This window comes from Flavobacterium sp. 38, from assembly GCF_057799715.1.
In genome coordinates this window covers 1-57,671 of sequence record NZ_JBYNWZ010000008.1, presented here as the reverse complement: position 1 = coordinate 57,671, position 57,671 = coordinate 1, and the positions used below count along the sequence as shown (strand labels likewise).

Genomic DNA, 57,671 nt, shown 5'->3' with positions numbered 1-57,671 from the left:
AAAAATCAGATTAATCAATAATATTCCGGTAGCTTATTCTGTAACTTATTTGGTAGGAGCAGCAGCTTTTGTTTTTTTCCTGACTGGAATTGCTCCAAAATTGCTTGGTGTAGATTTAGTTAAAGAAAGTGATAAACTGGCCGAAATCATTTCAGGAGAAACGGAATATGGCCCAGGAATGAAGAGTGCCTATCAGAGATGGATCATTCGGGCATACAGAATAACCAATGAGAAATGGATTGGAATCAGTGTAAGCGATTTTGAAAAATTAATTTCGAACAAAAATATTGTTGTTCAGAGAATACGCCGTAAAGATCAATTGCTAGATTCGAAACCTGATATAATCATTCAAAAAGATGATGTCATGGTTATTATGGCACAGCATGGAATCATTTTAGACAGCCTCTTTTCTATAGGGCCAGAAGTATTGGATGAAGAATTGTTGAATTTTCCGTTGGCACATTTAGATGTGACCATAACCAATGAGGCTATTGAAGGAAAAACGGTAAAGTTTCTTCGAAAAAGCAGTTTTTATCATGGATTAATGCTAAACAGCATCACGAGAGAAAATCATGAGATACCCCTCGAATCGAATACGGTTTTAAACAGAGGTGATATTTTGAATCTTTCGGGCAGATTTGCAAAACTGGAAGAGGCTGCAAAAGAAATTGGTTATCTGGATCGTTTAAGTCCAGAGACAGATATTATTTTTGTTGGTTTGGGTATTGTCCTTGGAGGACTTTTAGGTTTGCTGTCGGTAACATTATTTGGAATTTCAGTAACTTTAACAACAAGCGGTGGTGCATTGGTTATGGGGCTTATTTTTGGCTGGCTGCATTCTAGAACTCCAGTTTTTGGCAGAATTCCTGAACCTGCTCTATGGATATTTGACAACGTTGGTCTTGCAGCATTTATTGGACTTGTTGGTCTAGCTGCCGGTCCAAGTTTTATTTCAGGTCTTAAAGAAACCGGTTTTGGTATTTTGTTTGCTGGCGTAGCTGTTGCCTTAATCCCTCACATCATCGGACTCTATTTTGGAAGGTATATATTAAAAATAAATCCCTTAATCTTACTTGGCGCGCAAACAGGTGCAGGTACATCAACAATTGGATTAAAAGCAGTTCAAGATGCGTCAGGCAGTAAATTTCCAGTTTTGGGCTACACTATTCCTTACGCATTAGCTAATATACTATTGACAGCATTCGGACCAATACTTGTAGGGATGATGTCTTAATTCTTGCTTAAGCAAGGCATAACGGCTTCTATTTGAGGTTACGTAAGTAAATGCAAAAAAGCTTCTAGCAATTTAGAGGATTAATTATTTCTTATATTTGAATAATAAAAACAAGTATGGAAATATTTATAGGAATAGCAGGACTTATAATTGCTTGGTTAACATTTCAAAAGACATTTTACTCTAAACCTAAAGAGGAAAAAGATAATCTTTTAGGCACTTTTCTGACTACTCAAAAACTTCATTTGGAAGTTCAGTCTCTTCTTCAAAAATATATAGATGATAATAACGGAGCTGAACATTTTATTTATCCTGATATAACTTTTCAGCATTTGTTGAATATGTACAAACAAGGTTTTGAAAAAGATTTATCTGATAAAGTTTATCAAGATTTAAAAAATAACCAAAATTACACTAAAAGTAATATTGCTACTTTTCAAAAAATGATTGACACACAACATGATGCCTTATTACAATTTAAAAATCAATTATTATTTTTAACCCCGCCCACAAAAAACTAGAAACAAAAAATTTCTAGTGTAAAATGGGTATACTTACTAAAGTTAAATCCCGCCATAACGCAGTGTTGATCCTAAAATAAGCATTGCAACTCCTATTGAAGTTACAGTTAAAATAATCACAGCCATATTTTTGATATTGTATATATTGAGTTTTGGAATAATATAGAGCTGTGCAATAACCGCGCAAATAAAAGTGCAAAGAAGTAAAATCAGTTTTATAGAAACTACTTTTTCAAATCCGCTCGAAAAACGAAACCAGGTTTCTGCCGTAACACCGAAATCGTATGCCATCCAAATTCCAGATATAATTAGTAAAGCGAGAGAAGACATTCCGAGTTTTTCGAATCTCTTTTCAAAATTTAAAATAATATGCGGATCTCTTTTTTTTAATGCTGTCGGAAGATAACAAATAGCTAAAAGCAAATGACCGCCAACCCATATTGTCGCTGCCAATAGATGAATTATAAGTACATAATGATGTAAAGCCATAATATGTTTATTTTCAAATTAAAAGTCGATAAATTTTATATTCCGTAGGAATATTTGGTTGGTAAGCCAATGTCACGACTCGAGAAAGTGTCCCGTAGGGACACCTGTTTTATAGAATCCAAATAATTCTTTTGCTTGTCAAACGTTCCTCTGGAACGTGTAATCTATGAATTCTACCGATGAGACATTCCTACGGAATGTTTATAGTTGTAATATTTTGATTTTTAAGTTTGTTACTCTCTAAAAATAACTTTTATTTTTGGAGTTGAAAAGTTTTTAAGCTGTATTCTTTTATTCGAATCGTCTAATTTTGAAAGAGTTGGTACATTGTTCATGAAATGCTGGACATAATAATTTCCTTCAAAATTCTGTTTTTCCAAATATTCAATCATTTTCACAAAATCATTTTCTGTAATTAAGGAAGAATGAAAAGTGGTGCGGACTTCAAACGGAATCCCCGAACGAATTAAAAGCGAAAGACTTTCTTCGAACTCAAAAAATAAGCCTGATTGCGTTAGCTTTTCAAAGGTATGAGGAAGACTTTTATAATCTAACGCGACATAATCAATTAATTGATCATGAATCAGGCTGTTTAATATTTTTGGATTGGAACCGTTGGTATCAATTTTAACCGTAAATCCCATTGCTTTGATTTCTTTTATAAAATCAATTATTTTTTTGTGTAAAGTGCATTCGCCACCGCTTAAAACCACACCGTCTAACAATCCTTTTCTGGTTTTGAGAAATGAAAGAACATCGTCAAAACTTATCTTTCCTTTTCCTAAAACAATATCTGGATTGTAGCAGTACAAACACCGCATGTTACAGCCCGCAAACCACACTATGCAGGCTGTTTTGTGCGGATAATCTAATAAAGTAAAAGGCGTGAGGCTAAATATTCCTTTACTAGATAATGCTTTCTTCGAAATGTGTACGCTGCTGGTGTTCACCTTTTTTTCCAATATTAAAACTTTCTACAGGTCTGTGATATCCCATTACACGTGTGTAAACCAAACATTTGCTTCTTTGGGATTTGTTTTCTTCTAGAACTTTATGCGTTTTCGTTTTCATAAGCCAAGTGTTTTTGATTGTTTGTATTGAGTAAAATTTCGTCGCATTTAGGACAATATTCATGTTCTCCGTTTAGATAGCCGTGAATAGGGCAGATGCTGAAAACTGGAGTTACCGTTATGTAAGGCAGTTTGAAATTGGTTAAAACTTTTTTTACGAAGTTTTTACAGGCTTCGGGACTGCTTATTTTTTCTCTCATATAAAGATGTAAAACTGTACCGCCAGTATATTTACATTGCAATTCGTCTTGAAGCAATAAGGCTTCAAAAGGATCGTCGGTATGATCTACAGGAATTTGTGAACTATTCGTATAATAAATATTTTCATTTTGTCCCGCTTGCAGAATCTCAGGAAAACGTTTTTTGTCTTCTTTAGCAAAACGATACGTTGTTCCTTCTGCGGGAGTCGCTTCAAGATTATAGAGATTTCCTGTTTCTTCTTGGAATTCTTTCATTCTCAATCGAATGTGATCCAGAATTTCTGTAGCAAAATGAATTCCTGAATTTGAAGTGATATTCTGCTTTCCTTCAGAAAAATTCAGAACCATTTCATTCATTCCGTTTACACCAATTGTAGAAAAATGGTTTCTAAAATGTTTCAAATAACGTTGCGTGTACGGATAAAGTCCGCGGTCGTACATTTGCTGTATAAAGGTTCTTTTCTTCTCTAAGGTCGATTTTGCAATTTGCAATAATTCATCTAAATGTTGAAATAGGCTGATAATATTCCCTTTGTGAAAATATCCCAAACGCGCCATATTGATGGTAACTACGCCAATACTTCCCGTCATCTCAGCACTTCCAAAAAGACCGTTTCCTCGTTTTAATAATTCCCGCAAATCGAGCTGTAAACGACAGCACATGCTTCGAACGGCATTTGGTTTATAAGCATCTGGATTTTCCATACGATTGCCATTTTCATCCAAAATATATTGGCTTCCTATAAAATTCTGAAAATAAGACGAACCAATTTTGGCTGTATTTTCAAATAATAAATCGACATTTTCTCCTTGCCAATCAAAATCTTCTGTAATATTTACTGTTGGAATCGGAAAAGTAAACGGCTGCCCGTTGGCATCTCCTTCAGTCATAATCGTATAATAGGCCTTATTAATAAGATTCATCTCATCTTGAAAATCGGCATATTTTAAATCGATCAATTTAGATGCGCCTCTTTTCTCAGCTTCCAGAATTAGATTTTCATTATTGCTATTTAAAAATAAATGCTGATCGTTTCGGGTCGGAATCTGTTCTCTTAAATCTTCTGGAACATTCCAGTCCAGAGTAATGTTCGTAAAAGGGGACTGGCCCCAACGCGCTGGCACATTTAGATTGTAAACAAAACTTCTAATGGCTTTTAAAACCTCATCATAACTAAGCTGATCTTTAAAAACATAAGGAGCCAAATAGGTGTCAAAAGAACTGAAAGCTTGAGCGCCTGCCCATTCGCTTTGCAAAATTCCCAAGAAATTAGCCATTTGCCCTAATGCTTCTCTAAAATGAGAAGGAGGTCTGCTCTCGACACGGCCACGCACGCCATTAAAACCTTCATTTAATAGCACACGCAAGCTCCAACCAGCGCAGTATCCGGTAAGACAATCCAAATCATGAATGTGTATGTCGCCATTCCTATGAGCAGAACCTTCTTCTTTATTATATATTTTATCAAGCCAATAATTGGCAATAATTTTTCCCGCTGTATTGCTGACTAAACCAGCGTTTGAATAGGAGATATTTGCATTGGCATTAATTCTCCAATCGGATTGATTGATGTATTCTTCGACAGTTTGCGTACTGTCTATATAAGTGGTGTCGTCGTTTAAACCATTAATATGTTCTCGTTGCAATTTTCGCGTATGGCGATAAATTATAAACGATCGCATCACTTGAAAATAGCCATTCTCAAAAAGCACTCTTTCTATTATGTCCTGAATTTCTTCGACTGGCCACGAATATTTTGCCTCAAGACCAGCAAGAACAACTTTAAAGATTCTCTTGTCTACTGGCTGATTAACGCTTTGAAAGGCTTTTGAGATTGCATCCTGAATTTTATAAGCTTCAAAAGGCTTATACTCTCCATTGCGTTTGATTACATATTTTTCCATTATTTATGACAGGTTTCAAGTTGTTTTTTCTTTGGGGTCATTTTTTTTTTACCGCAAAGTGCGCAAAGTTATTTTATAAAGAAACTGAGCAGAATCTTTATTTTAAGTTCGCAAAGCTTTCTCTACACAAACTTTAGCTTAACAAAGCTTTACGAACTTTTCAGTATTAATAACCTTAAAAAAGCCTCGCGCTCTTTGCGTAAACCTTTGCATCCTTTGCGGTTAAATTTTACGCAAGATCCATTAAGATACTTTTTCAAATGTTTTTTCAAGCTCAATTGCTTTTGGGAATAAGATATTGTTTTCCAAATGAATATGTTTTTTCAAATCTTTATCAAATTCTTCGAGCATGGCAAATGCTGCTTTATAAGTATTGCATGAATCAATAGGCGGAATATAATTGTTGCTTAACGCTGCAATTCTTCTAAAACGTTCTCCTTCGGTAACATGATCGTCTTTTAATGTGGCAATTGGATTTTCTATAGATAAAAAAGGCGGTGTTTCCAGTTCTGTACCTTTACTGTGGGCGATTTTCATTTTTTTAATGAAAGGAAAAACAACCAACTCTTCTCTTTTCATGTGAGCTGTCAGATCCAAATACGATTTTGAAAAAATAGTATGAATCTCGTGCAACTCGGGATGAATCGCACCGTGAACACCGCATAATTTATCTAAATATTGAAGAATTATTGGGGATTTTTCTTCAACATATCTATGATGGATTTTAGTAATATAATCTGCTATCATGTCTGCAGTCCAGCTTTTATAATCAAAAGACTGATTAGCAGAACCGTTTCTTGCTTTTTCTATATGTTCAATTAAAACACTTTCTTCAATATCTCTTTTTCTGCAGACTTCTTCGATTGTGCGATGTCCTTTGCAGCAAAAATCAATATGCAGTTTGGTAAAAATGGCCGCTGTTTTGAAATCGTCTGCTACGATTTCACCAATTGTGGTATTGCTTGTTAGTTTCATAGTGGTAGGGGGTATAGATTAATTTTGGTTTCAGCACATTTGTTTGTTTGCCGAAGCTTTACATTGTTTAACTATAAGTAATGAAGCGGCAATCATATTCGAAAATTCTATAAACGGAATCGTAATTTCATGTTTTTCTATAAGCGAAATAGCATGATTATGCAGTGATTTTATTTTTTCGAAAGCCAAATCGGCATCGCGTTCTTCACTGGTATAAAAAGAAGTAACCAATTTTTGCAATTCTTTTTTTAATATTTCAAAAGCATGATAATCATCGGTTTGTTCTGCTTTTGGGAATTTTGGAATTAATATTTTGGATGAAAAAAGAAATTCTGCAATAGTTTTATCTACATTTTCTGAAGCTTGATGCGCAAATACTAAAGCTTCAAGAAGGGAATTGGATGCCAAACGGTTTTTTCCATGAAGTCCTGTTCTAGCACATTCGCCAATAGCGTAAAGATTTTTTATGGTTGTAACTCCGTTTTGGTCAACGCGAATTCCGCCACACTGATAATGTGCCGCAGGAACAATTGGAATCAGATCTTTTTCGGGATAAATTCCTAAATGGTTACAATGGGCAGTAATAATAGGAAAATGTTCTGAAAAAGCTTCGTGATCCAAATGTCTGCAGTCTAAGTACACATGATCTTTTGAACTCAATTGAAGTTCTTTGCTTATAGCGTTTGAAACAATATCTCGAGTCGCGAGCTCGCCACGTAAATCGTATTTAAATAAAAATCTTTTCCCTTCTTCATTGACAACATGCGCGCCAAAACCTCTAACAGCTTCTGAAATTAAAAAAAGCTGATTTTCTTTTCCTGTATATAAAGCCGTTGGATGAAACTGTATGTACTCCATATCAGCAATTTCCGCACCCGCACGCGCTGCCATTGCTAGTCCGTCTCCAGTTGCTATTTTTGGATTTGTTGTGTTTTCAAAAAGCTGACCGCATCCGCCCGTACTTAGAACAATAGTTCGGGTTCTGATGTATTTAATGCGATTGTATTTTTTTTCATAAAAAAAAGCTCCGGTACAAGTAGTTTTAGCTTTTTTTGTTTCGGTATTGATATCGATGACCATGTGATTTTCTAAAAGTTCAATGTTGGGCATCTTCTTAATCATTTTGAGCAGTTTACGCTCAATTTCCTGTCCGGAGCTATCTTTATGATGTAATATTCTGTGTTGTGAATGTCCGCCTTCTAAACCTAAATCCCATTGTCCGTCTTCGGTTTTGTCAAATGAAGTTCCTATTTCAAGCAATTCATTCAGTCTATCTGGCGCTTGGCTGATAACCATTTTCACAATTTCTTCATCGCATAAACCTCCTCCAGATTTAAGTGTATCTTCAATATGTTGGTTAAAACTGTCATTTAAATTTTCTGTTACTACAGCAATTCCGCCTTGTGCCAGCCTTGTATTGGTGTTTTTGGCTGTTTCTTTCGTCATTATAACAATGGATAAATCTGGACGTTTTTTTGCTGTTTTCATAGCAAAGAACAATCCCGAAATACCAGAACCGATGATTAGTATATCTGTTTTAAGCATGTTATTTTGATTTAGAGTTTATTGCGTTTTTATGATAATTCGAGCATTCTTTTTATTGGTTTCAGCGCCTCGATTCTCAGTTTTTCTGTAACCAGCATTTCTGGACTTTCGTTTTTAAGGCACAAATACAATTTTTCGAGTGTATTCATTTTCATGAAGGCACATTCACTGCAGGCACAGCTGTTGTCTTCTGTGGTAGGAGCCGGAATCAGCGTTTTATCGGGAACTGCTTTAGCAAGTTCATGCAGGATACCGGCTTCTGTGGCCACAATGAAAACGGAAGCAGGATCCGTTTTAATGAAATTAATAATTCCCGAAGTTGAGCCAATGTAATGTGCTGCTTTTAAAATATGGCTTTCAGATTCAGGGTGTGCCGCGATTTTGGCTGTTGGATTTTTATTGTATATTTCGATGAGTTTGTCTAATGAAAAGGCTTCGTGCACAACGCATGAGCCTTTCCATAAGACAAGTTCGCGCTTGGTTTCTTGTTGAAGATATTTGCCTAAATTTTCATCTGGAGCAAATATGATTTTTTGTTCTGCTGGTATCGAACCGATTATTTTTTTAGCATTCGCCGAAGTGCAAACTAAGTCGCTCATTGCTTTTATTTCGGCAGAACAGTTGATGTAAGTTACAACAACATGATCGGGATGCTGTTCTTTAAATAATTTAAAATCTTTTGGTGGACAGCCGTCTGCAAGAGAACAGCCAGCATTCCAATCGGGTAGGACTACTTTTTTTTCTGGGTTTAGAATTTTAGCTGTTTCTGCCATAAAATGTACTCCTGCAAAAACGATTATATCGGCATCGGTATTTTGAGCTTTTTTTGCCAATTCAAGACTGTCTCCGATAAAATCTGCCACTTCCTGAATATTCTCATCTTGGTAATAATGAGCCAGAATAACAGCGTTTTTTTCTTTTTTCAATCGGATTATCTCCTGTGCTAAAAAGTTCTTGTCCATATTAATTCTTGATTTTCTGCTTACTTAAAATATATTTAAGTACATCATTTTAATAGGGTAAATATATTATCATCATTTTGTTCAAAACATGATTCTAATCATACTGTGTTAGATTTGTTTTTTTATATTACGCGGATGATTAATTTATAAAAGTAGCTGAAAGAAAGGATTTTGTGTTTTCAAAGAAAAAGCCTGAAAGAAGAGATTTTCTCTTTTTTCAGGCTTTAATTTTTAGGAAACTAATAAGATTACTTAGCGTCTATCAGCGTAAGCGTAACTCTTCTGTTTAGTGGTTTATTTTCGTCTGGAGTATTTGGAACTAAAGGTTCTTTTTCTCCTTTAGAAAACAAATGCATGCGGTTAGATTCTATTCCTTTATTCTTCAAATAATCAGAAACTGCTTCAGCTCGTTTCATACCGATTTCAAGATTACGGGCTTCGGTTCCGATATCGCAAGTGTAACCTGTAATATTTAAGTCGGTATCTTTATTCGTTTTTAGAATTTTAGCAATTTCGTCTAATCTTGTCGCCAATTCTGGAGTTACATTTGTGTTTCCAATTTCTTGAAAGGCAAGAGGTTTTTCAACGATGCTTCTTTCAGTTGGTGTCAGTTCTTTTTTTACTGGAGCAGTTGGAACCGTTTTTTGTTCTACCGGAGCTGTTTTTTGAACTGGAGCTTCAGTCTGAGCTGCTGGTTCTGCTTTTGGAGCTGCAGCTACAGGTTCTGGCTTGCTTTTATTTAGCATAAAACCAAATTTCAGCTGAATACCAGCAGAGAAGTAACGGCTTTCCTGAACAATTTTTCTGTTTCCGCTTGTGCCATTTGCCTGAATATTGTCAAGTCCGTTCGGATTGTATGCAACGATGTTGACATCTACATTTTCTTTTGCTAATTCTGTTAAGCCATAATCGACGTATATTCCAGTGTAAAGCTGTGTGTTTTCTTTTAATTTGAAAGTAAGACCGGTTTCAGCACTTAATAAAAAAGAAGGATCTAAGCTTACCGTTGTTTTATCCTGCCAGTTTGTTACTTGACCAAATCCGTGAGAAGGCAGATCATCAATTAAGAGATTCATGTCTGGATAATAACCGCTCAATTGTAGTTCTGATGCCGAAGCTTTTACAGTTTGTTTTCCTGGAAACAGAATTTTTCCTCCAAAACCAAAATACAATTGTGTCTGAGAAGCTATCGAAGTTCTGTATTGCATAAGAAGCGGAATTGCCACACCAATAAAATGCTGATCTTCTTTATAATTGGTCGGGGTTACTTGATATTCAAATGCAGAAGTTTGGTCATCAACTTCATAAGTTGAAATTGTCGTTCCGTTATTTAATTCAAAACTATTCTGATTATAAGTAACATCAACTCCTGTTGAAATTCCCCAGTGATCGCTGAAGAAATAGGTGTATCCAACACCTATTCCTCCGCCAAATTTCAACTTACCTTCTCCGATATTACTATCATAAAGAATTCCCGAAGGCCCCCCATTAATCTTAAAATTAAGTTCCTGGGCTTTTATCGTGACACTACAGAGCAGTAGTATAGTTATAGTGATTTTAATCTTCATTGCGTGTAATTTTAAATTGAATCTCATTTTTATTTAACCAATAAGTTGATTGTTTTTAGCTGACCATCGGCCAGTTTAAGAACGACAACATATAAGGCAATCTGCGATGGAGCGATAATCTTATTTTGATTTTTTACGTTAGAAATAGTCTGAACTAATTTTCCAGTAATATCATAAATTACCACTTCAGATCCGTTTAGTTGAGATTCGCTAAAATCACATTCTAAAGTAAATTCAGCTCCTGGTTTAACTGGGTTTGGATAGATTTTGATTTTTTTAGTGAAAATCGTTCCGCTAGTCTCAATTGGACAAGATTTGATTGAGTTTCCATTTTTATCTTTTGCAACTACATAATAAGTGCCATTTAAAGGTAGAATTTCGCTATAATATTGGCGGGTTGCACCAGAAACAGCCACTCCGTTTTTGTACCATTGCCAAGCCACATAATTGTTCGATTTATTATCAAAGAATAGAACATTAGCCCATTGCTGTATAACAAGTCCTGATTGGCTCACTTCAATTGGTTTCACAACGGCAGTAGCAGCGTTATGATTTTGATCACCATTTTGTACAGCTGTAATCGTTGAGCTTCCAGATCCAGAAATGTTTAAAGTTGAACCTGAAATAGTTCCCAATGAAGCATTTGCAATAGTATATGAAACTGGTAAACCGCTGTCTGTTGTTGCTGTTAAAGCTACCGTATTAGAATCGGAACAACCAAATTCTAAAGTCTGGTTCCAGGTAATTATTTGGTTAGCTTTAGTAATTTCAAACTCTGCGCCAGTAAAGACAATGGTATAATCTGCACCAGCATTGATTGTTCCTAGTTTAATATTGTATTTTCCAACATTTTCGCCAGCATCTCTAGAAAGTAGACCTGTAATGATAGCACTTGTGTCTCCGTTAGCGAAACCTAGCGGTGTATAGTTGAATATTGGATCAGTGGTACCATATACTTTAGTATGTCCTGCAGCTGCAGTTATAGTAAGCGTATATTTTTGTGTAGTAAAACTAACTTCATTTCCATAATTAATTACTCCATTGCTGTTTATTGCATAGGTTCTAACATAATACGTTCTATTTCCTCTAAGTCCAGATAGTGTATTTGTAAATGTTCCTAAAGAAGCGCTAACATTTATTTTAGTATCGGCTGTAATAGGATTTGAGTGTAATGCGTATACAAAACCAATTTCTGTTAAACATTCTCCTTTATCTGTATTTATTCCGTTTGAAGACGCTGTACCAGATAAAGAAACACTAGTAACTCCGACTTCAGATACTGCTAAAGTATTTAGTGTTACAGGATTAGCAGGCTGAATGATTTCGACAGTTGCAGAAGCTGAACAAGAGTTAGCATCTGTAACAGTTACGGTATAACTTCCAGCAACTAGGCCATTTGCGGTTGCTGCATTTCCTCCAGATGGTGACCAAGAGTAAGAATAAGGAGCTGTACCACCAGTTACACTAACAGTAGCTGATCCGTTATTTCCATTATAGCATGAAACTTCTGTAGGAGTTGCTGTTAAAGATAACACGTCTGGTTCCGTAATGGTGATAGTATTTACCACAGAACAAGAGTTTTCGTCTGTAACAGTTACGGTGTACGTTCCAGCAGAAAGACCAGTTGCCGTTGCAGCTGTACCTCCTGATGGTGCCCATAAATAGCTGTAATCGCCTGTTCCTCCAATAGCTACTACTGAAGCAGTACCATCATTGCCATCTTTACAAGACACATTCGTTTGTGAATCTGTTGCTGAAAGCTGAGTAGGCTCTGTAATTGAAACAGTTGCTGTTGTGAAGCATCCGTTTGAATCGGTAACTGTAACAGTGTAAGTGTTTGGACTTAATCCTGTTGCTGTTGCGGCAGTTCCTCCAGATGGTGACCAAGAATAGGTATACGTTCCAGTTCCTCCAGCAGGAGTTACTGTAGCTGTTCCGTTATTTGCTTGATTACATAAAACATCTGTTTTAGCTATTGTTGCAGTAAGTAAAGGTAGCTCTTCTATAACTACAGTCGCTGTTGTTTGGCATAAATTGGCATCTTTTACCGTAACTGTATATGTTCCAGCAGAAAGTCCGGTTGCAGTTGCAGAAGTTCCTCCAGAAGGTGCCCAAGAATAGGTATAAGCGCCAGTTCCTCCTGTAACATTAACTGTTGCAGATCCGTTAGTGCCTCCGTTGCAAGAAACATCAGTTTTAGATGTTGTTGTGTTAAGTGCATCAGGTTCTGTGATCGTAAAAGTTTGTGTTTGAATGCATGAATTAGCATCTGTAACAGTTAAAGTATAAGTTCCAGCTTGAAGACCATTTGCAGTTGCAGCAGTTCCTCCAGAAGGTGCCCAAGAATACGTATAAGCTCCAGTTCCTCCAGCGACAGTAACGCCTATAGAGCCGTTAGAACCTCCATTACAACTAACATCTGTTTGCGAATTTTTGGTAATTACAATTGCTGGTGGCGCATTGATTGTAAAGTTTTTTACAATACTGCATCCGTTACCAGAAGTAATCGTTACAGAGTAATTTCCAGCAGCTAGATTAGTAGCTGTATCTGAATTTCCTCCAGAAGGAGACCATACATAGGTAAAAGGCCCAACTGCACCAGATGGAACTACTGAAGCAGATCCTGTATTTATACCATTACAATCTAAATCAGTTTGTGAAGTAGTTGCGACTAAAGTATTGGTTGTACCTATTGTAAAGTTTTTAGTAATAGTACATCCATTAGCATCTGTAATAAGACAGCTATAATTTCCTGCAGCCAAATTGCTAATAGTTTGGGTTGTTTCATTTCCTGGAGTCCATAAATAAGTATAACCTCCAGCGCCTCCAGCTGGTGTAACTCCTGCTTGTCCTCCGATAGTACAAGTAGCATTTATTTGAGAAGTAGCAGCTGTTAATACAGAAGGCTGATTAATTGTAAAAGACTCAGTGAGAAAACATCCTTTTCCATCGGTAATTCTACAGGTGTAAATCCCCTGTGTAAGTCCTGTAGCTGTAGCAGCTGTTCCTCCAGATGGAGCCCAAGAATAGGTATATGAGCCATTTCCTCCTGATGCAGTAACTGTCGCTGTTCCTGTAGCACCGCCATTGCATAGTACATCTGTATGTGATTTTGTAGCTGATAAAATAGGTGGCTGTAATATAGTAAAACTTTGTGTAGTTTGACATGAATTACCATCAGTTACGGTTACAGTATAAGTACCTGGGGCGAGACCAGAAGCTGTAGCAGCAGTTCCTCCAGATGGAGCCCATGAATACGTATAAGTTCCAGCTCCAGTTCCTCCTACGACATTTACTGTTGCATAACCATTTGTTCCGCCATTGCAAGACACATCAGATTGAGCACCTATACTTGCAACAAGGGCAGGTGGTTCTGTTATAGTAAAGTCTCGGGTTGTTTGACATCCATTAGCATCGGTTACGGTTACAGTATAAGTGCCTGCAGTAAGTCCAGTTGCCGTGGGAGTTGTTTGAACAGGAGTTGTATTCCAAGAATACGTATAATTTTTCGTTCCTCCACTTGCTATAACTTGCGCAACACCATTAGCACCTCTATTGCAACTTGTATTTTGTTTAGTTCCTTCAATTGTGCTTAAAGGCGCGGTCGGCTGCATGATGGTAAAGCTCCTAGTTGTTGTGCAGCTGTTAGCATCCATTACCGTTACAGTATAAGTTCCCGCAGCTAATCCCGTTGCAGTAGCCGTTGTCTGAACAGGAGTTGTATCCCATGAATACGTATAAGCTCCAGTTCCTCCAGTTGGAACTACTGTTGCAGTACCATTTGCAACTCCATAGCATGATACATCCGTTTTGCCCCCTCCAGTAGCTATGTTTAAAGCTGTAGTTGGCTGGTTAATGGTAAAGCTTCTAGTTGCTTGGCATCCATTAGCGTCGGTTACTGTCGCAATATAATTGCCTGCAGCAAGTCCGGTTGCTGTAGCAGTTGTCTGAACAGGAGTTGTATTCCATGAATAGGTATAATTTTGAGTTCCTCCAGTTGCAAAAACCGTTGCAGTACCATTCATGCCTCCATAGCAGGATACATCTGTTTGGCCTCCGCCAGTGGCTGCGCTTAAAGGTGCAGTTGGCTGGTTAATGGTAAAGCTTCTAGTTGTTTGGCAGTTATTGGCATCGGTAACTGTTACGGTATAAGTACCTTGTGTAAGACCTACTGCAGTAGCAGTTGTCTGAACAGGATTTGTATTCCACGTATATGTATAGCCTGGAGTTCCTCCAGTAGGCGCAACGGTTGCAGTACCATTAGCACCGCCATTGCAAGACACATCTGTTTTGCCACCTCCTGTCAATGCGCTTAAAGGTGCGCTAGGTTGAGTAATTGTATAACTAAATTCTTTTGTACATAATCTATTGTCGGTTATTGTTACAGTATAGGTACCTGCAATAAGCCCCATTCTATCTTCTGTAGTTACTCCGTCATTCCATAGAAAAGTATAAGGGCTTGTTCCTCCACTCGGAACAAGGTTTATAGCACCTGTATTTCCGCCATTACACGCAACACTAGTTATAGCTGCTGTCCCTTCAATTAGAGAAGGCTGAGTTATAGTTAGGTCAGTAATGGTTTTTGTGCAAGTTTTTGAATCCGTAATAGTTACAGAATATGTACCTACTGGAAGTCCTGTTCTATTTTGAGTTGTAGTTATATTGTCATTCCACAGATAAGTATAGGGGCCTGTTCCTCCAGTTGGAGTAAGATTAATTGCTCCTGTACTTTCGCCATTACAAAGTACATTTGTAATTAGTGCTATTCCGTTAAGTGCTGCTGCAGGTTGACCAACGACAATATTGTTTATAGTGGAATTACAAGAGTTAGTGTCGGTAATGGTAACAGAATAAGTTCCTGCAGTAAGATTTGCTCTATCTTGTGTTGTTATTCCGCCTCCCCAGTTATAGGTGTAAGATCCGCTACCGCCTGATGGTGATATATCTATAGCTCCATTATTTCCGCCGTTGCAACTTACATCAGTAATTTGAACCAATGTTATTATAGCGGGGTTTTGACTTATTACAAAGTTTCTTTGTATTGAAGTTCCTTCATTATCTGTTATTGTAACAGAATAATTAGTTGGGGATAAGTTAGTTGCAGTTGCTCCAGTTCCTCCTGATGGAGACCATGAATAGAAATATGGTGATTTTCCTCCTGAAGGCACAACGGTAGCGGTACCATTATTAATACCATTACAAGCAATTGTTTGCGATTGTGTGGCAGATAGGGCAGCATTAGTTGTAAATGTTGCATCACTTCCGTAAGCTGTTCCGACCGAATTTCTTGCATATGCTCTATAATGTATAACGGTTCCAGGAAGCAGTGAAGTAGCGTTTACAGTGAAAACACCAGTCTCATTGCTCGTCGTTACATTTGTAACACCTGCACCATTTAGTACTGGGTTTGCTGTCGTGGACCATACAATTCCTCTAGCTTCTATCACTGCACCACCATCATTATTTGTTCCTCCTAATGTGGCTGTTTTTGCTCCTATATCTGTTGCCGGAGTGGTGGTTACGCTAGGAACAGTAACTCCATTTTCAAATGTAAAATTATCAATAGCAAAATAATCGTAATTGCTACTCAATTGGATTTCTAGTTGATCTATAATTTGATTTGTATTATTAGAACCACCTAAAGTGGCAAAATCTACGAATGTAAATCCGTTTCCAGGCAAACTGTAGCCTATATCAAGACCAGTAGTAGTTTTTACTACTGTGAATACGGTTGATCCAGCAAGTTTTCCTCTAAAAGTTATACTCCCTGGTAGCCCATCAAAGGTTTTATTTGGAAGTATTTCAGCAACTCCAGTTGCATAAAGCCAAAGATTTTTTATTTTAAAAGTACCAGATGCGGAAGTAATAGTGCCAGCTTGTCCAAGAACAACCTGGCCTTGCGGATCAGCGACTTGAATAAAGCCTGAAGTTGCGCCATAACCTAGACCGCCTAATTGTGCTGTCTTAAAGCCAAAATTAGAAGTTAGATTAAAAGTTTTTCCATTTGATGTAAATGTTGACATATCATTAGGTGCACTGTCAAAGTTTTCGGTATAAGCCTGCGCAATTGTATGCTGTATAGCAAAAAGAAGCAGAGGTATTAGTAGGTAAAGTTTCTTCATAATTTTCTGATATTTAATTATCTATTTAGTATTGCAGTAATATCTTTTTGACTTATATTTCGGACTTTTAAAAAAAATTCCAAAGTTTTTTAATATGTCTAAACAAGAACTTACGATTATTGTTAAATCTATCATAGCATCAAATACTTTAGGAGAGCAGTTAGAAGCTGCTCAGCAGCTTTCTTTTTTTTATAAAAAACTAATAAAGCATAGTCATTCAGATACCAATGAAACATTGGTAAGTGGAGGAATTGCTTTATCGAGTTCAGGTGCAGCTGACTGTGTTGATGATTATCTTAGAACAGTTTCTTTTATAAAAGGAATTTATAAAGCCATAACAAAACTTTTAACAGATTCGACAGAAAAGAATATTAATATACTCTATGCAGGCTGTGGACCTTTTGCAACATTAATTCTCCCTTTATTGCCATTGTTCGATAAAGGAAGAATTAGTGCTATTTTAATTGATATAAATGCTTCCTCTTTAGAATCCGTTCAAAATTTTATTACTTTAATTGATCTTGAAGAATATGATCTTCAACTGATAGAATCTAATGCAATCACTTATGCAATTCCTGAAGATTTTATTGTAGATTTGACGATTTCAGAAACGATGGATTGTGCTTTAACACGTGAACCTCAAATTGCCATTAGCAGAAATATAATAAAACAGTTATCTTCTAATGCTATATTTATTCCTCAAGAAATTAGAATAGATTTAGCCTATACATTTTTTGATTATGAGCCTTATTTTAGGAAGACAATAAACGAAGTAAAGGGCTACAAAGAATTGCAGCCCTATCCTTATAAGGTATTTGTAGATAGATTATTTACAATAAACAAAGAACATTTTGGCAGAGAAAATCATAATTCAAAAATAGAAAGTGCTTTTTATACTCTGCCAGCTACTTTTGAAAATTATCCTGATGTGTGTCTTTTTACCGAGCTTACAATATTTGATGATGTGGAATTAAAAACTGCTGAGTCTTATATTACAAATCCATATTGTCTTATGTCTATGTATGGCATTAGAGATTATTCAGAGATCAAATTAATATATGATTTTGGCGAAATACCAAAATGGTCCTATCAATTGCAATGATGCTATTACAATTTGGTATTAATTTCTTGATGGATATATACCTTCAACACAGATAATATAATTTATGGCTAGGTAAGGTTGCATATTATTTATAGGAAGACCTTGACCAGTAGCAGCGGTGGTAATATTGCTGTTTAAATTCACACTTGGTGTTGACGTTGCAAAACCTAAACTTGGTGTAAATACTCTTGATACGAAAGAACCTGGAACAGCAATTGAAGCATCAGCCACAGGCGTAGAATCAGTTGAATTTGCGCTGCTCACAGAAATTTTTCCAGGTCCAGTATGCACGTGTGGCGGCATATTACTTGTCAGAATTGTAGTAGTTTCTGTTCCAGCTGTTTGACCTAAAGCATAATTTTGACCAGATCTGCTGTTTCCTTGTCCAATAGGTACAACACCTTGTAAATTTGGTAGAGCAAAGTTTGTTGTTCCATTTCCCCCATAAGTAGTGCCTAAAATTGAAAACAAAGTTTGGTTTTGTGCAATAGACAATAGCTGTCCTTGACAAAACATGTAGCCTCTAGGAGCAAAATTTCCTGCAAAAATTTTAATTACACCAATCAATTCTTCCATAATTTTTTAATATTTAATAGTTAATGTTAGTTCTCGTAGTATTTTACTACACTGCTAAATTACTTTATAACTAAATTTTGGGTACGGGGGTTTTTACCTGTTTTTAACTAAAGTGCTATTATTTAACATATTACTTTAAAAGTAAGAAAATAATCTAACCGTTTAACTAAGAAAAAAAATTATTGAGAGCAAAAAAAAGACGGTAAATTTAATTACCGCCTTTTTTAAATTTTTAGCTTGAGAAAGTTAAACCTTTGTTTTTGAAACTGATATAGAGTTCTTGTCTGGCTGAACTTATCGTTTCTTCTGTCCTGTAAATACTACACCAGAACTTGATTAAAAGTTTATATTTTCCATCAGAAATTGAGCTGTAGTATATTTGTGATGGTTTTGAATTGTTCACTAACGGAAGATTGGCAAGCGTTTCATTAACGATTGTATTAATTTCTTCTGGAATAGTTTCTCCAGTAATTTCAAAAGTAACTTCTACCAATTTGAAGTTGTCTGTATAGGTCCAGTTTGTAATATTTTGCGATAATAAATTACCGTTTGGAATAATAATCTCGGCACCATTTGGAGCATTAATTTTGGTTGTACGGAGTCCCATCGACTTGATTCGTCCCGATTCTGAACTAATTTCTACGACATCACCGACCTGAATTGGCTTGTCGAAAATCAAGATAATTCCCGATACAAAATTGTTTACCACATTCTGAAGTCCAAGTCCGACACCGACACCTAAAGCCCCTAAAAGAATACTCAGTTTGTCTAAAGGCATTCCAGATGCCGCAACAGCTAGCAGATAACCGCTTATTAAAACGACCAATCGGGTAATAAGCAATTTCGAATGCTGTCTTTTGTTGATGTTTTCTTCGTTTTCATCGTCGATTTCGCCAAAGAAATAGGCCACATATTTTTGCAGTAAATGCGCAGCCCAAATAATAATAAAGAATAAAACAACATTACCCAAAGTAAATGTAATGCTTCCAATAGTATTTGGATGACTTAATAATTTTGTTAAAGAGCCACGAAGCGATTCCCAAATATTCAAATTTGAAGCAATCACAATTACCCACATATAACTGATTGCAATGATGAAAGGCTTCTTTAAGGTGTCTGATAAACTTTCGTAATCAAACATTTTTTCAATTCCTCTTTTTACTCTAGTGGTGTAGATTTGAAGTAAAATAATCTCTAAAATGATCTTTAAAAGAACACTTAAAGCAACAATTTGAGTAAGTGATATAAAAGCTGTAAGGCTTAACATATTAGAAAGAGAAACTCTTCCGAATAAATTATAAAGAATAGACAAAACATTCAAGCCAATAAATAGGATACTTGCCCATTTAAAAAAGCCTTTTATATAAAGTTCTTCTTTAAGTGTTTTAATCTGCACTAATCCGTAGCGAATGCCAAAAAGATTGATAGCTACAAAAGCCAAGCGCTGCAATAATCCGATTGTGATAAATAAATCTAGAAAGCAAAGTGCAAAGAATAATCCTAGAAGGAAAAGCCAGTTTCTCATAGCAACGCCAGACCACTGATTTTTGAAAAGTACAATTAAAACGCCAAGCAGGAATAGCTGAATTAACTCTAAAAATAGGGCAGGAGCGTACAAATTGGTAACGACAGCAATGTTTAATGCAATAGTCAAAACAGGCATTAAAACCCCTCGATTTAGATATTTAAAGTTTAAAAGCTGAAGGTTTTCGGCATAACCGTTTGTTTTAAGATACTTGATATTTCGAGAAATATACCAAAACAAAAGTCCCATAAAGAAACAAAGGGTGATAAGTCCGCCAGCTTTGTAACTCAGGTAATAAGCAGCAACATTTTCTTCAATTATGATTTTTGCCTTTATATTATGCGTCACTTTTTTCTTTGAGACAGAATCATTAATCTGCCATAAAGAAGGATATTCTTTGTTGAAAATACTAATTCCAGATTTTTCCAATTTACTTTCAACGGCAACCAAAGCATTAGAAACCGAAATTTTTCGCTGTACAGTAAGTCTTTTTTTATTGTTTAAGGTAGTCTGGTTTTTGGTCATCAGACTATCAGTCGCCACATATCTCTTTCTAAGATCTCCGAATTCTTTCTTAAACTGTTTGCGACGAATCGTATCTTTTAATAGCGTAATCAACGTTTTGTCTTTACGAAGATCGATTACGCGTTTTTTTATGCTTTCAAGATTCAGATTTCGCGCATCGATTGATTTGTTTTGTTCTTCCAGTTCTTGCTCGATTTCTTGTAGCACGATACGATACATCTGCTGGTTTCGCACATTCGGATTTGCTCCTTTTAAACTGGCTAAAATCAAGTCTAGTTTGCTTTCCGTTCGTTTCATTTCACCAAAAAGATGACGAGTGTCGCCGGCAAAATCAATATCGTTATAAGCAGATTCTAATACTTCTCCAGCTTTTTCAATAGCCATTAAGTAGTCACTGTCTGTGGCTGTAGTATCATTAAATAGTTTTCCTCGGCTTTCTTTTTTGACTGTTTTCTGCTGTTGGGCGTAGTTAAACTGCGAGAAAAAAAGAAATAGGAATAGAGGGAATAGATAAAAAGTCTTTTTTTGAATAATCATAATGTAAGGGCTTATTTAGGGAAGCCAAATGTAATTTTTTTTGAAAGACTTTCAGTTAAGAAAAATTAAATTTAAATGAAATCCACTCGATTTTATTTCTTGGTTTTTACGTTAAATTTCTAAAGAATTGCGAATACAATAATGATAAATAAGAAGATAGCGATTAGAATTAAGATCTTAATGGCAGATTGAATTGTTTTCTGTGTTTTTAAAAGGTCTTCGGTACTTATTTCGCTTGGTTTCTTTCCTTTCATTTTATATTTTTACTTTAGAATTAGAACAAATTTTAATCAAAAAACTTTCGAAAACAATAGGTCAATTTTTTTTGACTACCCGCAATAATTATGGAAGAAAAGGAAACTTGCCCAGCACAAAGATTATTAAAGATTTTATCTGGTAAATGGAAGGCTGAGATTTTTCGTCTCGCTGTAGAATCTCCTTTAAGATTTAATGGTTTACTGAGACAAATTCAGGGTTCAAACAAACAATCCTTGTCTACGGCTTTAAAAGAGTTAGAAGAGGAAGGGCTTTTAGAAAAAACAACAATTAATCTTAAACCTTTGCATATCGAATACAATTTGACAGAAAAAGGAAAAGCGCTAATACCTGTTTTTCAGCAATTGGAGAGTTTTTCTTAATCTTCAAAAAGTAAAAAATAATCCATTTGGTTTATTCAAAAGTTATAAATTTATAAGCATATTTTTTGCATTCCGCTCATAAGAATCCGAAGGATTCAAATGTTTATAGCGCTTAATTCCTCGCCGCGGTTATGTGACTCCGAAGGAGTCATACTCACCATACAGCATATAATTCTATAGATATTTGAATCCTTCGGATTCTTTGGTGATTATTTTTTCGGAAAATAAATCCAAAAAGTAGTGCCTTCTCCAGGTTTACTGCTGAAATTGATTATTCCGTTATGGTTTTCAATAATTCTTCGGCATAGAGCCAATCCAATACCATTTCCGCCATACTGATCGCGTTCGTGAAGACGCTGGAACATATCGAAAATTCTATTCGAATATTTACTATCCATACCAATTCCGTTATCAGAAATGGCGATTATATCATAATTTTCAGCTCCTACGGGTCTATTTTCATCGTTAGGAAGATTTTCATGGAAAACAGTTACAGAAGGTTGGTCAGCATTAAATTTTAAGGCATTATTAATTAAATTATAAAATAATTGACGAAGCTGAGTGCCAAGACCCGAAACTTTAGGAAGCGGATTTACATTAATTACAGCGTCTTTTTCTTCGATCACAAGACTTAAATCCCCTAAAACTTCAATAAGAACCTGGTTAAGATCGACTTCTTCAAAGTATTGTTCATGATTATCGATTCTCGAATAATTTAAAACGTCGGCAATTAAGTTTGAAAGCCTTCCAGCCGCCAGTGTAATTCGGTCAAAATAATATTTTTTCTTCTGGTCTTCGCTTAAATGCTCTCCGGCACGAGAAAGCATAATCATGATTTTTCTAAGTGGCTCTTGTAAATCATGACTGGCAATATAGGCAAACTGCTCCAGTTCTTTGTTTTTGAAGCGAAGTTTTGAGTTAGCACTTTCCAATTCGCCCTGAATAAGCTTTAATTCTGTATTGTCTCTTAATGTCTCAACCATCATTTTCTGAGCGTTGATATCTACAAAATAAACCAGCCAGCTATTAAAACTACCATCTTCGGCATTGTTTGGTATAATCGAAACCAAATGCCAAATATAGCTTTCTCCATTTTTTATTCGGGTTTCGCCCAAAAAATTAGATCTGTTTTGTTTAGCTCGGTTCCAGCCTTCTAAAATCGCGTCAATATCTTCTGGGTGAATAAAACTGATTAGAGTTTTGCGGTCAAAAACTAATAATGGTCTTTCTAAATAATTTTCTAGAGATTCATTTACCAATAAAACATTATTTCGATCATTAATAACACAGATTAAAATCGGAATAGTATTGGCTAACTGTTTGTATTTGTTTTCACTTTCAGCCAATTTTTCTGAAAGCGCAATAAGCTCAATGTTTTTCTTTCTTATTTCGTCATAAGGAGACAAAGGCGGCTCAAATTTGAAATAGTCAATCAGCGTTTTTATCTTAGTTTCTGATAGAAGGCCTGGCGATGAAATGGGTTGGCTGATTGTTGTAGTAGATTGATTATTAGAATAATTATAATCAATGTTACCAGAGATTTTTGAGGCGTAAATGAATGCTTCTGGGCTGGAGCTTTTTAAATCTTCTGTATCTGTAATTATCGCAATAATTTCTTTCTGGGTAGCTTTTATAATATTAACTCCCAAAACAAGCAGCGAATTTTTGCCTTTTGCAATAGCGCATCTTGCCACTTCAGATACAGCAGTAGAAAATCTTGTCTGAAATGAAGATGGCATACCACACATTTCCGCAATTTTCATGCATCGTTTATGAGCCAGTATCAAGTCCATTTCGTTATCAAGATTTATTTGAATAATCTCCTTCATACGCCTTAATTTATTTTGCCTACAAGAATTGTTGCATCATCTGTACCTCTAATATTTTCTTTATAAATAGCCGATGCGATAATGCCGGGACTTTGTTTAAAAACGCCATTTAAATCATTTAAATTCCATCGCGTGCGTAGTCCGTCACTGTGCATTATTATAATCTGATGCTTTTTATAAGGCACAATAGTATTGTTCAAAGTTCGCGGAATATTGTGACCGATAATTCCATTATACGGAGTATAAGTTTTATTCTCTAGTCCGTTATAAATTCGGGTATTGATATTGCCAATACCACAAATATTCCAAAGCTCTGATTTGTAATCTACTGTTGCAATTGTGGCAACTAATCCTCGTGTTTTTTTTACTTTTGAATGAATATCTTTAAGAATTTCTGTAGGATTAGTTTCGAGTGATTGCCTGAAAACTTTTATTGCAGATTCAACCGCTTCGTTGGCACTTTCTCCATGACCTAATCCATCGCCTACAAATATCTGAAAACCTTTGCTGTTTTGTTTTATATAATACCCATCTCCGCAAAGTTTTTCACCTGGGTAATTGACAGCAATTGTAGTGAAATTAAGACTGCTTTTTAAAGGAGGCAATTGAATTTCTGGTTTTTCGCAAATTCGGACATATTGAACACAGCCCCAATTTTTGATGGAATAGATTTGAAATTCATTGCTCAGCCTTTTAATAGAACCCAAGCCATGACCAAGTGTGTTAGTAGAGGAGTAGCCATCATTCATAATTTTGGCCACATTATCAAAACCTACGCCTTTGTCAAGGCAGTAGATTTCGATTTCGTTATATTCTCCATTTAAATGTGCGCGATAAAGCAGTTCACCGCCATTCGCAAATTTCATTAGATTTGATGTAAGTTCTGCAACAATAATATCTGTTTCTGCAGCTCTATGTGGAGTAAAGCCCAACTGAAGGGCTAGATTGTGTATTTCTCTTTTTATAAAAGCAATGAGACTTCTGTCATCTATTTTATAAGTGGAAAACGTATTATCCATTTTTCCATTTTGTTATAGTAACGGTTGTTCCGTTTCCTAGTTCTGATTTTATGTCAAATTCATTGACAAGTCTTTTTGTTCCAGGCAAGCCTAATCCTAAGCTTTTTCCTGTACTGTAGCCATCTTTCATTGCCAGTTCTATATCTGCTATTCCAGGTCCATTATCAATAAAAGTAACTCGTACGCCATTTTCTTTTCCTTTGCTTACAGATTCGATAATGACTTTTCCGCCTCCGCCATATTTGAGCAAATTACGCACAAGTTCGCTAGTGGCCGTAATGAGTTTGGTCTGATTTAAAATACTCATTCCAATCTTTACGCCATATTCCTTGACACGATTGCGCAATGGCACAACGTCCTGTTCTCTTACGATAAGGGATTCTTCTTTGTTATTCGTTATCGTCGTCATACTCCAGCTCTTCGTTATCGCTTGTGTGCATTCTTGAGCGAAGTAAATCCATTCCTCTTTCAACATTTAGGGCGCTTAAGACCCCGTTTAAAGAAAGTCCTAGTTCAACCAATGTAATAGCAACAGCAGGCTGCATTCCAACTACAACAGTTTGAGCATCTAGTATTTTTGACATAACGGCAATGTTTCCTAATATTCGTCCCATAAAAGAGTCTATAATAGAAACGGCTGAGATGTCAATTAAGACACCTTTTGAACTATGTTTACTGATGGTATTTATTAAGTCTGATTCAAGATTTTCTGCCAGCTGATCGTATAAATCTACCTGTATCGTAACAAGCAGAAAATCTCCCATTTTTAGTATAGGAATTCTTTCCATAAAAAACCTTTAATCTTTATTCTACAATTTTCTTTCTTTTTACAACAGCTAGCTGAAGCATGTCGAAAGCTGTCTGTAATGCACTTGCAAGTGATGCTTTAGTTGTAATTCCGCTTAAGTCGATTCCTAAATGGACAACTGTTTGTGCAATTTCTGGACGAATACCGCTAATGATGCATTCTGCTCCCATTAAACGTGTTGCGCTTACTGTTTTGATAAGGTGTTGCGCTACCAAAGAATCTACGGCAGGAACACCAGAAATATCTAAAATCGCAATAGAACTTCCTGTGTCTACAATTTGCTGTAAAAGACTTTCCATTACCACTTGGGTACGAGAGCTATCCAGCGTTCCGATAATTGGCAGAGCTACAATACCGTCCCAAACTGTGATTACAGGAGTAGAGATTTCGCTGATTTCATCTACTTGTCTTGAGATGATATCTTCTCTTCCCCTCATAAAAGCTTCGAAAGTCATAATCGTCATGTCGTCTATGATTGCATTTAATTTTAGATTGGCATCATACAATTTTGCGGAGTCGCTAATTAAATCAGATAAGATTTGTGAACATGCTTCTTTAAACGAAATTAAGTACTGTGCATTTTCTCTTGGCGAAAATCCGCGTTTACCTCTAGAAGAAGAAATTCCAACAATCAAATCTTGAACTTTTTCAAATTCTTGAGAGTTGTATTTTTCGTCCGACTTAGCTAGTGCGTTTAAAAATAGCGAAGCAAATTCTTTTGACTCTTCTTCTTCCATTGCACCATCACCAGATCCGCTTTCTAAAAGAATTTGAGACCATATAGTTAATAATTTGTTTTCGTGCTCTTTTAGCACGCCTAGTAAGTTGTTTTGCATTTTGCTGTAATTTGGATTTTTCTCTATCAAATATAAAAATTATTTTTTAAGAGAAGAAAAGAATTACTAAAATGAATTAGCAATAAAGAAAAAAAATCTGTTTTTTAGAATGTGCTTATTATCTGTTGTTTACATAATTATATTTCTAATTTTAGTTTAAATGTTTTTCCGTTCTAGAAAAAAGTAACTTGATTACATCATGTTTGTTTCCTATTTATTAAAATAACTTCATTACCCGCGATAGCATAAACGATATGATCTGTTTCTGGCTTTAAGATATATTTACCGGTAAATTCTCCAAACGCAGGCAAAATCATCTGGTTGAATTTATGAAAGAAACAACGCAGTTTTAAACTTTGCATTCCCAATCCGCGTAGAATGATTCCGGGATGAATATGTCCCGAAAAGTTGAATAAATCGTCTTTTTCTGTCGGATGATGTGTAAAGAAGAAATTGCCAATTTCAATGATTTGTACAACAGAAATTCCAATTTGATGATAATGTTTTTCATCAATAATATCATGGTTTCCAGCAACAAGAATCAATTGGCTTTTGCACTTTGTAACCCAGTTCTCAAACAAATTCCATTCTGTGTTTTTGGCACTATGAAATAAATCTCCAAGAAAAATGACTTTTTCAGGACAAAAATTTTCAATCACATCAGTTAATCTTTTAAAATTTTCTGCAACAGCATTTTGCGGAATCGCGATTCCGTGTTTTCTAAAATGAGATACTTTGCCCAAATGAACATCAGAAATGATTAAGATATTTTGATCTTCCCAAAAAACAGCTCCGCTTGCGTCAAGTATAAATATTTCGTCTTGTATTTTAATTTTCATAAGCTGTTATTTCATGTAGGATGCCGTCATTTTCTGGATTCTTTCCGCCAGAGTTTCGCTCGACAATTTTTCTCTTAATCGGTCTGTGATAATTGGGAAACTAAAAGGTGTTGGCTTTAAACATTGCTTCCAAATGATATTCTGATTGGCAATTCTTTCTAAAGCCAAAATTAATCGTCCTTCTTCCAATTGATGTTCAAATGTTTCGCGATAAGCTTGATGCAATAACAAATTATCGGGTTCAAAATCTCTAAAAACTTCAAACAACAATTGAGAACCACTTTGCAGGTGTTTGGTTTTGACCATTTTTCCTGGAAAGCCCGTAAAAACCAATCCCGAAATTACCGCAATATCTCTAAACTTTCTTCTCGCCATTTCGGTCGAATTTAAGCTTTTCTGCAAATCATGATGAACATATTCGGTTGAAAATAGATTATTGTCTAAAACGGCTTCTATATCTATTTCCTGATCTGAAAGCAATTCAAATCCGTAATCGTTATAAGCCAAAGAAAAGGTTATGGATTGCAATAAACTAATTCTGAAAGCCAGTAAACTTGCTAAGGCTTCATGTACAAAACGGCCTTCAAAAGGATAAAAAATGGCATGAAATCCTTCTCGGGTTTTGAAAGTTTCAATCAGAAATTCGTCGGAACTTGGCACAATAGATTCTTTTCGCTGTCTTTGAAACAAAGGTTGTAAAGCTTTTAATTCTGGGGAAAGATTATCTGTGTTGGCGCGATATAATTCTTTTCGAAGCAATTCGCTCATTTGAGAAGAAAGTGCCAAACGGCCACCCATCCAACTCGCAATTTTTGATTCTTTCTTCGGACTTGCCTTTTTTACCAAAACCTGCATATTTCTGATTTTGAACAATTCGAGTTTTTTTCCAGCGAAAATAAAAGTGTCGCCAGGTTTCAATTTCGAAATAAACCATTCTTCAATTGTTCCAATATAACCACCACTCAGAAATTTAACATTCATAACAGCATCTCCGACAATAGTTCCGATCTGCATTCTGTGATGCATGGCAATCATTCGACTGTTGATTTTATAACAGCCATTTTCGTCGATTTCAACTTTTTTAAATTCGTCATAAGCATGAAGACTTTGGCTTCCTTGGGTAATAAAATTGAGAATCCAATTCCAGTTTTCTGATGTAATGGTCTGATAGCTGAAAGTGCCGCTGATTTCTTTGAAAATTTCGTTAGGATAAAATCCGTCAGAAACGGCTAAAGTATTGAGATATTGCACCAAAACATCCCAACTATTTAAATACGGAACACGATCTTCGATTACGCTGTTTTCTACCGCTTTTTTTAGTGCCGAAGCTTCTATAAGTTCGATAGCATGCGTTGCTAGAAAATAAATAACACTTTCTTTGCCGGGTTGATGTCCGCTTCGTCCGGCACGCTGCATGAAACGCGCCACGCCTTTTGGTCCGCCAACTTGAATAATCGATTCGACAGGAGCAAAATCAACTCCCAAATCCAGACTTGAAGTGCAGACAACAACTTTTAATTCTTCATTTCGAATGGCATTTTCTACCCAAAGTCTGGTTTCTCTATCGATACTTCCGTGATGCATCGCCATTTCGCCAGCAAATTCAGGATATTTTTCTAATAAACGCTGATACCAGATTTCACAAGCCGAACGAACATTCGTAAAAATCAACGTGGTTTTACTGGCTTTGATAATTTTTGCCGCTTCATCAATTAAATGCAGTCCCATGTGCCCGCGCCACGGATAGGTGTCCATCTTTTCAGGAATAATAGAAACTACTTTTATTTTTTTATTAATCACTGCTTTGATCAAAACAGAGTTGTTGAAAGCTTCAGAATCAACACCAAGTAAAACTTCTTGGGCTTGTTGTAAATTGCTAATCGTAGCTGAGATTCCCCAAATTCGTAAATTTTTAGCAATGGTTTTTAATCTGGATAACGCCAATTCGATTTGCACGCCACGTTTTGTTCCAAGCAATTCATGCCATTCGTCAATAACAATCGAAGTGCAATTTTTAAATGTATTAGCATACCCTTTGGAAGCCAAAAGCAATTGCAGACTTTCTGGAGTAGTAATAAGCAAATCTGGCATTTTTCCTTTTTGTTTGGCTCTTTCAGCTGTAGAAGTATCTCCTGTTCGTATTCCAACTGTCATTGGAATATCCAAATCATTAAGAACTCTTTCTGCAGCTTGTTTGATTTCAACCGATAAAGAGCGAAGCGGTGTAATCCAAATGGCTTTTAGTCCAGGATTATGTTTCGCTTTATAATTCGGATTTTCTTTGATATAATTTAAAATGATCGGAAGCCAAAGCGCATAGGTTTTTCCGCTTCCAGTCGGGGCATTTAATAAGCCATTTTTTCCTTGTAGAAAAGCAGTCCACGTTTGAGTCTGAAACGGAAAAGGTTTCCATCCCTGACTTTTAAACCAATTATTGGCGATCGTAAATAACTCTTCTCTATTCATTTTTATTTTTTTTGTTTTGCCACGAAGGCGCTAAGGCACGAAGTTTTATTAATCTCGCAAAGTCGCTGAGTCGCAAAGTTTTTTTGTTCATTTTTGTCATCCTGGGCGGAGTCGAAGGATACATAATTAGCTCTACAATCTAAGTCGACAATCTTTACAGAATTTTATTTTTTGCCACAAAGTCGCTAAGGCACGATTTTTTTTTAATCTCGCAAAGTCGCTGAGTCGCAAAGTTTTTGTTTTACACTGATTTATTCTCATTTTTTGTCATCCTGAGCGGAGTCGAAGGGCACATAATTAGCTCGACAATCTAAGTCGACAATCTTTACAGATTTTTATCTTTTGCCACAAAGTAGCTAAGGCACGGAGTTTTTTATTAATCTCGCAAAGTCGCTGAGTCGCAAAGTTTTTGTTTTACATTGATTTATTCTTCATCTTTTGTCTTCCTGAGCGAAGTCGAAGGACACGCAAGTAGCTCTACAAAGATTGGCGATTTTGATTGTGGAGTTTCTAACGTGTGCTTCGACTCCGCTCAGGAGGACAAGCGTACTATTTGCATTCAAACCCAGTGAAACGCCTTTTGACCATCCTCTAAAACTATGTCTCTATGTGTTTAAAGAAAATCATCAAACAATCATACTTTTCAAATCTTCTATTGAATTAGCTTCCTCAATTTTTTTATCATGACGCCATCTTAAAATTCTAGGAAATCTCGTTGCAACACCGCTTTTATGCCTTTTTGAAATTGCAATTCCTTCAAAACCAATTTCAAAAACCAATTTTGGCGTAACACTTCTAACAGGCCCAAATCGCTCTAAAGTATTTTTTTTAATGAAATCATCTACCATTCTAAATTCGGCATCTGTTAAGCCAGAATACGCTTTCGCGAAAGTGACGAGTTCGCGTTCGTTGTTTTCGTTTTCCTGCCAAAGCGCAAAAGTATAATCGGTAAATAAGTTCGATCGTCGTCCGTGGCCGCGCATGGCGTAGGTGAGGACTGCATCGATTGTTAAAGGTTCGATTTTCCATTTCCACCAATCGCCTTTTTTTCTTCCAACCAAATACGGAGAATCTTTTCGTTTCAGCATTAAACCTTCGCTTTTCATTTCGCGAGATTTAAGTCTTTCGTTTGTAATATCTTCCCACGTCGAAAAAGTAACTCTTTCTGAAAGCTGTAACGGAATATCTTTTCCTAGTAAAGTCGTAAAAAGTTCTTCCAATAAATTTCGTCGTTGTTCATAAGGCAGATTTCGAATATCATTTCCTTGCCATTCTAATAAATCGTAAGCTTTAATAATTACGGGAGTTTTCTTTAAAACCGAAGCAGAAACATTTTTGCGTCCAATTCTAGTTTGCAAATCATTGAAAGTCCCAATTTGATTGTCTATGAAGGGAAGAATTTCACCATCAATAACAGTTCCGTTCGGAATAACGCCTAAGAAAGAGCTAAATTCTGGATATTTGTCGGTCACCAATTCTTCGCCACGGCTCCAGACATAAATTTCATTATCGCGAATGATAGTTTGAGATCGTATTCCATCCCATTTATGCTCGGCACTCCAATCTTCAGGATTTCCAAGATTTTCTAGTTCGCCTTCAATAGGATAAGCCAAATAAAAAGGATAAGGTTTAGATAAATAATCGCTGCTTTTTTCGTCTAAAATCAATTCTTGAAACGTAACCGTATTCGGATTCCAATCACCCATTAATTTGTAAGCAAGCGTGTCTTCGTCAATATTTTCAGCTTTAGAAAGTGCTCTTGTCATCAACTTCTGACTTAAACCAATTCTGAAACTGCCTGTAATTAATTTAGTGAAAACGAAGCGTTCGTAATAATTTAAATTCAGCCAATTGGTCTGTAAATATTCCTTTTTATCTAAATCTGTTTTCTTTTTTAAAGCAATTATTTCTTGTAAATATTCGGTAAGACTTTTATCGGAATGTTCCTTTGTAGTCGGAATAACAAGCGCAATAGTTTCGGCCAAATCACCTACGATATGATAACTTTCTTCAAACAGCCAAAGCGGAATGTTGGCAAGTTCGTTTGCCCATAAACGCAATAAAGTAGTATTGACTGGTCGGGGAGGACGGCGATGAGAAAGTATAGCAATGGTCCAAACTTTGTCTTCATCGCTTGCTTTCAGGAAATAATGAGTCAGCGCATCAACTTTTACCGATGTTTTATTAGAACTATCTAAGGTTTTTATAAGTTCGGCAAAGTTTTTCATTTTGAATTATAAATTATGAGTTATGAGTTATTAGTTATGAGTTGAATTTATAATTCATAACTCATAATTCATCAGTGTCATTCGTTTCTCCATCATATTGTGTGTGAGCTGTTCGCGCATCGTAACCAAGTTCTCTAAGGTATCTCGAAAATATATCTGAATAACCATGAGTGCAGATAACCTTTTCTGCTCCGGTTGCTTTAATGCTTTCCAGTAATCCTGTCCAATCGCAATGATCGCTTAAAACAAATCCTCGGTCAACGGCGCGTCTTCGTCTTGCTCCGCGAAAAGCCATCCAGCCGCTTGCTGTTCCTGTTACAAAAGGAGTCATTCGTCTAATCCAAGAACTTCCATGCGCGCTTGGAGGCGCAATGACAATACTGCCCAACAAATCTTCTTTTTTAGTTTCTACGGTAACTCTGGTTGTTGGCGGCAAATCAATTTGCGGACGAACAATATTGGTCATATTTTCGATCGCACCATGTGTGTAGATTTGCCCGATACTTGGATCAAGATATTTTAATAAGCGCTGGGCTTTTCCTAAAGAATAACCAAAAAGAACAGAAGTTTTTCCTTCCGCGCGATTTTCGGCCCACCAATTATTAATATCGGTCATCACATCGTTTTGCGGTTCCCATTTAAAAGCGGGAAGTCCGAAAGTGCATTCGGTTATAAAAGAATGGCATTTTACAACTTCGTATGGAACTGAAATTCCGTCGTCTTCTGTTTTATAATCGCCAGTAAAAACCCAAATTTCACCTTTGTATTCTACTCTTATTTGTGCAGAACCAATAATATGACCAGCAGGATGAAAAGAGAATTTTACTCCATTTATCGTAAAAGTTTCGTTCCAGTTTTTTCCTGAGACATTTATTTCGCCCAAACGATATTTAATAATAGGCACATTAGAATAATGCGTAATATAATTTTCATGTCCCCAGCGCGCATGATCAGAATGTCCGTGCGTAATGATTGCATTTTTTACCGGACGCCACGGATCCAGATAAACATCTGCCTGCTGGCAATAAATTCCTTTATCGTTAAACTGTAATAGCGGCTGATTCATTTTTTAATTAGAGAATTAGAACATTTGGACAATTAGATAATTATATTTTATGTAGTGGCTGCTATTATTAAGTAGGCTATAAGCGATATGCTTAGCACAAATAGCATCATGGTAATAAAGGTAAGCATTGCGGTCGAATATTGGTACTTTCCTTTCTTTAAGAGTTTGATAGTGTGAATGTAACGCAGATAAGAAAGTAAAATCGTTAGCGCACCAGAAATCAACAATCCAATTCCTAGATAAATAGTGTAATTGCTATTTGGCGCGACAGTTTCAGCAATATATTTTGCAGGAAGCTGTTTTAGAAATAATGAAAATTTAACCGCTACAAATCCAAAAACCATTATTCCGATTCCAGTACGAATCCATGCTAATAAAGTTCTTTCATTAGACAAATATTCGTTCATAATTTCCTGATCATTTTTTGGAGACATAGTGTTTTTTCAAATTAGTAGTGATCAAAATTTCTATAAGGAGGACAATTGTATTTATCATCTTCCTGATCTAGATTGTAACTGTCATACGGATTTGATTCGTCATAAGAAGAAAAAGGCGTATTGTCTTCAGCCAGATTTAATCCGCTTTCTATGATTTCGTAACAGTCATCAGATAAGTCATTGCATCTGTAATTTGTATCAGGATTCTCTCCAGAAGTAAATTCAGTATCCATTGCTTCATTTTCATGTGCAGTGTCAATATGATCAGGTTTACTGCATCTAAAATCATTTATTTCTGCAGTGTATCGGCTGTTGGCATCTTTTCTCATGGCTGCTTATTTTAAATTAGTAAGTTTTTCCAAATTCGTTAATACAAATTTGAAAATTAAGCACTTAAAAAAACTTATATGATTCACATTTAATCTTACAAGATTTATTTATAGCCGATTTTTGAGTAACTTTTTATTTTATAAAACTGAAATATAATTCTGTAAAATAAGCACTTATGTATTTTGCAACTTTGTACATATTAATAATTTAAAAAATTATAACATTATGGAAACTTCAAGAAAAGATTCGAAATCTGGAATGAAAGATTCTGGAAAAACTCAAAGATCAACAACTGGTACTAGAGGAAAAAGCACTACAACAAAATCAAATGATTCAAAAGGTAGAGCTGGTCATTAATTTTTTAGTTTATTAAAAAAACTAAATAATAAAAGCGTGCTGTTTAATTGTAGACAGCACGCTTTTAAGTTTTATAATATTGAAGTTTATTTTAAAACTTCCTGAATTGTTTTTACAAAAGTTTCTATAGGCTGGGCACCCGAAACAGCATATTTGCGATCAAATACAAAAAAAGGAACCCCTTGAACTCCAATTTCGGCAGCTTCTTTAATATCTGCTTGCACTTCTTTAATAAAAAGGTTTTCGCTTTCTAGAACTTCTCTAATTTCATTTTCTTCCAAACCTGCTTGAATTCCTAATTTAATTAAAGTTGGACCATCATTTAAATCCTTGCCATCTGTAAAATAAGCTTTAAAGAAAATTTCTTCCATTCGGTCGCCCATATTCTTAGTTTTCGCAAGCTGAATGATTCTGTGCGCGTTTAAGGAATTAGAAATAACAGCTTTGTCAAAATTATAATCTAAACCAACACTTTTAGCGCGTTCTGCGACATTTTTATGCATTTCTTTAGATTGTTCAACTGACATGCCTTTTCTTTCTGCTAAGAACGTATAAACATCCATATCAGGCTGTGAAGTGATCGTTGGATCAAGCTGAAAGCTTTTCCATTCAATTTCAAATTCATCATTAGGAAACACCGCAAGAGCAGTTTCCAATTGTCTTTTTCCGATATAACAAAACGGACACATGATGTCCGACCAAATTTCTATTTTCATATTGTAAAGATAGCGAAATTTGTTTGTTTTTGTTTCAGTTCTCGAGTTTCAGGTTTCAAGTTTAAAGTTTCAAGTTCTCTGATTATGTAGATTTAACCGCAAAGTTCGCAAAGAAAATTTTAAAAAAGAATCTCGCAAAGGCGCTAAGTCGCAAAGATTTTTTAAACTCAATCAATATAAAACATAGCCCACGGTTTTAACCGTGGGCTATGTTTTTATTAAGTGCAAACCTTTTAAAAATTATAACCTTTGCGTACCCACGGTTGAAACCGTGGGCTATGTTAGACATTGATTGCGAAAAAAAACACAAAGCATATCAACTTGAAACCTGAAACAAAACCAACAAAAAATAACTTAAATAAAAAACCGCAACTCTTTATGGGAATTGCGGTTTCTAGGTATAAAAAATGGTTGGTTAATAGCGATATCTTTTTTTTTACAATGATATATCTTTAATTCGAAACTAAAAAATATCCCTGTAACAGAAAGAAACTTTAATGTTAACTATTTAACATTACAGGCATTACCAGCATAGTAACTGTTTCTCCTTCTTCTAAACCATCAACTGGAGTCAAAATTCCAGCTCTGTTTGGTAAAGACATTTCAAGCATAATCATATCAGACTGAAGGTTAGTCAGCATTTCTGTTAAGAAACGTGAGTTGAAACCAATTTGCAAATCATCACCTTGATAATCACAAGTCAATCTTTCTTCTGCTTTGTTAGAGTAGTCAATATCTTCTGCAGAAACGTTTAATTCAGCTCCAGCGATTTTTAAACGAATCTGGTGTGTAGTTTTGTTAGAGAAAATCGCAACACGACGAACAGAACTTAAGAATAAAGAACGGTCGATCATTAATTTGTTTGGATTTTCTTTCGGAATTACCGCTTCGTAGTTAGGGTATTTTCCATCAATTAAACGGCACATTAAAATATAATTGTCAAATGAGAAAGTCGCATTTGAATCGTTGTATTCAATTTTTACTTCTGCGTCAGAAGTTCCTAAAATACTTTTTAAAATGTTTAAAGGTTTTTTAGGCATGATGAAATCTGCAACTTGAGAAGCTTTTACGTCTGTACGTGCATATTTTACCAATTTATGAGCATCTGTAGCAACAAAAATTAATCCTTCTGGTGAGAACTGGAAGAATACTCCAGACATTACCGGACGTAAATCATCGTTTCCGGCTGCGAAAATAGTTTTGCTTACCGCAGTTGCCAAAACTTCTGCAGGAACAAGCGTTACAGATGGATCTTCAAGACTTACAGCTTTTGGAAATTCTTCTCCAGCCGCATAAGCCAAGGCGTATTTACCAGAATTTGAGCTAATTTCTACCGTATTGTTATCTTCAACAGTAAAAGTTAACGGCTGCTCTGGGAAAGTTTTTAAAATTTCAAGCAAAAGTTTAGCAGGTACCGCTACGCTTCCTTTACTTGTAGAATCGATCGATAATGTAGCCGACATTGTTGTTTCAAGATCTGAAGCCGAAACGGTCAACTCATTGTTGTTTAGTTCAAATAAAAAGTTGTCTAAAATAGGCAACGTATTATTACTGTTGATTACACTACCTAAAACTTGCAATTGTTTTAATAAGTACGAACTCGATACTATAAATTTCATCTGTTTTATTTTATTTTTTGATGCACCTTTGAGTAAATAAAGGTCTAAATATACGGATTACAAATATATCTTAAACTATTCAAAGTATTACATTTTTTTATTAACATCTATTTGCTGTATTTTCTTTTTCTTACAAAAGTGAATACAAGACCAAATATCAATAAAATTAGAATTGGAACTCCGATAGTTATGAATTGGGTCAAAGTGTAACTTTCGTAAACTTTTTCCTTATCCAATAAAGGCAGTTCTACATCTTTGCTTCTAATGTTAATAAGTCCTGTGTCATCAAGAAGGTAATTGATACAATTCATGATGAAGTCTTTGTTGTCGTATAATTGGCCAGTTCTTTGGTCGTAACCCAATTCAACTGGCATTCTATTTTTGTCTAATTGATTTCGGGCTAAATCTCCGTCGGCAACCACAATCATTTTATTCGGTTTACCTTTTGCAGTAAACGAATTGTCCTTAAAAGGCAAAACTCGATTTTCGAACGCGGAATGGAAAGAACCCTCCAATAAAACAGCAAGCGGTTTGTTGCCTTTGTTTAAATATTCTTGTGGAGTTGTTTTTTCGGTAACCATGTTCAGACTAATTTCTACAGGCGTTCCAATGGTTTTAGAATATTGAGATGATTGAAGTAAAACCGTTTTTTTGATTCCGTTTTTCAAAGTATCAATCGGATTAGCGAAATCAAATTTAATTCCGCCCAGATTTTTTACAATCGGGTGCTGGTTTGTCGGATACACTTGCGGAGCAAACTTCCAGATAAAATCTTGATATTGCGTTGCACTTCCTTGTTCGCCAGTGGCTAGTTTTATCGGGCTTCCTTGTTCGTCTTTAACCAATTCAGGATTAATTCTGAATCCGTATTTGAAGAACATATCATTCAAATTTAAATCTCTTGGATACGCCAAAGTTGCGCCCATATCATTATATAAGCTATCCATATCGGCAGCCGCCTGATCGATTAGCCAAAGCGTTTTTCCGCCATTCATAATAAACTGATCTAGAACTTCTTTTTCTTCGTCAGAGAATTTTTCTGTTGGTTTAGAAATAATTGCTAAATCGTATTTTTTTAACGCGTTTAAAGTTCCGTTTGGATCTTTGGCAACAGAATCTAAAGTGAAAGGTCCGATGTAATAACTTTCTTTAATTTGCATCAGCATTTTAGCGATATGAATCTCTTTCAATTCGCCGTTACCTCTTATGATCGCAACTTTTTTCTGTTTGTTTTTAGTGATTTTATTAATAGCATCGGCAATAGAATATTCCAAATGCTGAATCGATCCGATTACTTTTTGCGTAGTCGAAGCGCCCATTATGTTTTTCAATAATGGAATATTGACTTCTTTTTCGTTATAAACCGCAACAGCCCAAGGAAAAACCATTTCCTGAGATTGTTTTCCTTTGTCGTCAACGGTAATATTTATTGGGGTTAATCCTTTTTGGAAAAGTGATTTTGTAAGTTCATCGCTTTCTTCTTCATTTTCTAACGGATCAACAAATTCGAAAACTATATTTTTATTATAAGCTTGAAATTCCTCTAATAATTGTTTTGTTTCCTGCTGTAAACGTTTAAAATCTGCTGGAAGATCGCCTTCCATATAAATCTTTATAGAAAGCGGATTTTGAACTTGTTTTAGAATTCCTAATGAAGTTGGAGATAAAGTATATCGTTTGTCTTTGGTTAAATCAAAACGATGAAAAAATAGGGTTCCAAGAACATTTAAAACAACTAAAATAAAAATAGTGATGCCTAATGTCTTTAAATTATGTTTGGTAGCAGATTTCATTAAGCTTTATAAGATTTTAATTGGTAAACAGTAAAAGACAAAAATGCGATTGCAATGCTTAGAAAGTAAATAACGTCACGCGTGTCAATGACTCCGCGGCTCATACTTTTAAAGTGATTTTGCATTCCTAAAGCAGAAATAAAACCATTTGATCCTGGAATTAGCGAACTTAATCCTTCAAATCCAAAATAAAAGAAAAAGCATAAGAATACGGCAATAATAAAAGCCACAATCTGATTTTCTGAAAGGGTAGAAGTAAAAATTCCGATTGCTGAATAAGAAGCGATTAAAAACAATAAACCGAAGTAAGAACCAATTGTGCTTCCCATATCGATATTGCCTTCTGGCGAACCTAAATCTGAAATTACTTTTACATAAATTAAGGTTGGAATGATAGCTAAAATGATCAATAAAAATGAACCAAAGAATTTACCATTTACGATTTCCCAGATGGATAAAGGTTTGGTTAATAATAATTCTAAAGTTCCTTGTTTTTTTTCGTCAGAGAAACTTCTCATGGTTACGGCTGGAATTAGGAAAATTAGAATCCAAGGCGCTAGAGTGAAAAACGGAGTTAAATCGGCATAACCTGTATCTAATATATTGTATTCTCCTTTAAAAACCCATAAAAAAAGTCCGTTGCTGATTAAGAAAATCGCAATGACCAAATAGCCAATTGGAGAACCAAAAAAGGATTTTATTTCTCGTAAAATGATTGATTTCATTTAAATATTTTGTTTCAAGTTTTTTATTGTTTCAAGTTTCAAGTTGCCTTACTTTGTGTTTATTTTTTTTAACCGCAAAGTTCGCAAAGTTCGCAAAGTTTTTTACACAACGCTTTGCGAACTTAGCGTTTTTAAAAAGCATCTAAAGATAAAATCCTTGCGTGCTTTGCGGTTAAATTTTTTAATCTAAACTAACAAGTTTATCAACACTCCACGCTTCTGGTTTTGCATTGAATAACTTTTTTGTAAAAGTCCAAACTGAATCAAATAGCTCAGAATTTCTATAATTTTCCAAATCGGCTTCAGTTTCCCAATAGCTGTATGTGAAAAATATTTCTTTATTGTTTTTGTCTTGATATAATTCTAAAAAACGATTTCCTTCAGCATTTCGTATTTTGTGTTTTATAGATTCAAAATTCTCTAGAAAAGCGGGAATATTTTCTTCGTGAAAACTCATTTTTACTATTCTGACAAACATTCTTTTTATTTTAGATTTGAGATTGCAGATTTTAGATTTTTTGAAAGTCTAAAGTCTTACAGGTGCGCAAAAATACCAAATTTGATTGTTGTTTTTAGAAAAAAAAATAAATTCCAATAATCAAATTCCAAATTCCAATTTTCCAGCATTTATAAATCTAAAATCTGAACTCTAAAATCTAAAATTGTATCTACGAAAACTTAATCGTAATCACATCACGATAATTCAACCCTAGCAAACTATTTGCAGAACCAACTTTAGAAGGATTGCTTCTAAAAATGGCAATTTCAAGATAACCTGCTTCGTTAAAAATTGCCAATTTTTCGCCTTCGTAAGTTTTAATCGGATATTTATCAGAAGTTGCTATTGCCGAATAATTTGGCAAAATTGTTTTGATGCTTTTTGGCTTCATGAGGATTTCATACGGACGGCCACGCGAAATTTCTAAGAATTGCTTTTTAGAAATATTCGTAACCACGTTTCCAAAATGATCAATGTAAATGATGTTGCCTTTTATAGAATTTCCGTCATCAGAAACAAGAGCTTGGAGTTCGGTGGCTTCTTTAATGGCTGAAATTTCTTTTCCAATTACATTCAATAAACCGCCTTTTGACAAATGAGAAGCCACTTGAATAAAAATATCCAAATCGGTAGCTTCAATCGGGAAACGATCGTGAATATTGATCGCGACAATTTTCTGCGGAACGATTTTTTGCGTCAGCATACTCAAAATTCCGTTATCGGCACAAATAAAGTAATGGTCGTTCCACTGCATGGCAATGTGCTGATTCTCTTTATTGCGCTCAATATCAACGCCAATAAGGTGTACCGTTCCTTTTGGAAAGCTCATATAAGCAGCGCCAATAATGTAACTGGCTTCGGCAGTATTAAAGGGATCAATGTCATGAGAAATGTCAACGATTTGAACCTCTGGATTTTCAGAAAGTATTTTACCCTTCAGCGACCCCACAAAGTGATCTTTCAAGCCGTAGTCTGTAGTAAGGGTAATTATTGACATAATTTTGTTTATAACTATTGATAGTATTTAAATCTAAATTTCATTAAATTTGAGAAATGCAAAGCTAATAATAGTAAACGCAAATTGAAAGAAAGAAAACACAATTTGTTAAAATACTATCAGTTTATAGCTTTAAGTATTCAGTTATATTTGTTTAGAAAATTAGAACAATTGAAAACGGAATACTGAAACAAAAAGAACCCGACAACTCTAAAATAATAACTGAATTATTTAATTTAAAACTACTTCATTTGAACGAAAGAATAATCGAGCTAGTAGATATTGCACCAAAAGAGTTTTGGGGCGCGCAAGACAGCCATTTAGAAATTATTAAAAAGTATTACCCGAAGCTTAAAATCGTAGCGCGAGGGACAACTTTAAAAGCATTTGGCGAAAAAGAAGTTTTAGACGAATTCGAAAAAAGATTTCAGCGATTAATGCTTCATTTTACACGTTACAATAATATTGATGATAATGTGATTGAACGTGTTATAATGAGTGACGGTCAGGATGAAAAAAGAGCTTACGATCATGACAAAATTTTAGTTCATGGTGTTGGCGGAAAAATAGTTAAAGCCATGACGCCCAACCAGCAGTTACTGGTGGATACGATCAAAAAGAACGATATGGTGTTTGCTGTTGGTCCCGCTGGAACAGGTAAGACTTATACTGGTGTTGCAATGGCAGTAAAAATGCTGAAGGACAAAGAAGTAAAAAGAATCATATTAACGCGTCCTGCGGTTGAAGCAGGAGAAAATCTGGGATTCTTGCCTGGAGATATGAAAGAAAAACTCGATCCTTATATGCAGCCTCTTTATGACGCTTTGAGAGATATGATTCCGAATGAAAAATTGGAAGATTATATCTTAAAAGGAATTATTCAGATTGCGCCATTGGCTTTTATGCGCGGACGTACATTAGATAATGCTTTTGTAATCTTGGATGAAGCTCAAAATACCACGCATTCGCAAATGAAAATGTTTTTGACCCGTATGGGAAAAAATGCCAAATTTATGATTACAGGAGATCCTGGTCAGGTCGATTTGCCTAGAAGAACAATTTCTGGACTTAAAGAAGCGCTTTTGGTTTTGAAAGACATTGATGGTATCGGAATTATTTATCTGGATGACAAAGATATTGTGCGTCACAGATTGGTTAAAAAGGTTATCGATGCTTACAAACAAATCGAAAATCACGATTAATACTAATTTTAGTGAAATGTTAAATGTAAATCGTGAATTGTGTTTTAACATTTAATAATATTCGTTTTGTACGTTTTTAAAAGGTGCAAAACGAATATTTTTTTATTTTAATTGGAAATGAAAGAAGTAGATGATTTTTATGAGAATTCAAAAATACCATTTAGAGAAACTTTGTTAGCTCTAAGCGAAATCATTCTTCGTCAAGATAAAGAAATTACAAATGTTCTAAAATACGGAATGCCATTTTTTTGCTATAAAAAGAAAATGTTCTGCTATTTATGGATTCATAAAAAATTAAATCAGCCTTATATCGGAATTGTAGAAGGAAAGCATTTTGATGAGCCATTTTTAATTCAAGAAAATAGATCAAGAATGAAGATTTTTTTGATGGATTCAGAAAAAGATTTGCCTTTAGAACAAATTGAAACGGTTATTCAAAAAGCACTAAATTTATATAAATCAGGAACTATTAAATTTTAATTATCGAAAACTTAATATTTAACGAAATAGTTAAATAAATAATAAACTTGCCTTATTTCATGCTTTCAAATGGCTCAAACTTTGGTCTTCCGGGCTTAAAAACGTAAATTTGCAATTATACCTATTTGAATATTAAGATGACAAAACTTAAAAATATAAAAGTGGTGGTAAGTGACCTTGACGGAACTTTACTTAATCCACAGCACAGAATTTCAGACTATACCAAAACAATTTTTCAAGAACTTCACAATCAAGGCTATTTAATTGTGGTAGCAACTGGGCGCCATCATTTGGATGCAATGGCTATCATTGATAAACTTGAAATTCCCGTTTATTTAGTAAGTTCAAACGGAGCTCGAATTCATTCGCCAAATAAAGAAGAACTTTTTGCATTCAACTTAAACAGTGATGTTGTAAAAGCGGCTTTAAATGTAGAAATCGATCCAGAAATTACAGTTGTATTGTTTAAAGAAAATACTTGGCAGACCAATAAATGGAATGAAAAATTGAATTCTTTTCAAGAAGAATTAAAATACCGTCCAGAATTGGTTGATTATAAAGCTTTGGATGATTTTGCTGCCATTAAAATTTTCTTCTCTTGTGCAGATCATGAGAAATTAGTGAAGTTGAAAGACGAAATTTTAGCAAATTCTTCAGAACATTTGCACCATGCTTTTAGCTTGCCGACTTGTTTAGAGTTTATGGACAAATCGATCGACAAAGCGGTTTCTATTGAAAGAGTTTTAGAAAAAGAAGGTTTCACTTTAAAAGAAGCAGTTGCTTTTGGAGACGGCTACAATGATGTTCAAATGCTTTCTGCGGCTGGAAAAGGACTTATTATGGGGAATGCACCAGCTTCGCTAAAAGAAGAACTTTCCGATTTAGAAGTTATTGATACCAACGACGAAGATGGAGTAGCAAAATATATTGCCTCTAAAATTCTAGATAAAGAATTTGCAACAACCTAATTCATAATGTTTTATATTCAGTTTTATTGCTGGATAATAAATTATAGTTATTTTTATAAGAGCTAATTCACAGAGAGTTAGCTCTTATTTTTTTAACCTTAATTTTCAAACCATGAAAAGATTTTTACTTCAAGTTGAACGAAATTGTATTTCGGGAGCATTGGTTTTATTGCCGCTTTTAGTTTTTTTTGTTTTGCTGGAAAAAGTCTGGAAGTTCTTTCAGAATTACGGAGAAAAGTTTGCGCATTTGCTGCGATTGGATCTTGTTTTAGGAAAATATGCCACCGATATCGCAGGCGGAATAATTCTACTGGCTTTAATTTATTTTAGTGGTTTTTTGATGCGTTTGGCTGTTTTAAAACACTTTACAGAATGGATAGACGAAAAATTAATGATTTTTTTGCCAGGTTATGAAAAGAATAAGAAAGAAGCGGAAGAAAAATTATTGAAGAGAAATGCTATTCCAAAACCTGTAACAGATTTGCCTATTCTGCTTAAAAATGGAAATTTCTGGCAGCCAGCTCATTTAATTGAAGAAGATGAAAACGGTAATGCGGTGGTTTTTGTACCCAATGCGCCAGCCAAAGATCAAGGGCAAATTTTGATTGTTTCGACAAACCATATAAAAAAGTTATCAGAAACTACACTTGGCAATTTAGACAACTCCATAAAATCATTTGGAAAAGGCATTTTAAGTTTTAAATAATTGCCTCTTTAAATTGAAGTAATATTTTCTTTGTTTGCTCTGTCAAATAGTTTTAAATTTGCATTCATAAAAAACAACACAACCAAAAGGATAATGAGTAATACGATCACAACTACAAATTTTAATTTCCCGAACCAGAAATCAGTTTACCGCGGAAAAGTTAGAGAAGTTTATAATATTAACGACGAACTTTTAGTAATGGTGGCTACCGATAGACTTTCGGCTTTTGATGTAGTTTTACCAAAAGGGATTCCGTACAAAGGACAAATCCTAAATCAGATTGCAACAAAATTTATGGAATTGACACAAGATATCGTTCCAAACTGGCTGATTGCAACTCCAGATCCTAACGTTGCTGTTGGACATTTATGTGAGCCTTTTAAAGTAGAAATGGTTATTCGCGGATACGTTTCAGGACATGCTGCAAGAGAATATGCTGCAGGAAGAAGAAAAATTTGCGGTGTTACTATGGCAGAAGGTTTAAAAGAAAATGATAAATTTCCAGAACCAATTATTACGCCAACCACAAAAGCAGATAATGGTTCTCATGACGAAGATATTTCCCGTGAAGACATTTTAGCAAAAGGAATTGTTTCTGAAGAAGATTATTTAGTTTTAGAAAAATATACTCGCGCTCTATTTCAGAGAGGAACTGAAATCGCTGCTCAAAGAGGATTGATTTTAGTAGATACAAAATACGAGTTCGGAAAAACAAAAGATGGTGTTATTGTTTTAATTGACGAAATCCATACTCCAGATTCTTCTCGTTATTTTTATGCTGAAGGATATGCAGAAAGACAAGCAAAAGGCGAGGAGCAAAAGCAATTATCTAAAGAATTTGTTCGCCGCTGGTTAATCGAAAATGGTTTTCAAGGTCAAGAAGGACAGCAAATTCCAAATATGACAGACGAATATATTGAGTCTGTTTCTGAAAGATATATCGAATTGTACGAGAATATTCTAGGAGAAAAATTTGTAAAAGCTGACATTGACAATATCGATCAACGTATTGAAAAAAACGTATTAGATTACCTTTCTTCAAAATAGTAATTTCGGGTTTAAACTAACTATTTAAGCCATGAACTTTATACCGAAAAAAAATGCCTTGCTTTTTGTATGTATTACAGCAGGGCATTTTCTTTTTGCGCAAATTGATAAAAATGCGACAAAAGAAACCAAAAACCTTTACCAGAATTTAAAAACGATTTCAAAAAATCATATTCTTTTCGGGCATCAGCACGCGCTTGAATACGGACACGGATGGAGTAACGAACCCAATCGGTCAGACGTTAAATCAGTTACGGGTTCTCATCCAGCGGTTATTGGAATTGATTTTAGTGATTTTTCTGGACGATCAATAGAACAGATTGAAAAAGCTAAAGAAGTTTTAAGAAAAAATGTGATTGCTACTTATGAAAGAGGCGGAATTACAACGGTTTCTTGGCATTTTAATAATCCCGCTTCTGAAGGCGGATTTTATTGGAAAGACGGAATTTCGACAGCTTCAATGGCTTTGATAAAACCTGGGGGATCTCATCATGAACAGTACAAAGAAATTTTAAAAACTATTGCCAATTTTGCCCATTCAGTAAAAGCCAAAGATGGAAAACTTTCTCCAATGATTTTCAGGCCTTTTCATGAATTTGATGGCGATTGGTTTTGGTGGGGAAAATCGCATGCTTCTCGAGAAGATTTTATTGCGGTTTGGCAGTTTACGGTTTCTTATTTGAAAGACACTTTGAGAGTTCACAATTTTATTTATGCTTTTTCTCCAGACAATCGATTTAATTCTGAATCGGAATATTTAGAGCGTTATCCCGGAGATGAATATGTTGATATGTTGGGTATGGATGATTATGGAGATTTTGGCAGAGACGGAAAATATGATTTAGAAGCAGGAATAAAAAAGCTTAAAATATTTTCTGATTTGGCTCTAAAAAAGAAAAAACTCGCTGCATTTACAGAAACAGGATTAGAATCTATTCCAAACGAAAATTGGTGGACAGAGGTTTTGCTTAAAACATTAAAATCTGAAAATCTAGAATTGGCTTACGTTTTAGTATGGCGAAATGATGCTGTAAGTCCAACGCATTATTATGCGCCTTTTTCTGGACAAGTTAGCGAAAGTGATTTTTTAAAATTTTACGATGATCCTTTTACTTTATTTGAAAAAGATGTAAAGAATATTTATAGCAAGAAGTTTAAAATTTAGACTATTCTTAATGTCTATATGAAAGCGCAATTTGGATTAAACCGAATTGCGCTTTTTATTTTTTTCAAAATCATGCAACCAAATTCATTTTTGAGTCGTCTAAGTAGTAAATCATCATCATCAATCATTTAACAAACAATCATCATGAAAAAAACAGTAATTATTTTAGGAGCAGTTTTCTTTTTAGGAAATGCTTCGTTTGCATCAAACTTTGATTTAGAAGCTAAAAACCAAGTTGAATTCTCTGCTTTTGGAAACTCACCATTTCATCTTGCAGTAAGCAAAGGCGATATTGACGCCGTCAAGAAATTTATAATGTATGGAACCAATGTCAATAAAATGGTAAATAATATGACGCCATTAATGCTTGCGGCACGATTTGATTATTGTGAAATCATAAAAATTTTAATTGAAAATGGCGCAGATTCGTCAATCGAAAATTCGCATGGACTTACAGCCTTGAATTACGCAGAGTATGCAAAAGCAACCGATTCTATTACGATATTGAAAGTAATAAAAGAAAATCGCAGAAGTAGTAAATAAGAAAAAATAAAGTGCAATTCAAAAAATACTGAATTGCACTTTTCTATTTACAGGCTTTAGAATCAGGTTTCTGCTCTCTTAATTTTATCCATAAAAATAAGATTTAGAAAAGAGCGCTTCTGTTGTAATGTTATCTTTTTCATGCTAGTTGAAAAATAAATAAGATTTATTGTAACATTTTTGGTTTTCTGTAGTCTATTATAGTAAAACCATTAATTTGGTAACGTTTAGGTTCTTTAATTATCGTATTATTAAGTAAATGTTAAGAATTGGTTAAAACATGGTACTTTGTAATGCATAATACACTAAAATAATTTACCTTTACATCAGAATTAAAAAAATCATCATCATCAACAATCATTTAACAAACATCAATCATTATGAAAAAATCAGTTATTTATTTAGGACTAGCCTTAGTAACATTTGGAAATGTAGCAATGGCTTCAAACAAAGTTTCAACTTTTAAAAATCCAGTTGAACGTACAGGTTATGCAGCAAATCCATTAAATGTTGCTATTAGCAAAGGAGACCTTGAAACGGTTAAAAAGTTTATTGAATACGGAGCAGACGTTAACCAAATGTCTGAAGATCTTACTCCTTTAATGATCGCTGCACTTTACAATAAACATGAAATCATTAAAGTATTATTGGCTAGCGGAGCAAATCCAAGCACCAAAAATGAAAAAGGTTATACTGCATTGAAATATGCACAAGGATCAAATGCTTCAGATGCAATTGCGCTTTTGAAAGATTTGAAATAACAGTTTAAAAAAGTTTTGAGTTAGTATAAAAATGACCTTTCTGAGCAAAAGGTCATTTTTTTTGCTTTAGATTTTGCATACTAAAACAAAAAAGCACCATTATTTTTAATGATGCTTCTTCTTTTTTTAAATCCCAACAAATGATTTAAAACTAAATATTTTTATTCTATTGGTACATCTTTCTTTCTGTTGAATACCCAAAATAAGATCGGGAATACCAATAGCGTCAAGACTGTTGCAGTCATTAATCCGCCAATAATTACAATGGCAAGCGGTTTTTGCGATTCAGAACCAATTCCGGTAGAAATTGCTGCTGGCAATAATCCGATAGAAGCCATTAAAGCAGTCATAACTACGGCTCTTGTTCTCGCTTTTACTCCTCTAAAAATAGATTCTTCGAGCGAAAATTTCGCCTTCAGATTATGATGAAATTCCGATATCAGAATAACACCATTTTGAATACAGATTCCTAGAAGGGCAATAAAACCTACTCCAGCAGAAATTCCGAAATTCATTCCTGTAATATGTAGCGCTATGATTCCGCCAATAATTGCAAACGGAACGTTAGCTAAAACAAGAAGCGAATCTTTAAAGTTTCCAAACAGAATAAATAAAAGAACAAAAATCCCGATTAAACTGATTGGTACAACCTGCGCCAAACGTGCACTCGCACGAACCTGATTTTCAAATTCGCCTGTCCAACCCGTTGTGTAACCCGCAGGAAGTTTAAGTTTATTTATTTTAGATTGCGCTTCGGCAATGGTACTTCCTAAATCTCGATCACGAACAGAGAATTTTACTCCAATAAAACGTTTGGTATTATCTCTATAAATAAATGCAGGCCCTGTAATGGTTTTAATATCGCAGATTTCTTTCAAAGGAATTTTGATTCCGCTAATCGTTGGAACTTTAATTTCTTCCAAATCTTTTTCATCTTTTCTGTATTCTTTAGAAAAACGGACACGAACATCAAATTTCTTTTCATCTTCATATTTTTCAGTTGCCGTTTTTCCTCCAAAAGCCAACTCTAAAACGGCTTGTGCATCGCTTAAAGTTACACCGTAAGCCGCCATTTTTTCGCGGTCTAAGATTACGCTTATTTCGGGTTGACCTACATTTCTAAGAATTCCAGCATCTTTTATTCCTGGAATATCTTTTATTTCAGCCAGAACTTTATTGGCAAGTTCGTCGAGTTTGTTCAAATCATCGCCATAAATTTTAACTGCATTCGATGCTTTAAAACCAGCAACCGATTCGGCAACGTTATCAATTACAGGCTGAGAATAATTATACGTAATTCCCTGATGAATTTTCAGCTTATTATCCATTTCATTAATTAGATCGTCCATAGAAATTTTACGTTTCCATTCTGCTTTTGGAAGCAAGTCAACCTGAAGCTGAATAAACCCAAAACCATTTGGATCGGTTCCGTCATTGCTTCGTCCAGTTTGAGATAATACTTTTTTAACTTCAGGAAAACTTTCTAAGTCTTTTCTAATCATCGCCGCCGTTTTCACACTTTCAGGAAGAGAAGTACTCATTGGCAATTCAGCCGTAACCCATAAGGCTCCTTCATTTAATTGCGGTAAAAATTCTGTTCCTAAGAAACCTGCAGAAAAGAAAACTGCTCCAAGTAACGCCGTAGAAGCAATTAGCGTCTGAATTTTATGTTTAAAAGTCCAAGCAAATCCTTTAGAAACAATTCGATCCCAGAAATTTACAAACGGATTGTGCTTTTCTCTTACATTTTTATTCAATAAAATATGAGAAAGAACTGGAACTAAAGTCAACGTAAAAATAAGTGCTCCCAATAAAGCAAAACCTAAAGTAAAGGCTAGAGGAGAGAACATTTTTCCTTCTACTTTCTGGAAAGAGAAAATAGGAAGCAGAGCTGTGATGATAATCAGTTTAGAAAAGAAAATAGCTTTACCCATTTCTGTTCCTGTTTTCTTGATTAAGCTTCCTTTGGCAATTTTATTGAATTTCTCCATTCCCAATTGATGCGCTCGATGATCGAGAACTACAAACAATCCTTCGACCATTACGACGGCTCCGTCAATGATAATTCCGAAATCGACAGCACCTAAACTTAATAAGTTGGCACTCATTCCCATCATTTTTAAACATAAAAAGGCAAATAAAAGCGAAAGCGGAATAACAATAGAAACCGTAAAAGTGGTTCGCCAGTCGGCCATGAATAAGAATACAACACAAGTAACCAGAATAATACCTTCAAATAAATTGTGCATTACCGTTTCGGTAGTAAAATTCATTAAATTGTCACGATCGTAAAAAGTTTCAATTTTTATGTCTTTTGGAAGAACATTTTCATTAAGATCTTTGATTTTTGCTTTAATCAATGCCAGAGTTTCCTGCGGATTTTCTCCTTTACGCATTACAACAATTCCTTCTACAGCATCGTCATTATTTCCAAGACCGGTTTGTCCAACTCTAGGCATTGAACTTTCGTAAACGTCAGCTAAGTTTTTAACCAAAATCGGATTTCCGCCGGCATCGTCAACAATAATATTTCCAATATCTTCTCTTGACTTTAATAAACCAACACCACGAACCACAAAAGCTTGTCCGTTTTTTTCAATTACATCACCACCAACATTCAAGTTTCCGGAGTTTACTGCATTATAAACTTGCAATGGCGTAATGTTATACTTTGCTAATTTAATCGGATCAACTCCAACTTCATAAGTTTTAGTCTGACCTCCAAAAACATTCAAATCGGCAACACCAGGAAGTGAACGCAATTGTTTATCGATAACCCAGTTTTGGTAAGTCAATAATTCTCTACTATCTCTGCTGTCACTTTTTACGATATATCTGAAAATTTCCCCAGTTGGGCCGTACGGAGGCTGTACATCTGGTTCGACATCATCGGGAAGCGAAACATTTTTCAATAAATTGTTTACCTGAAAACGGGCGAAAGTATCGTCAACACCGTCATCAAAAATGATTTTTATTACAGACAAACCAAACATTGTAATGCTTCGAACACTGGTCTTTTTCTGTACAGAGTTCATGGCAATTTCAATGGGAGAGGTCACGAAGCGCTCTACTTCTTCAGCACTTTTTCCATTCCATTGCGTAATAATAATGATTTGTGTATTGGTAACGTCTGGGAAGGCGTCGATTGGCATATTTTTGAATGAAATAAATCCAGCCACAGCTAATAATCCAACCCAAAAGAAAGTAAATGCTTTGTTCTTTAGCGAAAAAGCAATAATATTTTTAATGAATTTGTTCATGTCTTAATTGTTTAAAGCACCATAAATGAATAACTGGTTGTTTGTAATTACCTTTTCATTCTCTTTTAAACCGCTCGAAATATAAGTTGTGTCTCCAACAACTCTGTAAACTTCTACTTGTCTGGTTTCGATATTATTTCGGTCTTTAAAAACTACTACAAAATTTTTGCTTTTATCAAACACAATAGCTTTACTAGGCACGGCTATCATAGATTGATTTTCATTAAAAGACAATTTGATATTGGCATTCATATCAGGTTTAAGCATATAATCTGTATTGCTTAGTTTAATTCTGGCCTGCATGGCTTTCGTTTCTGGATCAATTACATTGTAGATTTTGTCTACTTTGCCATAAAACGTTTTGTCAGGATAACTTAAAGTGGTAACCGCAGCGTTAGTTCCCAGTTTTACTTTATTAATATCAATTTCATTAATATTCGCCATTGCCCAAACCTCACTAATTTCTGCAATATCAAATATGTTCTCAGAACGGTCATTACGCAAAAGCATATCCTGATTGATGCTTTTTTGAATGATAAAACCGCTTATAGGAGCCGTTACTTCATAAATAGATCCAGCTTTGATATTATAAATTTTATAAGTTTCCTGAATTTTACTTAATTGTGACTGCGCTTTGTTTACTTCAGATTTTGCTTGAAGAACATCACTTTCAGAATTTAATTTTCCATCAAATAATTCTTGAGCTACTTTTAAATTGTTTTTTGCAACCAGCAAATCACTTTTGGCATCAATAGATTGTTTTTCAAAATCGGCAACATCAGTACTTTTTATTGTTGCGAGAACTTGTCCTTTTTTGACATAATCTCCAAGCTCAACGTTTACTTTCATTACATTTCCACCAACAAGCGGATATACATCGATCATTTTATTATTATCGGCTGTAATTTTACCGTAAAAACTTAGCTCGTTTTTTACAGGCTCCGTTTTAGCTTCGGCTGTTGTAGTCGTTTTTAGCATATCGTTGCTTAAAACAAACGAAGTATTGGTTTCAGGATTTTCAACTTCCTTTTTGCAGCTTGTCAGAGCCAAACTAACTATTGCGATTCCTAAGAATATATGTTTCATTTCTATAATTTTTTAAAATAAATCTTTGTTGATGGTACTATTTAACTCTTCGCCTGCGATAACGACTTTTTTCTTCAATTCATTTAACTGAATTATTGCCTGATTGTAACTTTCCATGAAATCGGTAAATTCTAAAAGGCTTACGTTTCGTTTCTGAAAGTTGGTCAGCATTCCGTTGTAAACCGCTTCAAAATCAGAATTTACAGTTGGCTTGATCACGCTGTAGTTTTGTCTAGATTCATCCCATTTGGTCCAAGCAGAAGTAATTTCGGTTTGCAATTGCAACTCGAAATTTTGTTTTTCAACTTTCGATTGTTCCAGAATAGATTGAGCATATTTAATATTTCCTTTGTTCTTGTTCCATAAAGGCAACGGAATACCTACGCTTAAATTAGCTTCATTGTTAAACGCTCCGCTTCGCTGATCGTAGTTGGCGCCCAAAGTAATATCTGGAACCGAAAGCGATTTTTGCCATTTTACATTCAGTTCATTAGCATCAATTTCTTTTTGTTTGGCCAGATAATCAGGACGGTTTGCTATGGCTTGTTCTTCAAAACCTTTAAGATCAAAAGCGATTATCTTTAAATATTTATCTGAATCTTCTTTTCTTACTGTCGGAACTACGTTTTCAGTTTCATTCAAAAGAAGTTTCAAATTAGCCTGTTCTTCAATATTATCATTAATGACTTCCAATCGTTCATTTTTGAAGTTAAGATACAATGACTGCAAACGAACGACGTCTTTTAAAGGAATATTCCCTTTTTGCGCCTGAATAGAATACGAGTTAATCAAGTTCTCGATATGAGCCAATTGTTTATCTGTATTTTCCAGATTTTTAGTATTGTAATAAACAGTAAAAAAGCTTTTGCGCAATTGTAGTTTTAAGGTACGCAATACATCATTAAACTGAAGTTCTGCCAATTGTGTATTAGCTTGAGCAAGTTTAACTTCATTTCTTTTTTTACCGCCAAGATAAATAAGCTGTTCAATTGCAAACACTTTCTGTCCGTTTTTGCCAATGTCAAAAAACTTGTCACGTTCAGGATTATAAGCATTCAATTCGGCAGTTATAGTGGGGTTGTCCCAAATCCTGGCCTGAATAGTTAGGGCTTTTGCGGCATCAATATTATATTGCGACGCCAGTAAAAAAAGATTCTTTTTTAAGAATTGGCTTTCACAGTCTTGAAGAGTAACTGTTTTTTGAGCCATAACTACCTGATTGAGCAATGCAAGCAGTAAGAATGCATATAGTTTTTTCATTGTATCAAATTTATTTTATACAAATATGCTATCAGCCGACTTTAAGACGCCTTAAAATCTACCTTAAAAATAGCTTAAAATAAATTATCTACGAAAAATAATACTAAATAAATTAATGTTAGTATCTGGAATACTGTAAGTTATGTGTGAGTTGTGAAGATTAAGAATACGATTTACTATTCGAAGCCCAAGTCCAAAACCAGTAATTCCTTTAGCATTTTCGCCACGCATAAAAGGCTGAAAAAGATTTTTTTGTTCCGAATCATTTAAAGTTCGGCCAGAATTTGAAATCGATAAAATCAACTGACCGTTCTCGGTACCGATTTTTACCTTTGCCTGTTTGTTGTCTGAATAAATGTAGGCGTTCTTTAAAACATTGGTAATCGCGATTTCGAGAAGGTTTTTATTTCCGTTAAATTCTAATGTGGTATCTAAATCATCACTTTCTTCCATTTCAAAAAGAATAACAAAATCTGGAAATGTTTTATTGATTTTTTCAATAGAAGAAAACAAAATCTCATCAATACGCTGAACATCATTATGATGCGTTTTTCGATTATCAATTTTAGAAAGAATCAATAACGAGTTAATCAATTCGCTCAAATGATTGACATCATCTAATATATTATTTAAGAAAGATTTCTTTTCGGGATTAATTTCAGGATCAGTAATAGCATTTTCAATCTGAGAAGTCATTCTAGAAAGCGGAGTTCGCAGTTCGTGAGACGCATGTGCCGTAAACTCTTTCTGCTTTTGATAGGAAATCTCAATTCGATCCATCATAAAATTAAACTCGTCCGCAATTAAATCAATTTCGTTTTTAGTACGATGTGATGTAATTCGGGTGTCGAGATTATTTTCGTTAATATTTTTTATTTTCTGATGAAAAGCATCCAGAGGTTTCAATGCTTTCTTTACAGCTAAAGAAGTCAAAAGCCAGCAAATAGTAGTAAAGAACAAATAAGAGATAACCAACGTATATCTCAAAAACAGCAATTTCTTTTTGCCATAATCGTCCGTTGCAGAAATAAGTGCATAGAAATCCTTATCGTTGGTATCATAAAAAACACCATAAACTTCATAGTCGCCTTGCTGTTTAAAAAAGGTTTTATTCTTCTTTAAATATTTTAAATCCTCAATAGACCAATTAATTTTAGCATCATCAATACTGCTGTAAATCAATTTAAAATTAGAATCAAAAACAAGCGTTTTTTCATCGTAAAGTTTATTGATAGAATTTTGGTCAATTATTTTTAAAAGCTGATTATCGACACGCTTTACATTAACAAGCAATTTGATGTTAGATAAAGCTTTAATCTCTAATCGATCTCTAAATTCTTCTTTTCTATAATTAGAATACAAAACGAATATCACAGTAGAAGCCAAACCAAAAAGAATGGTAAACAGCAAACTAACCAAAAGTGATATCCGATTTTTTAATGTCATTCCTTGTCGCTTAAATAATATCCGTAACCTACTTTAGTGCGGATAAGTTTTGTTTCGTGTTCTTTATCGATTTTCTTTCTCAAAAAGTTTATATAAACTTCTATAGTATTCTGATTGGTTTCTATATGATAATCCCAGAGCTTATCGGCAATAAACTGTTTAGAAAGCACTTTTCCTTTAGCATGTGCCAAAATTAAAATTAAATTGAATTCTTTTGGCGTTAGTTTTATTTCTTCTCCAGATCTAAAAACTTTCATTTCTTCTTCCAGAATTTCAAGATCGTCAATTACAATTTTATTTTCAATCTGCTGCGGAACTTCTTTTCTCCTTAAAAGCGACTGAACTCTCGCGTACAATTCCTCAAAATGAAAAGGTTTTACCAAATAATCGTCTGCGCCGTTATCAAAAGAAGATAATTTGTCTTCAATTTCGCTAAAAGCCGTAAGCATTATAATTGGGGTCTTTTTGTCAACTTTACGAATATCCCTGCAAACATCAATTCCGTTTGTTCCTGGAACATTAATATCCAGAATAATCAAATCGTAATCGTAAGGAAAATACTTTTTGATGAGAAGCGAGCCATCATAATAAGGAAAACACTCGAAATCCTTCGAAACAAAGAACGCCGAAATTTCTTTAGACAAAGTAAAATCGTCTTCGAGCAGTAATATTTTCATATTATTTATTATTTGTAAATCCAGATCTGTGTATTGATCTGGATTTACATTAGAAATATATTTTTATTTAAAATAAGAAAAAGTTTCGTTATTCTCAATTTTTAATAAGGCTTCATAAATAAGTTGGATTACATTTTCAACATCGTCTCTGTGAACCATCTCAACAGTTGTATGCATATAACGCAACGGAAGCGAAATCAATGCAGAAGGCACACCACCATTACTATAAGCAAAAGCATCTGTATCTGTACCTGTAGCTCTTGATGTAGCATGTCTCTGAAAAGGAATTTTATTTTCTGAAGCTGTATCTACAATCAAATCACGCAATTTATTCTGAATTGCCGGTGAGTAACCAATAACAGGACCTTTACCCATTTTAAGATCGCCTTCAACCTTTTTATCAATCATTGGAGTAGTGGTATCGTGGCAAACATCAGTCACAATCGCAACATTTGGTTTAATTCGGTGAGCAATCATTTCAGCTCCGCGAAGACCAATTTCTTCTTGAACAGAATTTACAATATACAAACCAAAAGGAAGCGTTTTTTTATTCTCATGTAGTAAACGCGCAACTTCAGCAATCATAAAACCACCCATTCTGTTGTCAATAGCTCGGCAAACAAATTTATTTTCGTTTAAAATCATAAATTCGTCTGGATACGTAATCACACAGCCAACATGAACGCCTAATGCTTCAACCTGTTCCTTAGTTTCGCATCCTAAATCAATAAAAATATTACTCAATTTTGGAACCTCTTCTTTGTCACGTAAACGAGTATGAATCGCTGGCCATCCAAAAACACCTTTTACAATCCCATTTTTAGTGTGAATATTAACCCTTTTAGAAGGAGCAATCTGATGATCAGAACCACCATTTCGTATTACATATATTAAACCATCTTCCGTAATATAATTTACATACCATGAAATTTCATCAGCATGCCCTTCAATAACAACTTTATAGGGAGCGTCAGGATTAATTACTCCAACAGCAGTTCCGTAAGTATCAGTTATAAAAGTATCCACATAAGGTTTTAGATAATCCATCCAAAGTTTCTGACCTTCACTCTCGTAACCAGTAGGAGAAGCGTTATTTAAGTAACTTTCTAAGAAAGCTATAGAGTTATCATTTAAGATAGAATTTGTACTCATAAAAATATTTTTTTGCTAAAATAGAAATTTGGTATTAGAGTTGTGTATAAATATATAATTTTACACTTAAATTATGATTCAATGAGACTAACCACCTTTTTATTTATACTATTAGTTTGTTTTTCTTCCAAAGCCCAAGTTACTCCCAAAGAGAACGAACAAATGGGGTACATTCTCACAGAGAGAGATTCAATTTTAGGTGATACCATTCAGCTTCCTGAAATAATTATTTCTAAGGGGCAGAAGATGAGCCCAGAAGAAATGAAGCAATTCCAAATTCTGCAAAATCGAGTTTATAAAGTTTATCCGTATGCAAAACTAGCTTCAGAGAGATTAACAGCTTTAAACAACGGAATGGCTAGATTGAAAACTAGTCGCGAAAAGAAGAAGTATTTTAAAATCGTAGAAGATTACTTAAATAACGAATTCGAACAAAGGCTAAAAAAATTATCCAGAAAGCAAGGACAGATTTTAGTAAAGCTGATTCATCGCCAAACTGGTATTACAACCTACGAATTAATAAAAACACTAAAAAGCGGATTCAAAGCCTTTGTATCTAATACAACCGCCAATTTATTTGATATTAGTTTAAAAGAAGAGTACAAGCCATATGATGTAAACGAAGACTATTTAATAGAAACCATCTTAGTTAGAGCATTCGAATCTGGTCGACTTGTAAATCAAAAACCCGCCAATCCAGTAGATTACCAAGATCTAGCAGAAAAATGGCAACAAAAAGCAAAAGAACTAAACAAGAAATAATTCGATACATATATAAAGGTAACTATTTAACGCCTACAACCCGACAGGTTTCCAAAACCTGTCGGGTTTATTTTTACACAATATATATGGTATAAGTTCAGCTCCCAGTTTTCCTGTAGAGGCGCACTGCAGTGCGTCTCACGCAGCGCTATTCACTAACACTATAATATTAATGTATAAGTCTCTTCTGTCCGGCTGAGCGAAGTCGAAGCCTTTCTCGATGTAATTTAAGAGATGAGAATATTTAGGAGCTTAATCCCGCTATCCGCTGCAATCTTTTCTGGGCGAACCCCGCCCCAAAAAGGATTTCCGCTTCTATCGGGGCTAGGGGAGCCGTTTCCAGAAGAAGCTTTGCGTCTGTTAAGTGTAAAAAACAAGCTAAACACTGAAAACTCCCCAAAAAACGGGAAAGAATAAAAGCGTAAATTATGGAATCTAGAACTGAACTAAGAAAAAACCCACGAAAGGCTCAAAATAATTAAAACGCAAAGCCTATGTTACCAGCGCGTTAAGAAAAAGAACGCAAAAAGATTGAAAAAACATGATAAAAAATCTTGTATAACTGGAAAAAGGGTCTACTTTTGCACCCGCAACAGCGAAAACGCTCATCGAAATGCCGGCAGGCTTTAAGGATAAAAAAGAAAAGAAATTTTCAGAAAAAAGATTCGGAAAAGCTTGCAGGAAAAGAAAATGCTTTTTACATTTGCACCCCGCAAAACACGGAAGGCTCTTTGAAAGATTGGAAGAAAAATTAAGGAAATGGGATGAAAAAAATCCCCAAAAAAAACTTTAAATTTTTCTTGCAGGAAACAAAAAGAAGTTTTAGTTTTGCACCCGCTTTGAAACACAAGCGAAATTAAAAGAAGACACGTTCGTAGATATATTGAATTGACAGCCGTCCCGATTTATCGGGACAAAAAGAATAAGAGCAGTAGAGTCGGAAGATTCGAAAAAGAACCGATAGGAAAAGCATCGATTATATAATATTAAAATATACGATGAAGAGTTTGATCCTGGCTCAGGATGAACGCTAGCGGCAGGCTTAACACATGCAAGTCGAGGGGTAGAGCACTTCGGTGCTTGAGACCGGCGCACGGG

General features: G+C 34.8%; 49 protein-coding genes and 1 rRNA gene (1 of these 50 running past the window's edge). 16 read left to right on the top strand and 34 right to left on the bottom strand.

All coding sequences use genetic code 11. The annotated features are described in order from the left end of the window. Both aspT and AC3E9W_RS17905 read left to right on the top strand, forming a co-directional pair. Positions 1 to 1,234 carry the 3' portion of an aspartate-alanine antiporter gene (gene aspT / locus AC3E9W_RS17910; protein WP_488769421.1) on the top strand. 443 nt of this gene lie to the left of the window's left edge, so the window shows 1,234 of its 1,677 coding nt (coding positions 444-1,677); the start codon falls outside the window, past its left edge; it ends in the stop codon at positions 1,232 to 1,234. A gap of 116 nt (positions 1,235 to 1,350) precedes the next feature. Continuing rightward, entirely contained in the window at positions 1,351 to 1,755 is a 405-nt protein-coding gene (locus AC3E9W_RS17905) for a hypothetical protein (protein ID WP_488769420.1), read from the top strand. A 42-nt stretch (positions 1,756 to 1,797) separates the two neighbouring features. Here AC3E9W_RS17905 and AC3E9W_RS17900 read toward each other — a convergent pair whose 3' ends face one another. The 9 genes from AC3E9W_RS17900 to AC3E9W_RS17860 all read right to left on the bottom strand — a co-directional run bounded on the left by AC3E9W_RS17900 (position 1,798) and on the right by AC3E9W_RS17860 (position 16,591). Continuing rightward, complete coding sequence (locus tag AC3E9W_RS17900) at positions 1,798 to 2,244, bottom strand: copper resistance protein CopD (RefSeq protein WP_488769419.1); 447 nt, start codon at positions 2,242 to 2,244, stop codon at positions 1,798 to 1,800. A 233-nt stretch (positions 2,245 to 2,477) separates the two neighbouring features. Next, on the bottom strand, positions 2,478 to 3,194 hold the full coding sequence (locus tag AC3E9W_RS17895) for an anaerobic ribonucleoside-triphosphate reductase activating protein (RefSeq protein WP_488769418.1): 717 nt from the start codon (positions 3,192 to 3,194) through the stop codon (positions 2,478 to 2,480). Next, on the bottom strand, positions 3,151 to 3,315 hold the full coding sequence (nrdD, locus tag AC3E9W_RS17890) for an anaerobic ribonucleoside-triphosphate reductase (protein WP_488769417.1): 165 nt from the start codon (positions 3,313 to 3,315) through the stop codon (positions 3,151 to 3,153). The genes AC3E9W_RS17895 and nrdD overlap by 44 nt, the downstream gene beginning before the upstream one ends. Beyond that, positions 3,296 to 5,419 carry a ribonucleoside triphosphate reductase gene (locus AC3E9W_RS17885; RefSeq protein ID WP_488769416.1) on the bottom strand — a complete coding sequence of 708 codons (2,124 nt, stop codon included), beginning with the start codon at positions 5,417 to 5,419 and terminating at the stop codon, positions 3,296 to 3,298. Before AC3E9W_RS17885 ends, nrdD begins: the two co-directional genes overlap by 20 nt. Before the next feature lie 243 nt (positions 5,420 to 5,662). Beyond that, positions 5,663 to 6,394: an iron-sulfur cluster repair di-iron protein gene (gene ric, locus AC3E9W_RS17880; protein WP_488769415.1), complete on the bottom strand. Its 732-nt coding sequence runs from the start codon at positions 6,392 to 6,394 to the stop codon at positions 5,663 to 5,665. A gap of 30 nt (positions 6,395 to 6,424) precedes the next feature. After that, positions 6,425 to 7,939 carry an L-aspartate oxidase gene (nadB, locus tag AC3E9W_RS17875; protein ID WP_488769414.1) on the bottom strand — a complete coding sequence of 505 codons (1,515 nt, stop codon included), beginning with the start codon at positions 7,937 to 7,939 and terminating at the stop codon, positions 6,425 to 6,427. Between the two features lie 29 nt (positions 7,940 to 7,968). Beyond that, positions 7,969 to 8,901, bottom strand: a complete 933-nt coding sequence (nadA, locus tag AC3E9W_RS17870; RefSeq protein ID WP_488769413.1) for a quinolinate synthase NadA — start codon at positions 8,899 to 8,901, stop codon at positions 7,969 to 7,971. Between the two features lie 248 nt (positions 8,902 to 9,149). Next, positions 9,150 to 10,469: an OmpA family protein gene (locus tag AC3E9W_RS17865; RefSeq protein ID WP_488769412.1), complete on the bottom strand. Its 1,320-nt coding sequence runs from the start codon at positions 10,467 to 10,469 to the stop codon at positions 9,150 to 9,152. A 29-nt stretch (positions 10,470 to 10,498) separates the two neighbouring features. Next, positions 10,499 to 16,591, bottom strand: coding sequence for an MBG domain-containing protein (locus tag AC3E9W_RS17860; RefSeq protein ID WP_488769411.1), 6,093 nt, complete (start codon positions 16,589 to 16,591; stop codon positions 10,499 to 10,501). 94 nt (positions 16,592 to 16,685) lie between these two features. On the opposite strand from AC3E9W_RS17860, the gene AC3E9W_RS17855 reads away from it, so the two are divergent. Next, positions 16,686 to 17,693 (top strand): SAM-dependent methyltransferase, encoded by a 1,008-nt coding sequence (locus AC3E9W_RS17855; RefSeq protein WP_488769410.1) that lies wholly within the window; start codon positions 16,686 to 16,688, stop codon positions 17,691 to 17,693. A gap of 18 nt (positions 17,694 to 17,711) precedes the next feature. Here the strand turns inward: AC3E9W_RS17855 and AC3E9W_RS17850 are convergent, their stop codons facing one another. Further along, positions 17,712 to 18,269 carry a phage tail protein gene (locus AC3E9W_RS17850; RefSeq protein WP_488769409.1) on the bottom strand — a complete coding sequence of 186 codons (558 nt, stop codon included), beginning with the start codon at positions 18,267 to 18,269 and terminating at the stop codon, positions 17,712 to 17,714. Between the two features lie 232 nt (positions 18,270 to 18,501). Further along, on the bottom strand, positions 18,502 to 20,856 hold the full coding sequence (locus AC3E9W_RS17845; protein ID WP_488769407.1) for a mechanosensitive ion channel family protein: 2,355 nt from the start codon (positions 20,854 to 20,856) through the stop codon (positions 18,502 to 18,504). Between the two features lie 344 nt (positions 20,857 to 21,200). Here AC3E9W_RS17845 and AC3E9W_RS17840 point away from each other — a divergent pair, with 344 nt between their 5' ends. Further along, positions 21,201 to 21,494, top strand: a complete 294-nt coding sequence (locus AC3E9W_RS17840) for a winged helix-turn-helix transcriptional regulator (protein WP_488769406.1) — start codon at positions 21,201 to 21,203, stop codon at positions 21,492 to 21,494. Positions 21,495 to 21,703: 209 nt separating this feature from the next. Here the strand turns inward: AC3E9W_RS17840 and AC3E9W_RS17835 are convergent, their stop codons facing one another. The 11 genes from AC3E9W_RS17835 to AC3E9W_RS17785 all read right to left on the bottom strand — a co-directional run bounded on the left by AC3E9W_RS17835 (position 21,704) and on the right by AC3E9W_RS17785 (position 33,351). Beyond that, complete coding sequence (locus AC3E9W_RS17835; RefSeq protein WP_488769405.1) at positions 21,704 to 23,323, bottom strand: sensor histidine kinase; 1,620 nt, start codon at positions 23,321 to 23,323, stop codon at positions 21,704 to 21,706. A gap of 5 nt (positions 23,324 to 23,328) precedes the next feature. Then, positions 23,329 to 24,342: a SpoIIE family protein phosphatase gene (locus tag AC3E9W_RS17830; RefSeq protein ID WP_488769404.1), complete on the bottom strand. Its 1,014-nt coding sequence runs from the start codon at positions 24,340 to 24,342 to the stop codon at positions 23,329 to 23,331. After that, on the bottom strand, positions 24,335 to 24,751 hold the full coding sequence (locus AC3E9W_RS17825) for an anti-sigma regulatory factor (protein ID WP_306156482.1): 417 nt from the start codon (positions 24,749 to 24,751) through the stop codon (positions 24,335 to 24,337). The genes AC3E9W_RS17830 and AC3E9W_RS17825 overlap by 8 nt, the downstream gene beginning before the upstream one ends. Then, on the bottom strand, positions 24,732 to 25,130 hold the full coding sequence (locus tag AC3E9W_RS17820; protein WP_125723478.1) for an STAS domain-containing protein: 399 nt from the start codon (positions 25,128 to 25,130) through the stop codon (positions 24,732 to 24,734). The genes AC3E9W_RS17825 and AC3E9W_RS17820 overlap by 20 nt, the downstream gene beginning before the upstream one ends. Before the next feature lie 16 nt (positions 25,131 to 25,146). Continuing rightward, on the bottom strand, positions 25,147 to 25,986 hold the full coding sequence (locus AC3E9W_RS17815) for an STAS domain-containing protein (RefSeq protein WP_488769403.1): 840 nt from the start codon (positions 25,984 to 25,986) through the stop codon (positions 25,147 to 25,149). A gap of 197 nt (positions 25,987 to 26,183) precedes the next feature. Further along, entirely contained in the window at positions 26,184 to 26,825 is a 642-nt protein-coding gene (gene pdeM / locus AC3E9W_RS17810; protein WP_488769402.1) for a ligase-associated DNA damage response endonuclease PdeM, read from the bottom strand. 6 nt (positions 26,826 to 26,831) lie between these two features. Further along, positions 26,832 to 29,291, bottom strand: coding sequence for a ligase-associated DNA damage response DEXH box helicase (locus tag AC3E9W_RS17805; protein WP_488769400.1), 2,460 nt, complete (start codon positions 29,289 to 29,291; stop codon positions 26,832 to 26,834). A gap of 626 nt (positions 29,292 to 29,917) precedes the next feature. Beyond that, on the bottom strand, positions 29,918 to 31,519 hold the full coding sequence (locus tag AC3E9W_RS17800) for an ATP-dependent DNA ligase (protein ID WP_488769399.1): 1,602 nt from the start codon (positions 31,517 to 31,519) through the stop codon (positions 29,918 to 29,920). Positions 31,520 to 31,580: 61 nt separating this feature from the next. Continuing rightward, the gene (locus AC3E9W_RS17795; protein ID WP_488769398.1) at positions 31,581 to 32,585 is read right to left on the bottom strand and encodes a ligase-associated DNA damage response exonuclease; all 1,005 of its coding nucleotides are present in this window, start codon (positions 32,583 to 32,585) and stop codon (positions 31,581 to 31,583) included. Between the two features lie 47 nt (positions 32,586 to 32,632). Beyond that, positions 32,633 to 33,019: a YidH family protein gene (locus AC3E9W_RS17790; RefSeq protein ID WP_488769397.1), complete on the bottom strand. Its 387-nt coding sequence runs from the start codon at positions 33,017 to 33,019 to the stop codon at positions 32,633 to 32,635. 14 nt (positions 33,020 to 33,033) lie between these two features. Then, positions 33,034 to 33,351, bottom strand: a complete 318-nt coding sequence (locus AC3E9W_RS17785; protein ID WP_306156494.1) for a hypothetical protein — start codon at positions 33,349 to 33,351, stop codon at positions 33,034 to 33,036. A gap of 226 nt (positions 33,352 to 33,577) precedes the next feature. Between AC3E9W_RS17785 and AC3E9W_RS17780 the strand changes: the two genes are divergently transcribed. Continuing rightward, positions 33,578 to 33,709: a hypothetical protein gene (locus tag AC3E9W_RS17780; protein WP_306156496.1), complete on the top strand. Its 132-nt coding sequence runs from the start codon at positions 33,578 to 33,580 to the stop codon at positions 33,707 to 33,709. 86 nt (positions 33,710 to 33,795) lie between these two features. Here AC3E9W_RS17780 and AC3E9W_RS17775 read toward each other — a convergent pair whose 3' ends face one another. The 6 genes from AC3E9W_RS17775 to AC3E9W_RS17750 all read right to left on the bottom strand — a co-directional run bounded on the left by AC3E9W_RS17775 (position 33,796) and on the right by AC3E9W_RS17750 (position 40,058). Further along, positions 33,796 to 34,425 carry a DsbA family oxidoreductase gene (locus tag AC3E9W_RS17775; protein ID WP_488769396.1) on the bottom strand — a complete coding sequence of 210 codons (630 nt, stop codon included), beginning with the start codon at positions 34,423 to 34,425 and terminating at the stop codon, positions 33,796 to 33,798. A gap of 500 nt (positions 34,426 to 34,925) precedes the next feature. Further along, a complete protein-coding gene (gene dnaN, locus AC3E9W_RS17770) occupies positions 34,926 to 36,044 on the bottom strand; it encodes a DNA polymerase III subunit beta (protein ID WP_306156501.1) in 1,119 nt (372 codons plus the stop codon). A 107-nt stretch (positions 36,045 to 36,151) separates the two neighbouring features. Then, entirely contained in the window at positions 36,152 to 37,837 is a 1,686-nt protein-coding gene (gldG, locus tag AC3E9W_RS17765) for a gliding motility-associated ABC transporter substrate-binding protein GldG (protein WP_488769395.1), read from the bottom strand. Then, positions 37,837 to 38,562, bottom strand: a complete 726-nt coding sequence (gene gldF / locus AC3E9W_RS17760) for a gliding motility-associated ABC transporter permease subunit GldF (RefSeq protein WP_488769394.1) — start codon at positions 38,560 to 38,562, stop codon at positions 37,837 to 37,839. The genes gldG and gldF overlap by 1 nt, the downstream gene beginning before the upstream one ends. 181 nt (positions 38,563 to 38,743) lie before the next feature. Continuing rightward, entirely contained in the window at positions 38,744 to 39,040 is a 297-nt protein-coding gene (locus AC3E9W_RS17755; protein ID WP_306156507.1) for a putative quinol monooxygenase, read from the bottom strand. Positions 39,041 to 39,230: 190 nt separating this feature from the next. Next, complete coding sequence (locus tag AC3E9W_RS17750; RefSeq protein ID WP_488769393.1) at positions 39,231 to 40,058, bottom strand: SAM hydrolase/SAM-dependent halogenase family protein; 828 nt, start codon at positions 40,056 to 40,058, stop codon at positions 39,231 to 39,233. A gap of 251 nt (positions 40,059 to 40,309) precedes the next feature. Here AC3E9W_RS17750 and AC3E9W_RS17745 point away from each other — a divergent pair, with 251 nt between their 5' ends. The 8 genes from AC3E9W_RS17745 (at position 40,310) to AC3E9W_RS17710 (ending at position 46,930) form a co-directional block, all read left to right on the top strand. Continuing rightward, entirely contained in the window at positions 40,310 to 41,260 is a 951-nt protein-coding gene (locus tag AC3E9W_RS17745) for a PhoH family protein (RefSeq protein WP_306156511.1), read from the top strand. A gap of 117 nt (positions 41,261 to 41,377) precedes the next feature. After that, the gene (locus tag AC3E9W_RS17740) at positions 41,378 to 41,740 is read left to right on the top strand and encodes a DUF1801 domain-containing protein (RefSeq protein ID WP_488769392.1); all 363 of its coding nucleotides are present in this window, start codon (positions 41,378 to 41,380) and stop codon (positions 41,738 to 41,740) included. Positions 41,741 to 41,877: 137 nt separating this feature from the next. Next, a complete protein-coding gene (locus AC3E9W_RS17735; RefSeq protein WP_488769391.1) occupies positions 41,878 to 42,708 on the top strand; it encodes a Cof-type HAD-IIB family hydrolase in 831 nt (276 codons plus the stop codon). Between the two features lie 112 nt (positions 42,709 to 42,820). After that, complete coding sequence (locus tag AC3E9W_RS17730) at positions 42,821 to 43,414, top strand: hypothetical protein (protein ID WP_488769390.1); 594 nt, start codon at positions 42,821 to 42,823, stop codon at positions 43,412 to 43,414. Between the two features lie 93 nt (positions 43,415 to 43,507). Next, a complete protein-coding gene (locus AC3E9W_RS17725; RefSeq protein ID WP_488769389.1) occupies positions 43,508 to 44,461 on the top strand; it encodes a phosphoribosylaminoimidazolesuccinocarboxamide synthase in 954 nt (317 codons plus the stop codon). Positions 44,462 to 44,492: 31 nt separating this feature from the next. Continuing rightward, on the top strand, positions 44,493 to 45,626 hold the full coding sequence (locus tag AC3E9W_RS17720) for a glycoside hydrolase family 26 protein (RefSeq protein WP_488769388.1): 1,134 nt from the start codon (positions 44,493 to 44,495) through the stop codon (positions 45,624 to 45,626). Positions 45,627 to 45,770: 144 nt separating this feature from the next. Next, positions 45,771 to 46,169 (top strand): ankyrin repeat domain-containing protein, encoded by a 399-nt coding sequence (locus AC3E9W_RS17715; RefSeq protein ID WP_488769387.1) that lies wholly within the window; start codon positions 45,771 to 45,773, stop codon positions 46,167 to 46,169. Positions 46,170 to 46,549: 380 nt separating this feature from the next. Next, positions 46,550 to 46,930, top strand: a complete 381-nt coding sequence (locus tag AC3E9W_RS17710; RefSeq protein WP_488769386.1) for an ankyrin repeat domain-containing protein — start codon at positions 46,550 to 46,552, stop codon at positions 46,928 to 46,930. A gap of 161 nt (positions 46,931 to 47,091) precedes the next feature. On the opposite strand, the gene AC3E9W_RS17705 is transcribed toward AC3E9W_RS17710, so the two are convergent. The 6 genes from AC3E9W_RS17705 to AC3E9W_RS17680 form a co-directional block, all read right to left on the bottom strand. Next, positions 47,092 to 50,190 (bottom strand): efflux RND transporter permease subunit, encoded by a 3,099-nt coding sequence (locus AC3E9W_RS17705; RefSeq protein WP_488769385.1) that lies wholly within the window; start codon positions 50,188 to 50,190, stop codon positions 47,092 to 47,094. 3 nt (positions 50,191 to 50,193) lie between these two features. Continuing rightward, a complete protein-coding gene (locus tag AC3E9W_RS17700; RefSeq protein ID WP_456896860.1) occupies positions 50,194 to 51,276 on the bottom strand; it encodes an efflux RND transporter periplasmic adaptor subunit in 1,083 nt (360 codons plus the stop codon). Positions 51,277 to 51,288: 12 nt separating this feature from the next. Then, complete coding sequence (locus AC3E9W_RS17695) at positions 51,289 to 52,536, bottom strand: TolC family protein (protein ID WP_488769384.1); 1,248 nt, start codon at positions 52,534 to 52,536, stop codon at positions 51,289 to 51,291. A gap of 84 nt (positions 52,537 to 52,620) precedes the next feature. After that, the gene (locus AC3E9W_RS17690; protein WP_488769383.1) at positions 52,621 to 53,982 is read right to left on the bottom strand and encodes a sensor histidine kinase; all 1,362 of its coding nucleotides are present in this window, start codon (positions 53,980 to 53,982) and stop codon (positions 52,621 to 52,623) included. Beyond that, positions 53,979 to 54,659 carry a response regulator transcription factor gene (locus AC3E9W_RS17685; RefSeq protein ID WP_488769382.1) on the bottom strand — a complete coding sequence of 227 codons (681 nt, stop codon included), beginning with the start codon at positions 54,657 to 54,659 and terminating at the stop codon, positions 53,979 to 53,981. Before AC3E9W_RS17685 ends, AC3E9W_RS17690 begins: the two co-directional genes overlap by 4 nt. A gap of 63 nt (positions 54,660 to 54,722) precedes the next feature. Next, positions 54,723 to 55,811: a M42 family metallopeptidase gene (locus tag AC3E9W_RS17680; RefSeq protein ID WP_488769381.1), complete on the bottom strand. Its 1,089-nt coding sequence runs from the start codon at positions 55,809 to 55,811 to the stop codon at positions 54,723 to 54,725. A gap of 81 nt (positions 55,812 to 55,892) precedes the next feature. Here AC3E9W_RS17680 and AC3E9W_RS17675 point away from each other — a divergent pair, with 81 nt between their 5' ends. The 3 genes from AC3E9W_RS17675 to AC3E9W_RS17665 form a co-directional block, all read left to right on the top strand. Continuing rightward, positions 55,893 to 56,573, top strand: a complete 681-nt coding sequence (locus AC3E9W_RS17675; RefSeq protein ID WP_488769380.1) for a DUF4294 domain-containing protein — start codon at positions 55,893 to 55,895, stop codon at positions 56,571 to 56,573. A 613-nt stretch (positions 56,574 to 57,186) separates the two neighbouring features. Further along, complete coding sequence (locus AC3E9W_RS17670) at positions 57,187 to 57,366, top strand: hypothetical protein (protein WP_488769379.1); 180 nt, start codon at positions 57,187 to 57,189, stop codon at positions 57,364 to 57,366. 202 nt (positions 57,367 to 57,568) lie between these two features. Beyond that, positions 57,569 to 57,671 (top strand): 16S ribosomal RNA (locus AC3E9W_RS17665); the annotation flags it as partial.

Coding starts and splice junctions, on each gene's coding strand:
- AC3E9W_RS17905 (WP_488769420.1), top strand. CDS start 1,351: ATGGAAATATTTATAGGAATAGCAGGACTTATAATTGCTTGGTTAACA.
- AC3E9W_RS17900 (WP_488769419.1), bottom strand. CDS start 2,244: ATGGCTTTACATCATTATGTACTTATAATTCATCTATTGGCAGCGACA.
- nrdD (WP_488769417.1), bottom strand. CDS start 3,315: ATGAAAACGAAAACGCATAAAGTTCTAGAAGAAAACAAATCCCAAAGA.
- AC3E9W_RS17885 (WP_488769416.1), bottom strand. CDS start 5,419: ATGGAAAAATATGTAATCAAACGCAATGGAGAGTATAAGCCTTTTGAA.
- ric (WP_488769415.1), bottom strand. CDS start 6,394: ATGAAACTAACAAGCAATACCACAATTGGTGAAATCGTAGCAGACGAT.
- nadB (WP_488769414.1), bottom strand. CDS start 7,939: ATGCTTAAAACAGATATACTAATCATCGGTTCTGGTATTTCGGGATTG.
- nadA (WP_488769413.1), bottom strand. CDS start 8,901: ATGGACAAGAACTTTTTAGCACAGGAGATAATCCGATTGAAAAAAGAA.
- AC3E9W_RS17865 (WP_488769412.1), bottom strand. CDS start 10,469: ATGAAGATTAAAATCACTATAACTATACTACTGCTCTGTAGTGTCACG.
- AC3E9W_RS17860 (WP_488769411.1), bottom strand. CDS start 16,591: ATGAAGAAACTTTACCTACTAATACCTCTGCTTCTTTTTGCTATACAG.
- AC3E9W_RS17855 (WP_488769410.1), top strand. CDS start 16,686: ATGTCTAAACAAGAACTTACGATTATTGTTAAATCTATCATAGCATCA.
- AC3E9W_RS17850 (WP_488769409.1), bottom strand. CDS start 18,269: ATGGAAGAATTGATTGGTGTAATTAAAATTTTTGCAGGAAATTTTGCT.
- AC3E9W_RS17845 (WP_488769407.1), bottom strand. CDS start 20,856: ATGATTATTCAAAAAAAGACTTTTTATCTATTCCCTCTATTCCTATTT.
- AC3E9W_RS17840 (WP_488769406.1), top strand. CDS start 21,201: ATGGAAGAAAAGGAAACTTGCCCAGCACAAAGATTATTAAAGATTTTA.
- AC3E9W_RS17835 (WP_488769405.1), bottom strand. CDS start 23,323: ATGAAGGAGATTATTCAAATAAATCTTGATAACGAAATGGACTTGATA.
- AC3E9W_RS17830 (WP_488769404.1), bottom strand. CDS start 24,342: ATGGATAATACGTTTTCCACTTATAAAATAGATGACAGAAGTCTCATT.
- AC3E9W_RS17825 (WP_306156482.1), bottom strand. CDS start 24,751: ATGACGACGATAACGAATAACAAAGAAGAATCCCTTATCGTAAGAGAA.
- AC3E9W_RS17820 (WP_125723478.1), bottom strand. CDS start 25,130: ATGGAAAGAATTCCTATACTAAAAATGGGAGATTTTCTGCTTGTTACG.
- AC3E9W_RS17815 (WP_488769403.1), bottom strand. CDS start 25,986: ATGCAAAACAACTTACTAGGCGTGCTAAAAGAGCACGAAAACAAATTA.
- pdeM (WP_488769402.1), bottom strand. CDS start 26,825: ATGAAAATTAAAATACAAGACGAAATATTTATACTTGACGCAAGCGGA.
- AC3E9W_RS17805 (WP_488769400.1), bottom strand. CDS start 29,291: ATGAATAGAGAAGAGTTATTTACGATCGCCAATAATTGGTTTAAAAGT.
- AC3E9W_RS17800 (WP_488769399.1), bottom strand. CDS start 31,519: ATGAAAAACTTTGCCGAACTTATAAAAACCTTAGATAGTTCTAATAAA.
- AC3E9W_RS17795 (WP_488769398.1), bottom strand. CDS start 32,585: ATGAATCAGCCGCTATTACAGTTTAACGATAAAGGAATTTATTGCCAG.
- AC3E9W_RS17790 (WP_488769397.1), bottom strand. CDS start 33,019: ATGTCTCCAAAAAATGATCAGGAAATTATGAACGAATATTTGTCTAAT.
- AC3E9W_RS17785 (WP_306156494.1), bottom strand. CDS start 33,351: ATGAGAAAAGATGCCAACAGCCGATACACTGCAGAAATAAATGATTTT.
- AC3E9W_RS17780 (WP_306156496.1), top strand. CDS start 33,578: ATGGAAACTTCAAGAAAAGATTCGAAATCTGGAATGAAAGATTCTGGA.
- AC3E9W_RS17775 (WP_488769396.1), bottom strand. CDS start 34,425: ATGAAAATAGAAATTTGGTCGGACATCATGTGTCCGTTTTGTTATATC.
- dnaN (WP_306156501.1), bottom strand. CDS start 36,044: ATGAAATTTATAGTATCGAGTTCGTACTTATTAAAACAATTGCAAGTT.
- gldG (WP_488769395.1), bottom strand. CDS start 37,837: ATGAAATCTGCTACCAAACATAATTTAAAGACATTAGGCATCACTATT.
- gldF (WP_488769394.1), bottom strand. CDS start 38,562: ATGAAATCAATCATTTTACGAGAAATAAAATCCTTTTTTGGTTCTCCA.
- AC3E9W_RS17755 (WP_306156507.1), bottom strand. CDS start 39,040: ATGTTTGTCAGAATAGTAAAAATGAGTTTTCACGAAGAAAATATTCCC.
- AC3E9W_RS17750 (WP_488769393.1), bottom strand. CDS start 40,058: ATGTCAATAATTACCCTTACTACAGACTACGGCTTGAAAGATCACTTT.
- AC3E9W_RS17740 (WP_488769392.1), top strand. CDS start 41,378: ATGAAAGAAGTAGATGATTTTTATGAGAATTCAAAAATACCATTTAGA.
- AC3E9W_RS17735 (WP_488769391.1), top strand. CDS start 41,878: ATGACAAAACTTAAAAATATAAAAGTGGTGGTAAGTGACCTTGACGGA.
- AC3E9W_RS17730 (WP_488769390.1), top strand. CDS start 42,821: ATGAAAAGATTTTTACTTCAAGTTGAACGAAATTGTATTTCGGGAGCA.
- AC3E9W_RS17725 (WP_488769389.1), top strand. CDS start 43,508: ATGAGTAATACGATCACAACTACAAATTTTAATTTCCCGAACCAGAAA.
- AC3E9W_RS17720 (WP_488769388.1), top strand. CDS start 44,493: ATGAACTTTATACCGAAAAAAAATGCCTTGCTTTTTGTATGTATTACA.
- AC3E9W_RS17715 (WP_488769387.1), top strand. CDS start 45,771: ATGAAAAAAACAGTAATTATTTTAGGAGCAGTTTTCTTTTTAGGAAAT.
- AC3E9W_RS17710 (WP_488769386.1), top strand. CDS start 46,550: ATGAAAAAATCAGTTATTTATTTAGGACTAGCCTTAGTAACATTTGGA.
- AC3E9W_RS17705 (WP_488769385.1), bottom strand. CDS start 50,190: ATGAACAAATTCATTAAAAATATTATTGCTTTTTCGCTAAAGAACAAA.
- AC3E9W_RS17700 (WP_456896860.1), bottom strand. CDS start 51,276: ATGAAACATATATTCTTAGGAATCGCAATAGTTAGTTTGGCTCTGACA.
- AC3E9W_RS17695 (WP_488769384.1), bottom strand. CDS start 52,536: ATGAAAAAACTATATGCATTCTTACTGCTTGCATTGCTCAATCAGGTA.
- AC3E9W_RS17690 (WP_488769383.1), bottom strand. CDS start 53,982: ATGACATTAAAAAATCGGATATCACTTTTGGTTAGTTTGCTGTTTACC.
- AC3E9W_RS17685 (WP_488769382.1), bottom strand. CDS start 54,659: ATGAAAATATTACTGCTCGAAGACGATTTTACTTTGTCTAAAGAAATT.
- AC3E9W_RS17680 (WP_488769381.1), bottom strand. CDS start 55,811: ATGAGTACAAATTCTATCTTAAATGATAACTCTATAGCTTTCTTAGAA.
- AC3E9W_RS17675 (WP_488769380.1), top strand. CDS start 55,893: ATGAGACTAACCACCTTTTTATTTATACTATTAGTTTGTTTTTCTTCC.
- AC3E9W_RS17670 (WP_488769379.1), top strand. CDS start 57,187: ATGCCGGCAGGCTTTAAGGATAAAAAAGAAAAGAAATTTTCAGAAAAA.